A 57,671-nucleotide genomic window follows, 5' to 3' on the forward strand; every position below is an offset into this window, starting at 1 on the left:
ACATTATGGATATGGTGCATTCGAAGGTTTACGCGCATACAACACCCATAACGGAACCCGGATCTTCAAAGCTGAGCAGCACTTTGAAAGACTACAGCAGTCCTGTAAGGCCATCAATATTCCGTACACCTGGAATAATCGGGAACTGGTTGACAAAACCTACGAACTGCTTGCTCTGAATAATCTGCGGGAAGCCTATATCCGTCCGTTGGTTCTTTCGGGGGCCAATATGCACCTGACCTCAGCTACAGATTCAAAAATACTTATTGCAGCATGGGAATGGGGACCTTATCTGGGACAAAACCTGTTGAAAGTGTGTATTTCCAATATTCAGCGCCCCAATCCGAAAGCTTTCCCTGTGAACTCAAAGATCAGCGGTCAGTATATCAACTCGATCATGGCCAGCAGTGAAGCCATCAAAAAAGGATTTGATGAAGCGCTATTATTGGATCAAAATGGTTTCGTAGTACAGGCATCAAGTGAGAATCTGTTTATTGAAAAAGATTTCAGGATCTATACAGCTCCTCAACAGGATGCCTTCCCGGGAATAACCCGTCAGACAGTTATTAATATCTGTAAAAATCTGAATTTCGAAATCATTGAAAAACCACTTACAGTAGAAGAAGTATATGCTGCAGACAGCGCCTTCCTCTGCGGTACTGCTGCCGAGATCATAGGCATCAGACAAGTTGATCACATAGAATATAAAGAAGATTGGGAGCATACAATTGGTGCTTCCATACAAAGAAGATATAAAAACCTAGTATTAGAGAACGAAAACTATGAAGTCATCATCTAACGGCGAGAATCAAATGAATAAATACAGCCGTACGTTTACACAAGACGAAACACAACCAGCAGCCAAAGCTATGCTATACGGAATCGGTCTTACCGATGCAGATATGGATAAAGCTCAGGTCGGTATTGCAAGCATGGGATATGATGGGAATACATGTAATATGCACCTGAATGATCTGGCACAAGTGGTCAAAAAAGGAGTCTGGGAAAGCGAACTGGTAGGATTGACTTTTGGAACAATAGGTGTGAGTGACGGAATGAGTAATGGTACAGAAGGTATGCGCTACTCGTTAGTAAGCCGTGATGTCATAGCCGACAGTATAGAAACAATCTGTGGCGGACAGTACTATGACGGATTGATTGCTATCCCGGGTTGTGACAAGAACATGCCGGGTGCTGTTATCGCTATGGGTCGCCTGAACCGTCCTTCTATAATGGTATACGGAGGAACAATAGCTCCGGGACATTATAAAGGGGAAGAACTGAATATTGTGTCGGCATTTGAAGCATTAGGACAAAAAATCTGTGGAAATCTATCCGATGAAGACTATGAAGGAATCATCAAGCATACCTGTCCGGGCGCAGGAGCCTGCGGAGGAATGTACACGGCAAATACAATGGCATCTGCCATTGAAGCCTTAGGGATGAGCTTACCCTATTCCTCTTCTAATCCGGCAGTTTCATCAGATAAAAAAGAGGAATGTCTTCAGGCAGGAAAATACATTCGTACACTGTTGGAAAAAGATATCAAGCCTTCAGATATCATGACGCGTAAAGCTTTTGAAAATGCGCTTAGAGCAATTGTAATCTTAGGCGGCAGTACCAATGCCGTATTACACTTTATCGCGATCGGAAAAGCCGTAGGAGTCGATATCACACAGGATGATTTTCAACGTATGAGTGATGAAACTCCTGTACTGGCGGATTTCAAACCATCAGGAAAATATCTGATGCAGGATCTGCATCAATATGGAGGTACCCCTGCAGTATTGAAATATTTACTGGATGAGGGATTATTACACGGAGATTGTCTGACTGTTACTGGGAAAACATTAGCAGAGAATCTTGCGGACGTAAAATCCATCATGGACTATGATCAAAAGATCATTCAGCCATTGAGCAATCCGATCAAACCAAGCGGTCACCTTCAGATTCTATACGGTAATCTGGCAGAAAAAGGTTCTGTAGCCAAGATCTCAGGTAAAGAAGGAGAGAAATTCACCGGTCCTGCCCGCGTTTTTGATGGAGAGCAGAATCTGATCCGCGGAATTCAGGATGGTACTGTAAAAAAAGGTGACGTAGTCGTTATCATCAACGAAGGTCCTGTAGGAGCTCCTGGTATGCCGGAAATGTTAAAGCCTACATCCGCTATTATCGGAGCAGGACTCGGAAAATCTGTAGCCCTCATCACAGACGGACGCTTCTCCGGAGGTACACACGGATTTGTAGTGGGACACATTACACCGGAATCTTATCAGGGAGGTCTGATCGGATTAGTAGAAAATGATGATATCATCGAGATCGATGCTGTCAATAATACCATCAATCTGAAAGTAGACGATGCCACAATAGCTGAGCGTAGAGAAAAATGGGTACAGCCCGTATTGAAAGTAACCAAAGGTGTTCTGTACAAATACGCAAAAACTGTGTCGGACGCGTCCGAAGGTTGTGTTACAGATCAGTAATACAACAAGAAGATCGAATAATCAACAACTAAAAACTTTTAAACTAATCGAATAAGTAATGAGTACACTTGAAAAAACAGAGAATAAGGCTCCTGCTGCAACACCAAAAGAATCGGTACAGATGTCAGGTTCTCAGGCGGTGCTGGAAGCTTTATTATGTGAAGGTGTTGACACCGTATTCGGATATCCGGGAGGGGCGATTATGCCGATTTATGATGCACTATACGATTATAATGATCGTTTGAAGCACATTTTGGTACGCCACGAACAAGGAGGTATTCACGCCGCTCAAGGTTTTGCACGTACTTCAGGTCGTACAGGTGTGGTATTTGCTACAAGCGGACCGGGTGCAACCAATTTAGTAACAGGTTTGGCTGATGCCATGATTGACAGTAATCCTGTCGTCTGTATTACAGGCCAAGTATTTGCGTCATTACTGGGAACTGACGCATTCCAGGAGACAGATGTCATTAACATTACTGCACCCGTCACTAAGTGGAACTATCAGGTAACAGATGCGACTGAGATTCCTCACGCACTGGCTAAAGCTTTCTATATTGCCAGTACAGGCCGTCCAGGTCCCGTATTAATTGATATTACCAAAAATGCTCAGTTACAATTATTCGATTATGAAGGATATGAAAAATGTAATCATGTCCGCAGCTATCGTCCTGCACCGGAAGTCAGAAACGAATACATCGAAAAAGCAGCTGAATTAATAAACAGCGCAGAGAAGCCTTTCGTATTATTCGGACAGGGAGTGATTCTTGGAAAAGCAGAACAGGAATTCAAAACCTTTATCGAAAAAGCAGGTATTCCTTCCGCAGCGACTGTAATGGGATTAAGTGCGCTGGAAACAGACCACCCTTTGCATGTAGGCATGTTGGGAATGCACGGTAACTATGCGCCTAACGTGATGACAAATGAGTGTGATGTCCTGATTGCCATAGGCATGCGCTTTGATGACCGCGTAACCGGACGTCTGGACAAATATGCAAAACAGGCCAAAGTAGTCCATCTGGATATTGATCCTGCCGAAATCGACAAAAATGTACAAACCACGGTGCCGGTATGGGGAGACTGTAAAGTCAGCCTGCCTTTATTAACAGCAAAGATTCAGGAAACAAAACGTCATGCAGAATGGTTGCAAAAATTCAGACAACTGGAGCAGGAAGAAATAAAAGAAGTCATTCAAAATGAATTACATCCGACAACAGATGTAATGACAATGGGTGAAGTAATAAATATCCTTAACGAATTGACCGGAGGTGATGCCATTATCACAACAGATGTAGGCCAGCACCAGATGGTAGCCTGCCGATATGCCAAATTCAACAATTCAAAGTCGAGTGTGACATCCGGCGGATTAGGAACAATGGGATTCGGACTGCCTGCAGCAATAGGCGCATGGTATGGTGCACCTGAAAAGACTGTGGTCGCTATTATAGGAGACGGAGGTTTCCAGATGACTCTACAGGAATTGGGTACCATCATGCAATTCGGAGCCAAAGTGAAGATCATGATCTTGAATAATGAGTTCCTGGGAATGGTAAGACAATGGCAACAGCTGTTCCACGATAAACGCTACTCTTTTGTTAATATTACCAGCCCTGATTTTGTGGCTGTAGCAAAAGGATATTATATCGACGGGCAAAAGATTTCCGAACGAAAAGATCTGCGTCAGGCTCTTGAAACAATGCTTAATCATGATGGAGCATACCTATTAGAAGTAATGGTGGGAAAAGAAAACAACGTATTCCCAATGGTTGCACAAGGAACATCAGTTTCCGAAATTCGATTGAAATAAAATGGAAAAACAAGAATTTACCATCACCTTATACACAGAAAATTCTATCGGTCTTATTGGTAGAATTTCTACCATCTTTTCGAGAAGAAAAATCAATATCGAAAGTCTTAACACTTCTCCTTCAGAAGTAGAAGGTATTCACCGGTTTACAATCGTCATTACAGAAACAGAAGAAGTATTACGCAAATTATGCCGTCAACTGGAAAAACAGGTAGATGTCTTAAAGGCATACTATAATACTAATGATGAAGTGATCTGGCAGGAACAGGCTCTTTATAAAGTACCGACAGATATCGTTGCTGAAAAAGCACCAGTCGAGAGGCTGCTCAGACAGTACGGTGCTTCTGCTGTGGTTATCCGAAATGATTATACAGTATTCGAGACAGCAGGTCACCGTGAAGAAATTGATAAATTAACGGAAGAGCTTACCAAATACGGTTTGATCGAGTTTGTACGGGGAGCCCGCATTGCAATTATTAAAGATAGTGCAGGATTCCACTCCAAACTATTACAATTCGAAAAGAAACAGCCTTCTGAAGAAATCGTGGAGAACGAATACCTGGATCAGAGAGACAACGTATTTACTATGTAATCATGATAGCACATACTTTTCACTATATCATTCAGACCCGTAAGCTATTTTTAGCCCTTATTGATTCCCTGACAACCGAAGAACTAAACTTTATTCCTCAGGGATTCAATAATAATATCATCTGGAACTTTGGTCACATCGTAGTCAGCACACAATCCCTATGCTATGTCAGAACCGGGATACTACCTGACGCTTCTTCTATAGCATACAATGAGGATTACAAAAAAGATACAAAACCTACGCGTCCTGTATCCAAAGAAGAAATCGAAGCGTTAAAACTGTATGCGCTGGAAACCATTTCCAAACTGGAAAAAGATTACCATAATGGGGTATTTTCCAGTATACAACCTTTCTCGACAAGTACATATGGTACCGAAATGAGTACAATAGAAGAAGTACTGACGGTGACACTTGCACATGACAATCTTCATTGGGGATATGCAATGGCTCAGCGCCGAATGATCAAAAATAAGTAAACAACCTAATAACAAAATATTAAAGAATTAAAACAATGGCAAATTATTTCAACACATTACCACTTAGAGAACAATTGAACCAATTGGGCGTAGCCGAATTCATGGACAGCACTGAATTCGCTGATGGTGTAGAGGCTTTAAAAGGTAAAAAATTGGTAATTGTGGGATGTGGTGCTCAAGGTTTAAACCAAGGACTGAATCTGAGAGACAGCGGTTTAGATGTTTCTTACACATTACGTAAAGAAGCAATTGAGCAAAAAAGAGACTCCTGGAAAAATGCAACGGACAATAACTTCACTGTAGGAACTTACGAAGAACTGATCCCTACAGCTGATGTTGTCATTAACCTTACACCAGACAAGCAACATACTTCTGTTATCAAAGCAGTAATGCCATTGATGAAACAAGGAGCAACATTATCTTATTCTCACGGCTTTAACATCGTAGAAGAAGGAACACAGATCCGTAAAGACATCACTGTTATTATGGTCGCTCCTAAATGTCCGGGATCAGAAGTACGTGCAGAATACCTGAGAGGATTTGGTGTTCCTACATTAATCGCCGTTCACCCGGAAAATGATCCGCAGGGAAAAGGTCTTGCTGAAGCAAAAGCATACTGTGTAGGTACAGGAGGTCACCGTGCCGGAGTATTACGTTCTTCATTTGTTGCAGAAGTAAAATCTGACCTTATGGGTGAGCAAACTATTCTTTGTGGTTTGTTACAGACAGGTTCTATCCTTTCATTCGACAAAATGATCGAAAAAGGCATTGATGCAGGATACGCATCCAAACTGGTACAATATGGAGTAGAAGTCATCACAGAAGCCTTAAAACAAGGTGGTGTTACAGCGATGATGGACAGATTGAGCAACGTGGCTAAGATCAAAGCATTTGATATTGCTGAAGAATTGAAAACAATCATGCGCCCGTTGTTCCAGAAACATCAGGATGATATTATGTCCGGCGAATTCAGCCGTGTCATGATGGAAGACTGGGCTAACAATGACAAAAATCTATTAGGATGGAGAGCAGCCACAGGTGAAACTGCATTCGAAAAAACACCTGCAGGAGATGTCAAAATCGGAGAACAGGAGTACTTTGATAATGCGGTATTTATGGTAGCATACATCAAAGCCGGTGTTGAACTGGCCTTTGAAACAATGGTAGAAGCCGGCATCAAACCTGAATCTGCATACTACGAGTCTTTACACGAAACTCCTTTGATCGCTAATACAATTGCACGTAAAAAATTATTCGAAATGAACAGAGTAATCTCTGATACAGCAGAATATGGTTGTTATTTATTCGATCATGCTTGTAAACCATTATTAGCTGATTTCATGAAAACAGTTAATACAGACATTATTGGAAAGAATTACAATGAAGGTAAAGATGGCGCGGTAGACAACAGAGAGCTGATCGCAGTGAACGAAGCGATCCGTACGCACCCTGTAGAAATCGTCGGTGCAGTGCTAAGAAAAGCAATGACTGCGATGAAAACAATTAAAACTGTTTAAATTTTTGTAATTTAGACTATTAAATAAGGGGTGAAATTACAAAATTCGGATTTCACCCCTTATTAAATTGATAAAATTAAAGAGAGAACGAGAAATGTCAAAAACATTAGTAGAAAAGATTTGGGACGCACATGTCGTCAAGCGCGAAGAAGGATTTCCGGATATTCTATACATAGATACCCATTTGATCCACGAGGTTACCTCTCCTCAGGCTTTTGACGGCTTGCGCAAAAGAGGTATTCCTGTCTTTAGGCCACAACAAACGGTAGCTACTGCCGACCACAATGTCCCAACACTCAATCAGCATCTGCCTATACAAGAAGAATTATCCCGCTATCAGGTGGATATGCTATCCAAAAATTGTGCAGAATTTGGAATTCAGCTTTACGGACTGGGACATCCTTTTCAGGGAATCGTCCATGTGATCGGACCGGAACTGGGTATTACGCTTCCGGGCAAGACAATGGTTTGTGGAGATAGTCACACCTCTACGCACGGAGCTTTCGGAGCAATTGCATTTGGTATCGGAACTTCTCAGGTGGAGCAGGTATTTGCAACACAATGTCTGTTACAGCAAAAACCAAAAACGATGAAAATCGAGGTGAACGGAACCTTGCAAAACGGTGTTGGTGCAAAAGATATCATCCTCTACATCATTTCTAAAATCTCTGCTGCAGGTGGAACAGGTTACTTTATCGAGTATGCTGGTTCTGCAATCCGTGAATTAAGCATGGAAGCACGGATGACCATCTGTAACATGAGTATAGAAATGGGAGCACGTGGCGGACTTATAGCCCCGGACCAGACTACTTTTGATTATATAAAAGGTCGTGAATTTGCGCCTAAAGGTGAAGAATGGGACAAATCATTAGCCTACTGGCAGACCTTATACAGCGATGAAGATGCCCAGTTCGACAGCGTATTGACCTTCAAAGCAGAAGATATTGCCCCTATGATTACCTACGGTACAAATCCGGGTATGGGTATGGGTATACGCGAAAGCATTCCTCCTACTACAGCACAGCCGGAAACAGAACAGCCTTCGTACAAAAAAGCGCTGGAATATATGGGATTTGCAGATGATGCTCCGGTATTAGGCAAACCTGTAGATTATGTATTTATCGGAAGCTGTACCAATTCCCGTATAGAAGACCTGCGTGAAGTAGCGTCATTTGTAAAAGGAAAACAAAAAGCGCAAGGTGTGGAAGTATGGATTGTACCGGGCTCAAAACAAGTAGAAAAACAAGCCATCGAAGAAGGTTTGGATAAAATTTTTGAAGCTGCAGGTTTCCAGTTACGTGAACCGGGATGCAGTGCCTGTCTGGGAATGAATGAAGATAAAATTCCTGCCGGAAAATACTGCGTATCTACCTCCAACCGTAATTTCGAAGGTCGTCAGGGACCGAATGCCCGCACTATGCTCGTATCCCCTCTTACAGCAGCAGCAGCAGCAGTAACAGGAAAAATAAGTGATGTCCGGGAATTAATTTAAGGCTGGAAAATAAAAAACAGATGAAAAAATTTGAAAAACTAAATTCAACGGTAGTTCCTCTGCCTATTGAAAATATTGATACAGACCAGATCATCCCTGCCCGCTTTTTGAAAGCAACGACCAGAGAAGGTTTTGGAAATAACTTATTCCGCGACTGGAGATTCGACAGCGATAATCAGCCAAAAGCAGATTTTGTGATGAACAATCCTACTTATAAAGGAAAAATTCTGGTTGCAGGTAAGAACTTTGGTTGCGGTTCCAGCCGTGAACACGCAGCATGGGCTATACAAGATTATGGATTTGATGTTGTCATCAGTTCATTCTTTGCCGACATTTTCAAAGGAAATGCGCTGAACAATGGGGTACTGCCGATTCAGGTATCCGATGAGTTTCTGGAAACGATTTTTGAAACAGTAACCAAAAATCCGGATACAGAAGTCATTGTAGATCTTGAAAATCAGACCGTCACATTAGTAGAAAACGGAGCACAGACTTCTTTTGAAATTAATCCTTACAAAAAGTCCTGCCTGATCAACGGTTACGATGATATTGACTTTATCCTTAACCAAAAAGAATTGATCGAAAAATACGAATTATCAAAATAATGATGTCAAATCCTGTCGTCCATATTGCCAATTTAACTGTCCAATACCCTAATCAATCGGTATTGCAGAGTTTGAATTGGCAAATTGAACAGGGCGAAAATTGGTTAATAGGAGGAAAAAGCGGATCCGGTAAGACAACCTTAGCATTAGCTATTGCTGATCAGGTACAATTCAGCGGAAATGTCAACATTCATTTTGACAGTGCCAGCCTCCTTCCTGCAAAAACACTATACGTCTCTAACTGGTACCAGTTTACCAATCTAGAAGGAGACCGTAATTTTTACTATCAGCAACGATACAACAAACATCAGGGCAACGATACACTGACCGTATATGCCGAATTTATGCATTACGGAAAACAGGAAAATCTGAATCCTGAAGATCTGGAGGTTTACCTCCGCAAATTTGGTTTTCAAAACCAGAAAAACACACAATTAATCGAATTATCGAGCGGAGAACACAAAAAACTCCAATTGATAAAAGCTCTGTGGCTGCAACCGCAGATATTGATTATAGATCAGCCTTATACTGGTCTGGACAAACAGTCCCGCAATGAACTGAATAATGTATTCAATCAGTTGACGTCTAAGGGAGTTACGCTTATTCTGATCTCCAACGATGAAGAACACCCGGCCTGTATCAATCGTTTCGCCGAAATACAAGAAGGACAGTTAGAAATTAGAAGCAGCGCTTCAGAAATCTCCAGAGAGGCTGAACGTATCAGCAAACCTCTACCAGGATTTCTGCAACAACCTCCTAAAGTCACATCAGACATCATGGTAAGCATGCGCAATGTGACCATCCGGTACGACGAAAAAGAAGTTCTCAAAAATATAGATTGGGAAGTCCGCACAGGAGAAAAATGGCTGTTGCAGGGACATAACGGTTCCGGAAAATCAACACTGCTCAGTCTGATCAATGGTGACCACCCGCAGGCCTATGCCAATGATATCACCCTCTTTGGTAAAAAAAGAGGCTCAGGTGAAAGCATCTGGGAAATTAAAGAACACTTAGGGATTATTTCTCCTGAGATGCACTGGTACTTTGACGCAACCGCAAAGGTATGGCAAAGCATAGCATCCGGATTTTTTGATAGTGTAGGATTATTTCGGGATCTGAGCTTCGAAAAACAAAGAAAAGTAGATGAGATTTTAGCTTTTTTTGATTTAAAAGAATACAAAAATCAGCTGCTGTCTACACTCCCGTTAGGCAAACAACGGTTAGTATTGCTGGCACGAACCATCATCAAGAATCCCGAACTGCTGATTCTGGATGAACCTTGTCAGGGTCTGGATTATGAACAGACCAAACAATTCAATGCAATTGTAGATGAACTCTGTTCGCATGGCAATACACTGATCTATGTCGGGCATTTTGAGACACAACTGCCTTCCTGTATTGACAACAGAATAATTTTAGAAAACGGAAAAGTAAAAGCTGTAGAAACAGCATTAGAAAACGCATAACATGAAAAAAAATATATTGATTATCCCTGGAGACGGGATTGGTCAGGAAGTCACGACCTGGGGTAAGAAAGCATTAGAGAAAGTTGCACAAAAGTATGGACACGATTTCATCTTCGATGAAGCCATTATGGGTCATACAGCAATTGAAGCAACTGGCGATCCGCTGCCGGCAGAAACACTGGAAAAAGCAAAATCCAGTGATGCTATTCTTTTCGGAGCTATCGGTCATGCTAAATACGATAATGACCCTTCAGCAAAAGTACGTCCTGAACAAGGGCTGTTAAAGATCAGAAAAGAATTGGGTCTGTATGCCAATTTACGACCTATCCTTCTGTTCGACGAACTGTTAGATGCTTCCAGTCTGAAACCTGAAGTGTTACGCGGAACAGACATTCTGTTTTTCAGAGAATTGACGGGAGATGTATATTTCGGAGAGAAAAAAAGAAACGAGGACAACACATTTGCTTCAGATCTGATGAATTACCATCGCTACGAAGTAGAACGTATAGCACGTAAAGCGTACGAAGCAGCGCGTACCCGTAGCAAAAAGTTGTGCTCCGTAGATAAAGCCAACGTATTGGAAACCTCCCGTCTGTGGAGAGAAGTCGTACAGGAACTGGCAAAAGAATATTCGGACGTAGAGACTGAACATATGTTTATTGATAATGCAGCGATGCAGCTTGTCAAAAATCCGAAAAAATTTGATGTTGTACTTACAGCTAATCTTTTCGGAGATATTCTGACAGACGAAGCTTCTCAGATCGCAGGATCAATGGGCATGCTGGCATCAGCATCTGTAGGAGACGGCACTGGCTTCTTCGAACCTATACATGGCTCTGCACATGACATCGCCGGACAAAACAAAGCGAATCCCCTGGCTTCTATTCTGTCTGCAGCGCTCATGTTAGACATCAGTTTTGGTCTTCAGACAGAAGCGAAAGAGCTGACACAGGCTGTAGCTGACACCCTCAAAGCAGGATGGAGAACAGGAGATATTGCAAATGCTTCCACGCCTGAAGACAAACTATTGGGCACGAAAGAAATGGGTGCAAAGGTATTAGAGTTTATTAAATAGAATTAATCAAGGTCAAACATAAAAACTTAAAAGTATGTTACACGATCCAAATCATTTATACATTTTCGATACGACTCTTCGCGATGGCGAACAGGTACCGGGATGTCAGTTAACGACACCTGAAAAGATTGAAATTGCCAAAGATTTGGAAAAACTAGGCGTCGATGTTATCGAAGCCGGTTTTCCAGTATCCAGTCCCGGTGATTTTCAATCCGTAGTCGAGTTGTCAAAAGCAGTAAACGATGTCATTATATGTGCACTGACCCGTGCCAATAAAAACGATATCGATGTGGCTGCTGAGGCGCTGAAATTTGCAAAAAGACCACGTATTCATACAGGTATCGGCTCATCAGATCTGCATATCCAATATAAATTCAACAGCACACGTGAAGAAATTCTGGAACGCGCGGTATCTGCAGTCAAACATGCCAAATCCTATGTGGAAGATGTAGAATTCTATGCGGAAGATGCAGGACGTGCAGACCTGGAATACTTAGCAAAAATGGTAGAAGCCGTGATTGCTGCAGGTGCTACTGTCGTCAATATACCGGATACAAACGGATATTGTCTGCCTGATCAGTATGGCGCGAAGATCAAATTCTTAAAAGAAAATGTAAAGAATATTGATCAGGCCATTATTTCTGCACATTGTCACAACGATTTAGGCCTCGCTACCGCCAATTCTATCGCTGCTGTACAAAACGGTGCCCGTCAGGTAGAATGTACCATCAACGGTATAGGTGAACGTGCCGGAAACACTTCTCTGGAAGAGGTAGCCATGATACTGAAAGTACACAACCAGGTATTTGGAGGGCTGACTTCCAACATTAATAGCCAGATGTTTACCTACATCAGCAGAAAGGTAAGTGAAATGATGAACATGCCTGTACAGCCGAATAAAGCTATCGTAGGACGTAATGCATTTGCACACAGTTCAGGTATTCATCAGGACGGTTTCCTTAAACATAGAGAAACATATGAGATTATCCGTCCGGAAGATGTAGGACTTTTAGAGGCCGACATTATCCTGACAGCTCGCTCAGGTCGTCACGCCTTGAAACACCACCTGGAACGCCTTGGCTATCAACTGGAAAAAGAAGAATTAGCACTTACTTACCAACGTTTTTTAGTGCTGGCTGATGCAAAAAAAGACATTTGTGATGAAGATTTAGTCACACTGGTCACTTCCAAGCAAGGTTAAAAACAGATGAAACTATAATCGTCATTGTGTAACATATGCGGCAACCTCTTAAAGAACTTACTTTAAACAGTTGCCGGAATACATGCACAATGACGGTAATCTTTACAATCCGTCAACCTTGACTTTTTATTTTTTACTTTTCACCTATACAATGAGTTTCGATCTATCAACCCTAAACATAAACTCAGAACAGACGTTAGAACAGATAAAAGATGTGGTTAACAGAACCCCATTACAATACAATCAACATCTTTCTGAAAAATACCAAGCCGAAGTCTATTTAAAACGTGAGGATCTGCAGATCGTCCGTTCCTACAAATTACGCGGTGCTTACAATAAGATCGTCAGCCTTTCGGAAGACGAAAGAAACCGTGGTGTCGTATGTGCAAGCGCCGGCAATCATGCGCAGGGCGTTGCCTTCTCCTGTCGAAAACTCAATATTAAAGGCGTAATATTCATGCCCGGACCTACTCCGAAGCAGAAAATATCACAAACTGAAATGTGGGGAAATGGCAATGTAGAGATTGTATTAACAGGAGATACCTTTGATGATTGTCAAAAATCAGCATTGACCTATGCAGAAGAGCATGGCATGACCTTTATTCCGCCTTTTGATGATCTCAAAGTAATAGAGGGGCAAGGTACCGTAGCCGTAGAAGTACTTCAGGAGCTTCCTGATCTGGATGTTGTTTTTATTCCTATAGGTGGCGGAGGACTTGCAGCAGGTGTGAGCCACTACCTCAAAGGAAAGGACAATGCGATCAAATGCTTTGGGGTTGAGCCCGAAGGAGCTCCTTCTATGCAAGCCGCATTAAGCGCCGGAGAGCCGGTGGAACTAGGTCAGATCAACAAATTCGTTGATGGAGCCGCAGTCAAAAAAATTGGAGCGACAACATTCGAAATAGCCCGTCAGCTACTTGATGATACGCGTTCTATACCGGAAGGAAAAATCTGCACCTGTATACTTGAACTCTACAACAAAGATGCCATTGTAGTAGAGCCAGCAGGAGCCCTTTCCGTAGCAGCATTAGAATTTCATAAAGAAGAAATAAAAGGCAAAAAAGTAGTTTGCATTATCTCAGGAGGGAATAATGATATTGACCGGATGAGTGAAATTAAAGAACTTTCTCTGCTTTATGAAGGATATAAACACTACTTTATTGTCAGATTCCCGCAACGTCCGGGAGCACTGAAACTCTTTGTTTCCGAGGTTTTAGGTCCAAAAGATGACATTACACGTTTCGAATTTATTAAGAAAACAGAACGTGAAAGAGGGCCTGCTCTTGTAGGTATAGAACTCAACAAACCTGAAGATTATCAATCGCTTATTGACAGGATGAAAGAATATAAGTTTGATGTTATAGAAGTCAATAAAGACCAGACATTGTTCGAATATCTCGTTTGATCCACAACAGATATTTCGTTAATAAATAATGGGGCTGTCCAAAGTTGGATAGCCCCATTTTTATGCGATTCTCAAAGGGTTTGACTTGACTTTTTATACACGCTCCTTTTATTATTTGATAAACCAATTCCCTCTCCTTTTTAAGGAGAACCTGTTCCGACATGTCGGAAGGGTTAGGGTGAGGTTTTTGCAGTTTTATAATTAACCTCTCTGCCCTTCGGGCATCTCTCCTTTAGAAGGAGAGAAAAGTTATGACAAAGTAACACAGCTATATGTTTCTTTCGTGTACAAAAATTTAATGATCTGATCTTAAAAATATTTTCTTAACTTCAACCTATCAAACTGTATATTAGAACACTATGAAAACACAAGCAATCTTATTATTCTTCGTATTACTGGGTGCTACAGCATTCGGGCAGACAGACAAGAGCAAACGTCCAAGTCCTCCGGACAGTGTCAGAATCACGACAGACGACGGCGTTACAATAGCTGTAAATTACAGTCGGCCTTCACTGAAAGGTCGTCAGATCGGTGTCGATGTGGCACCAATAGGCAAAGTATGGCGCACAGGAGCGAATGAAGCCACCACTTTTGAAGTCAATAAGGATGTATCCATAGAAGGTCAGGAACTCCCTGCCGGAAAATACAGCCTTTACAGCATTCCCGGAGAACAGCAGATCACATTGATCTTTAACAAAACCTGGAATCAGTGGGGTACTAAATATGAGCAGAGTGAAGATGCGCTCCGTGTAGATGTTACGCCTACCGCGGCAGATGCGGCACAGGAACAGTTTAAGATCAGCGCAGATAAATCCGGAAAAGTACAGTTAATCTGGGGCGAGCACGCCGTTCCGTTTACAGTAAAAGCCGTCAAATAATCTGACTCACATGAATAAAAGCAGCAGGCAAAAAAATCTTGATATCTTTTTGCCTGCTGTTCATTTTCTTCTCTTCTGTACTTTTTCTCAACCTCTTCGGGAAACTTTTCAGATCGCCTGAAAAAATCATCAAAAAAGTACTTTTCTAAATAAAAGTATTGCAAATCTCATCTTAAATTTAGTATTCAAAAAAAACAGCAAAAAACCGAATTTTAACTGCGTTTTTTTGTCTATATTTTGTCATCAATTTTTACAAGTTTTACCTGTAGAAATTACTCCACAAAATTAATTTTAAAGTTATCCACATTCTATATATATACTGAAAAACAAACGGTTACTACAAAAAACAAACACAGGAACGCAGTTTATACAGTTTGTTTTGATCTAGTGTGGAAAAGTATCATTACCCCTCCTATTTAAAATAGTTGATATTTGTTCAGGTCAAGAGGAAATACCCTCCTGACTATACGTTTTCATCATCTTCAGACACTAACTTATCACCTGAAGTGAAGGTCTGGCTTTTAACTTTAATATCATGGCAAGAATCATCAAATTTGAAAAAAATGACTGTGCACCATGTGCACAAGTATCGGCATACCTCGATCAGAAAGGTATTCAGTACGAGACTATCAATCCTTTTGATCAGCCAGAGTTAGCTGTCAAGTTTAAAGTTCGTACTGTTCCTACCGTCATCGTATTGGAAGACGAAGAGATCAAAAGCCGTATCATTGGATTTAAGCCGGAAGAATTAGCGTCTATTGCACAATAAATAGCAGGTATAATCTAAACCACATACTGCTATGGTACACATCTACTACGACTCTAAAACCGGCAACGTACAACGTTTTATGGACAAGTTAACCCAGATCACCGGTTGGCAGGGACATAAGATCTCAGAAGATCTGGAAGTAAAAGAACCCGGACATCTGGTCACGTTTACCACCAATTTCGGACAAGTCCCGGAGCAGACGCTGTTATTTATGAAAAGAGCATCTGCAATGATCAACTCCGTTACATCTAGCGGAAACCGCAATTGGGGTAGAAATTTCGGTCTTGCAGCAGACAAAATAGCTGCAGACTTTGACATCCCTCTGGCATTCAAATTTGAATTGTCAGGAACGATGGAAGATATTAATCAATTTATTGACATCATAAAGAATCATAACTATGATAGCGAACGAGGTAGCAAAAAGCTGGATATTGCTTAATAATGAAATCATGATCAAACATGATGACGAGTATAGCTTAGATAAAGACAAAGAAGCTGTACGCGCCTATTTCTTGGAATATGTCAACAAGAATACGGTATTCTTCTATACATTGAAAGAGAAGATTGATTATCTGATTGAACAGAATTACTACATCAATTTTTACGAATGGTTCACATTCGAACAAATGGAAGAGGTGTTTAATTTTGTATACGCTAAGAAATTCCGCTTTCAATCCTTCATGAGTGCATTCAAATTCTTTCAGAGTTATGCACTGCGTGATGATTCAGGTGAAAAATTCCTGGAGCGTTACGAAGACCGCGTAGTGGCGGTAGCGCTATTCTTAGCACGTGAAGAAGGTGTCGCTAAAGCGATCGAATATGCCGAGATATTTATCAATCAGGAATATCAACCTGCTACCCCGACTTTCCTGAATGCCGGTAAAAAACGTTCCGGAGAGCTGGTATCCTGTTTCCTTGATGAAATCGGTGACAACCTTAACGGTATCGGTTATGCTGTAGATTCTGCAATGAAATTATCATCAATCGGTGGTGGTGTCTCTTTCAATATTTCCAAAATCCGTGCTCGTGGTGAAGCGATCAAAGGTGTGGAAGGAAGAGCAGGAGGTGTACTTCCGATCATGAAGATCATGGAAGACACGTTCTCATACGCTAACCAGTTAGGACAACGTCCTGGTGCCGGAGCCGTATACCTGAATATCTTTCACTCGGATATTGAAGAGTTTCTGGATTGTAAAAAGATCAACGTTGACGAAAAAGTACGTATCAAATCGCTGTCTATCGGTATCATCGTTCCTGATAAATTCATGGAACTGGCTGAAAAAGACGAAGCAGCTTACCTGATCTATCCGCATACCGTAATGCAGGAGTATGGTCAGTATCTGGACGAATTAGATATGGATCTGATGTACGAGGAACTGATTACCAATCCAAACATCAAGAAGAAAAAAATCAATGCACGTCACTTACTGGTGAAAATTGCACAAACGCAAAAAGAATCAGGATATCCTTATATCTTCTTCAAGGAGAATGCAAATCGTGAGCATGCCCTGAACGGATTGGGTAAAGTGAAATTCTCTAACCTGTGTACAGAGATCATGCAGGTATCAGAAGTTTCAGATATCAACATCTACGGTAAAGAAGATACCATTCGTTATGGCATTTCCTGTAACCTGGGCTCGTTGAACGTAGCAACAGTAATGGACAACAAACGCATCAAAGAAACTGTTAAAACAGCAATGCGCGCCCTGACAGTTGTATCTGATGTAACAGATATCGAGATGGTTCCATCCATTGCCAAAGCAAACCGCGAATTACATTCCGTAGGTCTGGGAGCAATGAATCTGCACGGATTCCTGGCAAAAAGCTTTATCATGTACGAATCTGACGAAGCATTAGATTTTGCGAATACGTTCTTTATGATGATGAACTACTATTCTCTGGAAGCCTCTATGGAAATTGCCAAAGAACGTCAGAGAACATTTGTAGGATGTGAAAAATCAGCATATGCAGACGGTACTTATTTCGACAAATACCTGAACAGAGACTATATGCCTAAATCGGACAAAGTCAAAGAACTATTCGAAGGTATGCATATCCCTACTATTGAAGATTGGGCACAACTGAAAGAACAGGTAAAAGAACATGGTGTATACCACGCTTACCGTCTGGCAATCGCACCTAACCAGTCTACATCATATATCATGAATGCGACTGCATCAGTAATGCCGATTGTAGATATTATTGAAGTACGTGAATACGGAGACAGTACAACCTACTATCCGATGCCATACCTGACAAACGACAACTACTTCTACTTCAAATCGGCATACGATATGGACCAGATGAAAGTATTGCGTCTGATCTCGGTTATCCAGCGTCATATTGATCAGGGAGTATCTACTATCCTTCACACGAACTCGAAAGATTCGACACGTGATCTGGCAAAATATTATATCTATGCACATAAATTAGGATTGAAATCCCTTTATTATACACGTACACGTAAATCTACTATCGATGAGTGTGTATCATGTTCAGCATAAAAGTTTAAAAAGTACTTAACTCATACAGAAGCTGAATATCAACGACAACAGTCGTTAGTATTCGGCTTCTTTTAACGAATACCACCATGAACAGAAAAATTAGAGCGGTAAACTGGAATACCCCGGACAATGATTATGCATTAATGTTCTGGGAGCAGAATATAAAACAGTTCTGGATCGATACCGAATACATTCCTTCAAAAGATATTGACAGCTGGAAAGGTCTGAGCTGGGATATGAAAGAATGTTACAAAAAAGCATTAGGCGGACTGACATTATTAGATACATTACAAAGTCACACCGGAATGCCGAAAATCATTGATCATATCGATTCTTTGCAGAATAAAGCTGTATTGTCTTATATGTGTATGATGGAAGCAATCCATGCCAAATCATATTCTACTATTTTCACGACCGTATCTACGACAAATGAAATCAATGATGTGTTCGGATGGGTAGAGCAGAATAAGCATCTTCAGTTTAAAGCGCAGACTATCGACAAATATTACCGTTCTATTGATAAAGAAGATCCTACTGACGAAGAATTGTTCATGGCTCTGGGAGCTTCTGTACTATTAGAATCATTCCTGTTCTACTCCGGTTTCTTCCTGCCACTTTGGTTATGTGGACAAGGTCAGATGGTAGCTTCAGCAGATATCATCAAGAAGATTATTGCAGACGAATCTATCCACGGTGTATTCGTAGGATTAATTGCACAGGATATTTTCAGACGTATTCCAAATAAAGAAGAAGTTAAAGCCCGTTTTCTTACCCTATTAAACGAGCTTTATGAAAATGAATTAAAATACACAGAAGAAATCTATACAGTTGTAGGATTAACAGCAGAAGTAAAAGAATATGTACGTTACAATGGTAACAAAGCGTTGATGAACTTAGGTTTCGATCCGATTTTTGAAGTAAAACAAGTCAACCCAATTGTTCTGAATGGTTTGAATACAGAGACAACACAACATGACTTCTTCTCTAAAAAATCAACGAATTACGAGAAAGCAACTGAAATCGTACACTTGATGAATGAAGATTTCCAGATGGATGCAACAGTAAATGTATAACCATTTACATAAATTTATAACAGAAAAAGCCACTATATGTAGTGGCTTTTTCTGTTATAATAAAGTCTTCCTTATCCCGATACTGATTTAAAGATCAGGTCAGCGGCCAGTTTCGCCGTCCTGTTATCCACATCAAATACAGGATTAAGTTCAGCAATATCATAGGATCTTAACTTGCCACTGTTCAGAATAGTATTAAACAGCTTAAAAAAATGCTGATCCGGTAAAATTCCACAAAAAGCAGTAGCACTTACTCCCGGAGCATATGCTGCAGCAAACACATCCAGATCGATCGTCATATAAATACAGTCTACTTTTGCAATAAACTGTTCCAACTGAAGAAGTATATGTTCCTGTTGAAAAGAATTCCCCATCTCATCAGCAGTGATATAAGTGGCACCAAACTCATTTGCTGTCTCAAACAAAACCTTTGTATTGCTGATTTTCTGAATGCCAAGTGCCAGATAATGTAATTGTTTACCCTGCTTGTGCAAATCCTCAGCTATCTGAAAGAAACCTGTGCCCGAAGTTGCAATCCCGTCTACAGGTTCACGTAAATCAAAATGTGCATCAAAATTAATAATACCGATTTCCTTCAATTTTCCGACAGATTGAGATACACCCTGAAAATGTGCGTAGGTGACTTCATGTCCACCCCCCAGTACAATCGGAAAACCGCCAAGCTCCAAAACCTGTCGAATCACTAAACTGAGCTGTTGCTGCGCCCGCTCCAGATTACCTGCTGTACACAAGATATCCCCTCCATCATACACAGTTACCTCTGCACCATGATGTACAGGAAGATTACGCAGTACCTCGCGGATAGATTTTGGTCCCTGTACAGCACCCACCCGTCCTGAATTACGTCTTACCCCTTCATCACTACAGAATCCAAGCAAGACATAGCTTCCTGGTGACAGCTTCACTTCACCCGAAAGATCAATACATTGAACAACCTGATGCCAACGCAGATAAGCATCATCAGAGCCATCAGTCCTTCCCTGCCACAAAAGGGCATTCCCGGGCTGGTAATCTTCGTTCTGTAAATATCCCATACTACCTGACCTTTAGAATAAATGATCAATAACAGCATCATCCACCAGGGAAGCGCGCGTAATCTGCAACTGCTTGGAACGTTGCAATTCACGTTCTATCGCAGATAAGGCTTCCGGATTGCGAGCCCAGGCACGTCTGGCGATACCGTTATTTACATCAAAAAATAACATCTGTACTAATTTTTCATCAGCCTCAGAAGTTCCGTCAAGAACCATTCCGAATCCGCCATTGATCACTTCTCCCCAACCGACACCTCCACCATTGTGAATAGAAACCCAGCTTGCGCCACGGAAACTATCACCAATCACATTATGTATCGCCATATCTGCAGTAAATTTACTGCCATCATAGATATTGCTCGTCTCTCTGTAAGGAGAATCCGTACCGCTCACATCGTGATGGTCCCGTCCAAGAACTACCGGAGCAGACAACCGCCCGATTCTCACTGCCTCATTAAATTTCTGCGCAATTTTTATCCTTCCTTCCGCATCCGCATACAATATACGAGCCTGAGAACCTACCACAAGTTTATTCGCCTGTGCAGCCTTAATCCATTGTATATTATCTTCCAGCTGCTGTACGATATCCTGAGGAGCATCGGCCTGCAACTCCTGCATAACCTCAAGTGCCAGTTGATCCGTCAATTGAAGATCAGCTTCAAGCCCTGAGGTACACACCCATCTGAATGGCCCGAAACCATAATCAAAACACATAGGCCCCAAAATATCCTGTACATATGAAGAGTACCTGAAATCTGTACCATTTGCTGCAAATACATCTGCACCTGCCCGACCGGATTCCAGAAGAAACGCATTTCCATAGTCGAAGAAATATGTTCCTCTTCCGGTATGCTTATTGATCGCTTCCACATGTCTTACCAGTGTTTCTTTTACCTTCTGCCTAAACAGCTCCGGTTCCTCTGCAAGCATACGGTTTGCATCTTCAAAACTAATTTCCACCGGATAATAACCACCCGACCAGGGATTATGCAGAGAAGTCTGATCACTGCCAACTGTCACAAAGATTTCTTCTTCATAAAATCGTTCCCACAGATCCACCACATTACCAATATAGGCTAATGAAACGACCTCCTGCTGCGCTATTGCCGATTTTAATCGCACAACCAGTGTATCGATATCCTCATATAATTCATCCACCCAACCCTGTTTATGTCGCTTGTGAGCAGCATCCGGATTTACCTCTGCACACACCGTAATACAGCGGGCAATATTTCCGGCCTTTGGCTGTGCGCCGCTCATTCCTCCCAGACCAGATGTCAGAAAAACTTTTCCTTTCGTGTCTTCGCCTGCTTTCAGCTTTTTACGCAATGCATTCATTACCGTGATCGTCGTGCCGTGCACAATACCCTGCGGACCGATATACATATAAGATCCTGCAGTCATCTGTCCGTATTGCGTGACTCCTAAGGCATTATAACGTTCCCAATCATCCGGTTTAGAATAATTAGGTATCATCATACCATTTGTCACGATGACACGCGGAGCAAAAGCGGAGGAAGGAAACAAACCCATCGGATGTCCGCTATACATATGCAGAGTCTGGTTATCTTCCATATTCGCCAGATATTGCATTGTAAGTCTGTATTGTGCCCAGTTCTGAAACACAGCACCGTTACCCCCGTACGTAATCAGTTCCTCCGGATGCTGCGCCACGGCAGGATCCAGATTATTCTGAATCATCAGCATAATAGCAGCCGCATGACGGCTTTTAGCAGGATATTCCGTTACAGGTCTTGCATAGAGATCATAAGAAGGCATAAAACGATACATATAAATACGCCCGTACTGTTCAAGTTCTTCTAAAAATTCTTTACCCAATACAGCATGCCATTCTTTTGGAAAATAGCGCAATGCATTCCGCAAAGCAAGTTTCTTTTCTTCTTTATTCAGTATATCCTTACGCTTTGGCGCATGGCTCACTTTACTATTTCTGCTTCTTTCTACCGGCAATTCCGCTGGAATACCTTGTAAGATCTCTTCCTGAAATGTCATCTCTCTGGTTTTTATTTATGATCAAAAACAACTGCTCCATCTATCCACACCTGTACAGGTTCCAACCGACCCTGATGGTATGTAATCTCTTTAATGCTATCTGTAGGGAACAACACAAAATCCGCTTTAGCACCTTTGGACAACATGCCCCGATCGGACAATCCCAAAGCTGCTGCAGCTCTGTATGTTACCCCGGCAAACACCTCCGCATTGCTAAGTTTCTCAAAACAAGCCAGTACAGATGCCTGAGTCAGCAAATGTCCCATTGGAGCTGAACCGGGATTCCAGTCTGTGGCAATAGCCAGACTTGCACCTGCATCCAGCAATCTTCTTGCCGGTGTAAAGGCACAGCCTATCCCCATAGATGCCCCCGGTAAAGCAACAGGAATAACATCTGAAGCAGCCAGCAACTCAATTTCGGCAGTTCCCGAACTCTCCAGATGATCGGCACTCCTAGCTGCAAATGCAACAGCGACTTCACTTCCTGAAGTACTGAACTGATCCGCATGTACCGTGATATCAAAACCTAAAGCCTTGGCAGCCTCAAAATACGGCTTGATCTGCTCCTTAGAGAAAGCACTTTTCTCGACAAATGCATCAATTCGATTGCTCAGCTGTTCCTCCTGGAGAACAGGGAATAACTCATTGACAAGTATTTCTAAATACGCTTCATGACTCCCTTCAAAGTCCTTTGGTAAAGTATGTGCAGCCAGACAGGTAGGAATCAGCTTTGCTTTGCAGGTTTTAGCAGCCTGCTTGATAGCACGTAAAATCTTAAGCTCTTCTTCCACATTCAGCCCGTATCCGCTCTTCACTTCAATAGTTGTGACACCCTGACGGATCAAGACCGCTGCCCGTTCCAGAATAAGATCTATCAAATCAGCTGCAGAAGCTGCACGCGTATCCTTGACTGTACTCCAGATACCACCTCCGCTCTCTGCAATTTCCAGGTAAGAACTTCCCGCATTGCGAAGGGCAAAATCGTTCGCACGGGTACCGGCAAATGCAATATGTGTATGCACATCAATCATTCCGGGGATCACGACAGTATCCTCTTCTATAAGCGTTAGCTCCAGATCCCGATATTGCGATTCGGACCGCAGCAATTCAAAATCAGCAATACGTGCTATCCTGTCTCCTTGGATAAGAATACCGGCATTTTTTTCAATATGAAGTTGCTGATCTTGCAGGGCACCTTTTAACGGCAGACCGGTCATAGTCAGCACTTCTCTGAATGGCCCTACAAGACGATATTGATTTTCGTAGTTCATATCCTTAAAATTCATCAAATAAATTACTTCCCTTACCCGGATAAGGTTTATTTTCCTGTTTTGCTGCTGCTCTTGCTACAGCTACCAGTTCACCGGAGTATGTCAGTGCCTGTGCTGTTTCCATAATTTCTGACATAGCCTGATCTTCTTCCAGATGAGGAATTGCTGACCGCACATGTGCGTGTACAGCTTCCACAACAGGTGTAGGTTTCAGCGGATGATGGAAATCCAGCGCTTGTGCAGCACACAATAGTTCTATACTCTGTATCTTTTGCACATTATCCAGCACTTGCAGCAATTTCCTGCCTCCTATAGACCCCATACTCACATGATCCTCCTGCCCCAGAGATGTCGGAATACTATCTGCGCTTGACGGGAAACAAAGTCCTTTATTTTCGCTTGCAAGAGCAGCTGTAGTATATTGCAAAATCATAAAACCAGAGTTCAGTCCCGTAGAACGCAGCAGAAGCTTAGGAACATTAGGCGTATCGCCTTCCAATGATAAATATACTCTTCTATCCGCAATATTTCCGATTTCGGAAGCTGCCAGACAGGCATAGTCTATGACCATTGCCAAAGGCTGCCCGTGAAAATTTCCGCCGCTGATGGTCAGATCTTCATTAATCAGCACAGGATTGTCCGTTACAGAATTGATTTCCGTTTCCACCAGTTCTTTCAGATGCAGCCAGGCAGTACGTGAAGCACCATGAACCTGAGGAATGCAGCGAAGGGAATAAGGATCCTGTACGCGCGAACAATTGGCATGAGAGGTGACAATCTCAGACCCTTCCAGTAAATGATAAATGGTATCTGCGACAAATTGATTACCCGCATAAGCTCTTAGCTCGTGTAATTCCCTGAAAAATGGTTTTATCGATGCATTCAGTCCTTCCAGCATCAAAGCGGCTATCAAATCCGCCTGCATCAGTACCTGATGAAACTTTTCTACCCCTTTGACAGCATGAGCCGCAATAAATTGCGTTCCATTGATCAGTGCAAGACCTTCTTTTGCAGCCAGGTGCAACGGTTCTGCGCCAAATGTAGCAAGCACCTCTCCTGTTGCACGTATCTCACCTTTGTAATGCACCTTCCCTAAACCGATCAGAGGCAGAAACAAATGTGACAAAGGAGCCAGATCTCCTGAAGCACCTACAGATCCCTGCTTAGGAACAACCGGAATTACATCATGTTCAATATGCCAGATAATACGATCAATGGTACTTTCCTGAATTCCTGAGAATCCCTTGGCCAAAGCATGCGCTTTCAGAATCAGCATGAGTTTAGATAATTCAACATCAATAGGCTCTCCCACTCCAACAGCATGACTCTTTAGAATATTTTCCTGCAGCAATCGGGTATCATCACGACTGATCAACGTAGTACAAAGCGGTCCGAAACCAGTGTTAATACCGTAAACAATACGATCTGAAGACACGATCTTTTCTACTAATCCCGCACTCTTCCTGATCCGCTCACGACTTTCCTCAGTAAGTATACCTGTATATTGTCCATTGCTTATCGCCAAGGCTATAGAAACCTTTAGATGATCTTCTCCGTAATGAAATAGTGGCTTAATCATATCGTTATGTAGTTTTTATAATAGATTATATGCATACAGTATAATAAATATGCATAACTATAAATTGTCCTTTATCAAATTTACCTGCTATATTTGATAATTAGAAATACCAATATTATCAACAATTGATAACTATGAGTAATCAAATAGAACTAAGACACCTAATCTATTTCCGTACACTTGCGGAAGAATTGCATTTCAGGAAAGCTGCCGAACGCTTATTTATTTCCCAGCCGGGGCTGACCCGGCAGATCAAACAGATGGAAGAAATATATGGCGCCGTTTTATTTGAAAGAGGAAAACGATCCGTGCAACTCACAAATGCAGGTCAATATCTCAAATCAGAGGTTGACATTCTGCTTAATCAACTGGATAATATCAAAACCCAAATTAAAAAGAGAGCAGAAGGCAAAATCACAGAGCTATCCATTGGTTTTATCGGTTCAGCAGCCCAAAGCATCCTGCCCGATCTGCTTTATCGGCTGGATCAGGAACATCCTTTGATTGAAGTCGCCATGAATGAGCTTCCCAATAACACACAGGTTGAATACCTGCTGCATAATAAACTTGATTTTGGTTTTGTTCGGATGGACACTCCCAGCAGCGGATTAGTTCTGAAAAAAATCACAGAGGAACCTTTTTCACTGGTTATTCCCAAAGATTATCCTATTCAGCAAGACAACTTCCATTCCCTGCAGCAGTTCAGGGATGAAGCTTTTATTTTATTTTCAAGAGATTACAGTAATGCTTATTACGAATTGGTTATGAGCATATTCGGGGATCATGGATTTGTGCCCAATGTACATCACAAAACAGTTAACGCACTTAGTATATTCAAATTAGTAGAAAAGGGTCTGGGTGTAGCTATAGTCCCCAGCTCTCTCCGGATTGGCTATGATGTCCCCGTCAATTTTATTGATCTGCAGGATATTCCGCAACGTAGTCAACTGTCGTTAATATGGAATCCAAAAAACAGAAATCCGGGTATTCCGGCACTACTATCTGTACTGGAACACTACTTTTTATAGAAGACCAGCGCCTTCAGATGCTTTTCTCTGCCGGAGTAAAATAGTGCAATCGATTGATCAGCAACGGACTGCACAAAATTGAAAACAGATTAGATATATTTGGTTTTCAAAGTTCCAAAACCTATTATGAGAAGACTACTTATTACTTGCCTCTCCCTGATCAGTATCGCTTATGCACAGAACAGAACAGCTGATATTTTCAAAGATGCTTCTTTGACCACGCTAAAAAAGAATATCGGCGAAAAACAGATCGATCTGCTGCAGAATCCTGCGCTTAAAAACGTAGCCACTCAATTGTATACTAAAACCTATCCTCTGGATAAACGCTACCGTGAATATAACAATTACGAATCTCCCCAGACATTAGCAAAGAAACTTAAGACAAGCCCTTACTCTCAATATGAAAATCCAACAGGCATCTACTTTTCAGCAGGAGATTCAGCCATTTTATGGGTCGAAAAAACAAATGCCACCCAACTTTCATTGCGTGTAACCAACTGGGATGATGAGGAATTTAAACAAAAAGATTATCCCCTAACGCAAGGCTACAATGCCTTTAAAATAGAAAATAAAGGAAATTCCTACATTCAATATTTTACTCCGGACAAGGCTGGTAACAACAAAGTGAAAATACATATCCTTTCCGGAAAAGTGAATGGCATCTTTGATATCAGTAAACACAGCAACGAAGACTGGGACAGCTTACTGGCGAATGCGACAGCGCCTGTACTGGATATTGTCGGGAAACAAGTGCAACTGGCTTATGCCGTTGAATCCCTGCAAGCCAATGCTGCTCATCAGGGTGTTGAACTGGTTAAACTTTACGACTCCATTATCGGTATACAACATGAGCTGATGGGGCTTAAGCACACAAATCGTATTCCGAAAAACAGAATGTTTGGACGTGTTATATGGAAAGGATTTATGCATGCAGATGGTATTGGAGCCGCTTTTCATAACAACACAATGAAAGATGTTGCCAGTGTTGCAGGGCTCAGAAAAAATTCTTGGGGTGTAGCACATGAATTTGGACATGTAAATCAGGTTCGGCCAAATATGAAATGGGTAGGAACTACCGAGGTTACAAATAACATTTATTCTGTCTGGACACAATATATCTATAATCAAAATCAACCTAAGCTGGAACGGGAAAAGTTAAAAGATTATGATGAGTCTAAGATCGGAGGTCGTATTACTTCTTATATGGAGTCGGCCTTTATACACCGCCAACCTTGGTTGACACAGGCTGGCCCGGACCGTTGGGACAGAGAGCGTCCGCGTGATTGGGGGGGAGATCATTTTGTTAAATTAGTACCTCTTTGGCAGTTACAATTATACTTCAATGTTGCAGGAGAAGGAAATGCATGGAAAAATAAAAATTTTTACGGTGACATTTTCACAAAAGCCATTAATGCGCCCACAACAAAAGATAAACCAGACGCCTATTATCAGCTTGAATTTATAAAGAATGCCTGTGATGCGGCAAAACTTGATCTGACAGACTTCTTTGAACAATCAGGACTTTTGATCCCGATAGATCTGTGGGTAGATGATTATACCTGTGCGCAAATGACCATTACTCCAGATGATATTCAACAAGTAAAGAGTTACGCAGCCAAATATCCGAAACCAAACACACCCGTGCTTCATTACATTACAGCCAATAGTGTACTGAGCTACAAAAATAAGTTAGCCCTATCCGGCACAAAAGGTTCCGGGTATACAAAAGAAAATAAAAAGATAATCGTTGATAACAGCAAATGGAAGAATGCTGTTGCCTTTGAAACTTTCGCAGGAGACAAATTAGTTAAAATTGCTTTTGTTGGGGCCGGATCAGCAGACGCTACACAAACTATTGTACATATACCAGAGGGAGCGACTGCAGTCAAAGCTGTCAGCTGGGATGGCAAACGTACAGATGTTTTGTAAAAATAGCTGAATAACCAGGTCAAAGAAGGTTTAACCTGGATTTTTGTTATGTCTTCCTGATAGAACTGGAAGACATAACTAACTTTAACGGAGCTTACTGTCTATCGTTGACAAATAAGAATAATCCTCAAAAGCAAAACTCGAGGTCTGTGACATCACATAATTCAATATTTGCTTCGCTTTAGTGAGCAGATTCTTTTGTTGTTCTATATCTGCAGTGTGAAGACCATCGTTCATCAGAATAAGAGCCAATGGACGAAGTTGTTCTACTTCCAGTTCCTGCTGAAAATAAGCCTGTAAGGATTCAGCAGTCTGATTCAGAAAAAAAACTCTGTCTTTTCCGAAAAACGTACTGTATCCATTATCAAAAAAATCCGGATCTTCCGGTTCGTCAAAGGCTGTAAACTTATCTGTGATCAATCGAAGGTACTTACCAATCTCGTTCATCCAATTCATCAACGAGTCTTTCTCAAATCTAATTCCCATTTATCTTTTATAACTTATCTGATCTGTCCGTCTCCGGTCACAAACCATTTTTCCGTAACCAATTTTTCCAAAGCAAAAGGACCTCTGGCATGAAGTTTCTGAGTAGAGATACCGATCTCTGCTCCAAGTCCGAATTCTCCACCGTCAGTAAATCGTGTAGAGGCGTTGGCATACACAGCCGCAGCATCTACACTATTCATAAACCGTTCAATTTTCTCCGCATCATTCGAGATAATACATTCTGAATGCCGGGAAGAATACAAAGCAATATGATCCAATGCCTCTTCTGTGTTATCCAATACTTTGATTGAACATTTCAAATCTAAAAATTCCCGACCAAAATCCGACTCTTCTGCATGCTTTAAAAATGGATAATTTTCCTTTTTTAACACTTCGTAAGCAGTATTGTCACCAAAAACTTCTACTTCCGCTTTTGAAAAAGCATCTACCAGCCTAGGTAAGAACGTGTTTGCAATCTCCCGATCCACCAATACCGTATCGAGAGCATTACACACAGAAGGACGACTAATCTTCGCATTTGCGACGATAGTTGCAGCTTTATCCAGATCTGCAGTAGTCTCCACATACGTATGGCACACTCCCGCACCGGTTTCGATAACGGGTACTTTAGCATGATTACGCACAAAATCAATAAGTGACTGCGAACCTCTCGGAATAATAATATCTACGTATTTTGTTGCTTCCAGCAGTTCGGTTACAAATTTACGGTCGGTCGGCAGAAGTTGTACTACCGCCGGATCAACAGACATATCAGTCAGCACTTTGCGGATAAGTTTGACCAGCACCATATTGGTATGCCAGGCATCACTACCACCACGCAGCAGACACACATTACCTGAGCGGATACAAAGTGCTGCCACATCTATAGATACATTAGGTCTGGACTCATAGATTACCGCGACTACACCTAAAGCGACTGTCTTCTTTTCCACTAACAGTCCGTTTTCCAGTCTTTTAGAAGAAAGTAACTTGCCTGTAGGATCTTCCAATAAGGCTATTTCACGTAAAGAGGAGCATAATCCGTTTATACGCTCCGCCGTCAGGAGCAATCTGTCATACTTAGGATCTTCTTTATCCATAGCATCCAGATCCGTTTGATTGGCCTCTAAAATTTCAGAGACATGCTGTTCCAGCACTTCTGCCAGTTGAATAAGTACCTGCGCTCTTTTCTCAGCAGGAATATGTTGAATAGCCTGGGTTGCCGCACGGGCAGCCAATAGCTGTGAGGTAATATTTTCCACGTTATAAGAGTACGATATCATTGGCATGCGCCAGTTCTACATTCTTTTTCTGATCCAGTTTTGTAAGAGCGGATGCATCTATCCGGGCTTTTGCCACAGCGATTTTCAGTCCCGTTTCATCCGAAATATGAAATACTTCTCCTGCTTCAAACCCCTGAATAACATCCTTAACGCCTACCGCCAGTAAACTTTTACGTTTTTGAAGGGCTTCCACCGCTCCGCCGTCAACACGTACCTCGCCTTTGATCAGACTGCCGCTGGCAATCCACTTATTACGTGAAGATACCCGCTTAGACTGCGGAAGGCAGACCGTCCCTGTCTCTCCTTTTACAGCTTTCAGCAGTCCATTTTCTGTCTGCATGCTGAAAATGACGGCACGGATTCCCATCTGACTCGCTAAGCGCGCAAAATTGAGCTTAGAAGTCATTCCTCCAAGCCCTACAGACGATTTATCTTTTCTGGCAAGAGACAAGGCTTCTTTATCAACGACTTTAATCTCCGCTATTACTCTTCCATCGGCATCCAGTACTCCGGGCACTGAAGTACTGAATAAAATCTGTTCTGCCCCAAATCCCACTGCAATCAATGTGGCCAATTCATCATTGTCGGAAAACTTCAGCTCCTTATTACTGACGACATCATTTTCATTGGCGATGGGAATAATATTATTTTTCCAGAGTTCTTCATACGTACTTTTCAACTGTAAAAACTGATCCCGGTTCGCAAAATGCTGCCTTTCACAAAGGCTTTGAGCCAATGCAATTTTGTATGGGCGAAAATAAGTACTGTATGTACGGATCAGTAATGGATTTCCTATAGCTGCAGCAGCTTTACGCTCAGAAAGTGTACCGGAATATTTAGGCAAGAATCGTTTACCGGCAGCTACGGCACCCGAAGATACCAGTACAATATTATATTTCTGTTGCAAATCAGCACATTGCCGCGCAATCTCCAACACAATTCGTTCATCTATTTCACCGTCTTTTGATGTGATTGCCGCTGAACCAAACTTGACAACCAGTATAGGTTTTTTCATTTTATTACTCCGCTCTTTTATCTCTGCCTTACATTAATCCCTAAAATTAAAAAGTTAAAGACACAAAACAAGCAAAATATGTAAAAGAATGGATAAAATAAATCACAGCCCTGCTGTTGGTAAGAATGCCAGCAGCAGGGCTGTGAGGTTCAGTTAATATAAAGTTTTCTGAAGAATTACAGCTTAAAGGAATAGATCTCCGTACCATCCGAAAAACGGATTTCAGTATCAAAATCAGTTCCATGAGTTGTTTTATAGCTTTTAACCAAAGTCTTTAATGTCTCGACATCACCCTGGTAAGTCAACGCAAATGGTTTTGCTAAATTATATCCGCTGAGATCCATAATCACTTTGCCTGTATTATCCACTTCAAACATGGTATACTTTCCGGAAGGTAATTGCACAGCAGCAGCACCTTTGTTCTGCAAGTCAGCTAAAAACTGATCAACAATCGCAGCTTTCTCTTTTGTAGCTCTGACAAAACCAAAAATAACATTAGCAGGAAGACGATTCAGTTTCGGAGAAAGCACTTTTACCATTTGTTGCTCAGGAAGGGTCAATGTATAATCAGAAGCTGTCACCTCCAGTTTTCCCTTGATCTGTTGTCCGCCTATGTTTACCTCTACAGGGTAACTTTTATTTTCCAGACTCACCAGATCAAACTGAGAAACTGCAGGTCCCAGACTTGTCAGGCAGACTTCCGGAGACTTGACATCATAATAATTTAGAACAATTGTTGCGTTCTGAAGTTTAAAATCGCTGTGCAGGTAATAATTACCACAATTAAAGATCTTTACCGTTTTATTAATTAAATGGAGAGTTTTAGCAGATCCATCAGCTCGTTCCATAAGCGAAACAGTAACAGGTTCAGCAGATGACTGTTTTTCTTCACTTTTTTCACAGGAGAATAACAGCAAGGACAGAAAAGCAAAAAATAGGTTTTGGATCACTTTCATATTAGTAGGTTTTTTTACATAAAACGTACAACATCTGCCAAATGCTACATAACTCCTATGTATTTATCCGGAAACCAGCCTCAAAATTTTTGTTCCACATCTTTTCCCCATTCCTCATTAAGCTGAATTGCAAAGTTAGCATTAGATGAAAAGCCTTCCAGTAACATTCCCTTGAACGTCAATCTCATATTATGCTTTAATGTAGAGGAAACAGAAAATTCGCGTATAATTTTATTATCCTTATTATATACTTTCAGGGCATATCCTATGTCCCTGGCAACTGGAAGATAACCAAGAAACTGATTGAATTGCAGCTCAGGTTGTGTTTTTCCAAATTCAGGATAAAATATAATAACTGATCCATCGGACAAATCCGGAAATCTGGCTTCACTAAAAGGCACATAATAGGGCAGTTCGTGTTCCTGTACAATCTCTATTTTTCCGATTCCGGAAAGATCAGCTTTATCTGTAAATTCAAATTTCACCTGAGAATAATAACGCTGTAATACCAGAGGAACTTTCAGATCTTCCCCCACTTCCAGGCTCATGATCCTTTCACCGAAAACCTCATTATCAGAATTATCAAAAGTATTATACAGATAATAATCATCCGCGGTTTTGATCGTGCGCGGTAGAGTCAGCGTTTTAACTGCCTGACTCAAAACAAAAGAGATATCATAACTTCCGGATGCCAGCGTCAGAGGCAGGTTCATTTCCATTGCATTTCTTTCAAGCTCTATCTTTCCTTCTGCCACAAGTTTGCGATCCTGCCTGTTGAAAACATGATAATATAAGTTTCGTAATACAGGGTTTACGGTTACAATCTTTCCATCATAAGATCCTGAAAGCCGCATATTATCAATTCGGATAGTTCCCGTTTTTTCATTGAATTGACTATTGTTACCCCGTTTCAAAACAAGCCTGAAGATGATTTTCTGAATTTCTTCAGTTCGCTGCAATTTAGTCAGGTCTGCCGTAATATCTCCCCAGGCCGTTCCCTTTATACTGCTCATATCATAGTCCGAAAGCAGCGCAATAAATGTAAGTCCGTTATCAACAGAATATAAGATATCCAACGCTTTAGGGCCAGTATCTGACCCCGAGGCATTAAAAGCTAACTGATTTAAAGATTTTACGTCTTTCAAGGGTATAGCGATCTCTATCTGTGTTACACCTCTAAAAGACGCAGCACGTCCGGCATTATATTCCCCATAAGCCTTTCCTGTTACAAAATCAACATTATTGGGTGTTACAGTCCATTGGACTCCATCTTCATCTAATGCAAGATCAGGTCTCAAAGTACCGTTATTAAAGGACCAGAAATATAAAGCTTGCTCTGATAGCACGTTGCTTCCGGAGTTTGCCAGAAGTTTCACCCCATTATCCAGAGGAGAAACAGAGGCTGTAAAACCGGACAGTACAAAATCTACACGATGGGTTTCTCTTACTTCCGGAACAGGACCCGATTTGCGGCATGAATAGAATACATGCAATATGATCAATAGTCCAAAATAAAGTTTTGCTTTTCTTTTCATAATTCAAAACAGACTTAAAGTAAAATAATGGGGTGTGCAGATATGCTGCTATCTGATAGACATCAGATAGCAGCATATTTTTGATTAAAAAGTCCTGGCTTAAAAGGGAATTACCCTGAAAGAATAACGACAGTTATTCACGAACACAACAGCAATAATAATTTAAATGTATTAAAAATTTATCTTAATTTCAAATTATTTCGCTATTAAAAATTAAATATCAATAAACAACTGTTAAGAAGTAAAGCGGTCATCATATGCCTTTTCCAGCGAGAACATCTCGTCTCTTAGCTTGGCAGCTTCAAGGAAGTCCATTTCTTTTGCTGCTTTCTCCATACGCTTCTTAGTTGTTTCGATAGCTTTCTTAAGATCTTTCTCACTCAGATACTGCATCACCGGATCAGCCGCCACAGCTACTGTAGGATCAGGTTCCACATATATTTTAGGTTCCATACCGTTGAAATCAGCAACAGAAGTCTGTTCCATTATTTCTTCCCTTGTCTTACCTACTGTGCGTGGAGTAATGTGATGCTCTTCATTATATTTCATCTGCTTTTCACGACGTCGGTTTGTCTCCTCTATAGTGATGCGCATACTGTCCGTCATCTTATCGGCATACATAATAACACGTCCCTTATCGTTACGGGCAGCACGTCCTATTGTCTGTATCAGAGAACGCTCCGAACGTAAAAAACCTTCTTTATCTGCATCCAGAATAGCTACCAGAGTCACTTCCGGAAGATCCAGTCCCTCACGAAGCAAATTGACACCTACTAATACATCAAACTCGCCAAGCCGGAGACCACGCAGGATTTCCACACGTTCTAAGGTTTTCACCTCGGAGTGGATATAGCGTACCTTAATATTCAGGCGAGTCATATATTTGGTCAGTTCTTCCGCCATACGTTTCGTTAAAGTAGTAGCCAGTATACGTCCGCCTTCTTGAATTGTTTTATCGACCTGCTCCAGAAAATCATCCACCTGGTTAATAGCCGGGCGTACTTCAATAACGGGATCTAACAATCCAGTAGGTCTGATCACTTGCTCCACAACCACACCTTCGGTTTGCTGTAACTCATAATCACCAGGAGTAGCAGAAACATATATGGTCTGATTGGTCAACGACTCAAATTCCGGAAAATTAAGCGGTCTGTTATCCAACGCGGCCGGCAGACGGAATCCATATTCCACTAATGATACTTTCCGGGAACGGTCACCTCCATACATAGCACGAAGTTGAGGAATAGTAACATGACTTTCATCAATAACTAATAAGTAGTCATCCGGGAAATAATCCAGTAATGTAAAGGGGCGCATTCCCGGCTGGCGGCCGTCAAAGAAACGGGAATAATTTTCAATCCCCGAGCAATACCCCAGTTCACGCATCATTTCCAGATCATAGTTGACACGCTCTTCCAGACGCTTTGCTTCCAACATCTTTCCTTCATCTTCCAGTTGGGTTTTACGCTGCATCAATTCATCCTGAATAGCCCAGATTGATTGGGTAAATTTTTCCTTCGGAGTAACGAACAGATTGGCCGGAAACAAGGCCAGATCTTCCATTTTATTAATTGTCTTGGCAGAGACCGGATCAATTGCACTCAATTCATCAATCTCATCTCCAAAAAAGGACACCCGAATCGCATAATCCAGATAGGCAGGATATACGTCTACAGTATCTCCTTTTACACGGAAAGTACCTCTTTTAAATTCGGCAGTTGTACGCGAATATAATATCTCCACCAATTTGTGAAGAAATGCATTTCTGCTGATAGTTGTTCCTACTGCAAAGCGGAAAATAGAACGGGAAAAATCCTCTGGATTTCCCATACCATAAATACAGGATACAGAAGATACAACAACAATATCTCTGCGGCCCGACATTAAAGAAGATGTCGTGGCTAACCGCAACTTTTCTATTTCTTCATTAATGGCCAGATCTTTTTCAATGTACGTATTGGAAGAAGCAATAAAAGCTTCGGGCTGGTAATAATCATAGTACGACACAAAGTAATTCACGGAGTTTTCCGGGAAAAACTGTTTAAATTCTCCATACAATTGTGCCGCCAGTGTTTTATTATGACTGAGAATCAGTGCCGGCTTTTGTGTCTCCTGAATTACATTTGCAATGGTAAACGTCTTTCCCGAACCTGTAACACCGAGAAGAGTCTGATATGTTTCACCATCATTCACACCTGCTACTAACTCTTTAATAGCCTGGGGCTGATCCCCGGTTGGTTGGTACTCGGAAGTTAATTTGAATTTCATTTGCCGTACATCTATAAAACATAAAAATACGCAATTTTCTCAACTTATCGAAGTACCAAATCCCAGCAGTAGCAAACAATAATTCATTTTTTTGTGTATATTGAGTAACAAACAACACAACTATTATGGTGACTATTCTTACAAAGCAAAACAGCATTGCCAACCAGTATATTGCAGAGCTCAGAGATGTAAAAATCCAACAGGACAGAATGCGCTTCCGACGCAATCTCGAACGGATAGGTGAAGTTATGGCTTACGAGATCAGCAAGACATTAGAATACCGTCAGCATTTTGTAGATACTCCTTTAGGTGTTGCTGACACACATGTTCCTTCAGATTATCCTGTATTGGGAACGATTATACGTGCGGGACTTCCTTTTCATCAGGGATTTCTGAATGTATTTGATCAGGCCGATAATGCATTTATTGCAGCATACAGACACACCAAGAAAAGCGGAGAGTTTGAAATCCATAAAAAATACACCAATACACCGAATCTGGATGACCGTGTGGTAATTATTGCAGATCCCATGCTGGCCACCGGCCGCAGTCTGGTCCTGTGTTGCAAAGACCTTCTTGCTGATTATAATATCAAAGAGTTGCATATAGCTGTGGTGATTGCATCTGAAGAAGGAGTACAACACGTCAGAGCCTTTCTTCCGGAAGCACAACTATGGATCGGGGCAGTGGATAATGAACTTACGAGCAAAGCATATATAGTACCGGGACTGGGAGACGCAGGAGATCTGGCATATGGAAACAAAGAGTAAAACACAGCAACTACTGATCCCAATAAGAGCGTGAAGTTTACGTTAAGCACGAAATTAATTAACAATTATTTAGCAGTTAAAATGTTAAAAATCAACACACAACACTTACATTTATATTATTATATCATTCGTTCTTTTTCACCACTAAAATTTATATTTTATGAATTGGCAAAAATACAATGGCGAATATATTCGCATTCCTATTACAGATGCCGTTGAAGAAATCATAGCCCGGGAAACAAGGCTCGGCAACAAACTCAAGGTTTACATCGGCACCGACTCTCAGGTCAAACGAGGAACCATCGACTTCGCTACCGTCATCGTCTTCCTCCGAGAGCACAAAGGCGGATTCATGTTCATCCATAAAGACAAGCGAACCCACCTCATGAGCATTAAAGAGCGGATGCTTCTTGAAGTTCAGAAATCCATAGAAATCGCCTACCACCTCTGCCCCCTCCTCGATCAATACCATGTGGATCTCGAAGTCCACGCCGACATCAACACCAATCCAAATTTTCAATCCAACGTTGCACTCAAAGAAGCTATGGGCTATATTATGGGAATGGGATTTGTGTTTAAGGCAAAACCGGAGTCCTTCGCCAGTACAAATTGTGCCAATAAACTGGTACAGTAACGTATAAAGTAGGATTTCTAACTTTACTTTGTATCTTTATCTGCGATAAGCAATAGAGGTATGCAAGACTTTTTTCAACAAATTGCCCGGCAGTTTGTCCAGACTTCTTTACTCGAATGGATAGGCACAATTACCGGATTCCTCTGCGTCTATCTTGCTGCCAGACAACATATCCTCAACTGGCCTGTCAGCATTATCAGTGTAACTATCTACGCCTACCTTTTTTACCATAGCAAACTCTACGGAGATGCGGTATTACAGATTTATTTTCTAGGAACGGCTGTATACGGCTGGTATTACTGGATCAAAAGAAAAAGAGAAGCTGACAAACCTATTGTAAGTTTTACGAACCGTCAGATGGTACAGACACTGGCTATCATTATCCTTCTGACAGCAGCTCTCGGAACCTTCCTTGATTATCAGACCAATTCCGATGTACCTTATATAGATGGCTTTTGTACGGCCGTAAGTTTTGTAGCTCAATTCCTGATGACCAGAAAAGTACTCCAAAACTGGTTATTGTGGGTATTTGTAGACATCTGTTATATCCCGCTTTACTATCATAAGGATTTATTATTGACAGCAGTGCTGTATCTTGCTTTCGCGTTCATTGCCTGGAAAGGCTATAAAGACTGGAAAAAGACGTATTTAACTACCTGAACTGGATAATATGATCATTTTCACCTCATGCGCTTCCGCTAAAGAAAGAGGATGAACAGTATGTATCTTCTGTTGATCCTTATGAAAAAGCAAGGTTATCTTCTCACTCTCAGCTACAGGTACAAATTCAATATTTAAATCACGTAAAGAAATAGCCGGCTGTGTATCCTTAAAGTAACGATAATCTGCAATGTAAATCAGTCGATGCTTATCAGAGATATCAAGTATTTCTTTACCGTAACGTATCCATAATAACATACGAATCATATAGATACTACATCCCAGCAATACACATATAACAATTACAGAAATAATATCAAATCCAGTTACAAGGCCTGTAATAATCAGAATCAGTACAATTATACCACAAATTACGCTCAGGAGGAGAAGTATACTAAATCCGAAAACAGAATATTCCGGATCTGAAACAGCGATAATATTTTTGTCGGTTGAATAATTAACAGGCATATTGGTCTGAGATTTTTCATCAAATATATATGCATTCCGTCAAAGGGTCAATAAAGAACAGTTATTCTTATATATTTGTCTCTATTAAGAGGAATATAAAGAATGGCGAATCAGATTTTAAAGAAAATAGCAGTAGTAGGCCCCGAATCTACAGGAAAATCGACCATTGCACAAGCCATAGCCCGACATTTCAATACAGTATGCGTACCGGAGTATGCCCGCGAATATTGTAAAAATCTAAAAAATGAATATACACTGCAGGATGAAGTCAATATGTATTATGGACAGATTGCTCTGGAGGACAGCCTTATTCCACTTTCTCAACATCATATCCTGATCTGCGACACTACGATCCTGACCGTCAAAGTATGGTGCGATTACCTGTTTGGAGATACACCGGATGAAGTTAAAAATGAGATCACACGCAGAGAGTACGACCTGTACCTGCTTATGGATATAGATCTGCCCTGGGAGGATGATCCTCTGCGTGATTTTCCAAATGAACGGGAACATTTCTTGGAGGTCTGGAAAAAAGAACTCAACAGCTTAGGAGCCAGATACAAGCTCATTTCAGGATTAGGAGAAGACCGGTTGCAAAATGCATTGAAAGCGATAGAAGAATACGTAATCCTATAAATACTTAACAAAAAAAGAGCTTCATCTTAATTTTCGGATGAAGCTCTTTTTTATATTAGGATAATCTCTTAGTAGCGATAAGCGTCCGCTTTATAAGGGCCGTCAACCGTAACCCCGATATAAGCAGCCTGATCTTCCGTTAAGGTATCTAATTCCACACCGATTTTTGCCAGGTGAAGACGTGCAACCTTCTCATCCAGATGTTTTGGTAAAGTGTACACCTTATTTTCATAAGCAGCCGTGTTAGTCCACAATTCTAATTGGGCCAGTGTCTGATTCGTAAACGAGTTCGACATTACGAAAGAAGGGTGTCCTGTAGCACATCCCAGATTTACTAAACGACCTTCTGCCAGTAAAATAATGTCAGTACCATCAATGGTGTATTTATCAACCTGAGGTTTGATCTCAATCTTGGTATTACCGTAGTTCGTATTTAACCAGGCTACATCAATTTCATTATCAAAGTGTCCGATATTACATACTACAGTTTTATCCTTCATTGTTTTGAAATGCTCAGCACGAACGATATCTTTATTTCCGGTAGTAGTAACCACGATATTAGCTTCTTTTACTGCATCTGCGAATTTCTTAACCTCAAACCCTTCCATTGCGGCCTGAAGTGCACAGATCGGATCAATTTCCGTTACGATAACGCGTACTCCCGCTGAACGCAGAGATTCTGCAGATCCTTTACCCACATCACCATAACCAGCTACTACGGCAACTTTACCAGCCAGCATCAGATCTGTTGCACGACGAATAGCATCTACCAATGATTCACGACAACCGTATTTATTATCAAATTTGGATTTCGTAACCGAATCATTCACATTGATTGCAGGCAGGTGCAATGTTCCGTTTTTCATACGCTCATACAGACGGTGAACACCTGTAGTCGTTTCTTCTGATAATCCCTTTATTTCGCTGATAAGTTCAGGATATTTATCAAAAACCATATTTGTCAGGTCACCACCATCATCCAGGATCATATTCAAGGGCTGACGATCTTCTCCGAAATATAAGGTTTGTTCGATACACCAGTCAAATTCTTCCGTATTCATGCCTTTCCATGCATACACAGGGATACCCGCTGCTGCAATAGCTGCCGCAGCATGATCCTGGGTAGAAAAGATGTTACAGGATGACCAGGTCACATCTGCTCCCAACTCAACCAAAGTCTCTATTAATACCGCTGTCTGAATAGTCATATGCAGACATCCTGCAATACGAGCTCCTTTAAGTGGTTTGGCAGCACCAAACTCCTCACGCAAACTCATCAAACCCGGCATTTCAGCTTCTGCCAGTTCAATCTCTTTACGACCCCATTCTGCAAGGCTGATATCTTTAACTTTGTACGGTACGTACGTGCTTTCTATTGATGACATAATAATTTTCTCTTTTAAAATTTAGAATACAAAAATACCATTAACGACAGTCAATTCAAAACATTAGCTTTTTGGCATTTACAAATCTGACATTCATTTGAGAGTATAAACTTGACGGGGGAGTATAAGTGCCTTATATTTGTAGATATTTAATTTAAAAAGAGAAGAAATGTATCCAGAATATTTAGTTGAACCCATGCGTAAGGAGCTTACGGATGCTGGTTTCCAGGAGTTAAAGACCATTGCAGAAGTAGATTCAGCAATCCCTTCTGAAGGAACTGTTTTTGTAGTTGTAAACTCCGTATGTGGTTGTGCTGCTGCAAATGCAAGACCTGCTGCTAAAGCTGCTGTAAAAAATGAAAAACATCCTGACAAACTGGTCACTGTATTTGCAGGTATGGAAAAAGATGCTGTAGATAAAGCACGTGAATACATGTTGCCTTACCCGCCGTCTTCACCGGCAATGGCTCTTTTCAAAGACGGTAAATTGGTGCACATGATTGAAAGACATATGATCGAAGGTCGCCCGGCACAAATGATTGCAGACAATCTGGTTGCTGCATTTGACGAGTACTGCTAGATCATCTATTTTGATTTTTGAAACAAAAAAGCTGTTCCGCAATTGTGGAACAGCTTTTTTTGTATCTTTTAGTTTCTCTTAGAATAGGTAAGGGCTCATGCTGCCCGTATAATATTTTGCAGGCACCATCAATTTATTTTTTGGTAATACCGCACCATTGAAATCAAAATAGGCTGTTACCTTTCCTCCATCTTTATAGTAACGGATAGAAAGCAACGGGGAATTATTCTGATAGGCCCAGTTAAACTGAGCCTCATCCTGAGAGATCAGTTCAGTAAAGGTATTATCCTTATTTATATGTCCGAAGTAGTGGATTTCACGATATGCCCCGCCTGATACTTCCTTTGTAAGCTGTCTGATTGCAAATTCATCATTGAGTTCTTCACCCTGATTACCTCCGATTCCGGCCTTTATTATACCTGAGCCTGCAGATATATCTCCGGGAATATTGCGGGACAATCTTACTTTTGCTCCAAAAAGAGCAGTTAATGCCGAATCAGTCGTTAAGCTTTCTCCTTTACGGACTAATTGATTATCATAGATAACGGCTTTCCAGTTTTCATCCTGCCCATCCATATTTATCGGCTTGTACATTTCCGGTGGTTTAATTGCTTCAGGAGGTTCCAGCCTGTCTGACTTCTTGGCCTTACCCTTTGCGGCAGTCTTCACGGGTGCAACAGGAGTTTTTTTGGGGACTATTTCGTCTACAGCAAAGCCTACAGGAAAGGTATAACGGGAATAACCTTCATCAAGGGTAGCACTGATAAGTTCTAATTTTTCAAATGGAGGGATTGTTGTAACTTTTCGAAACTGGTCTGCCACTGAAATAATTCTCCCTTTTCTATCTGTATCATATACAGCAAGGTATTGTGTCTTATTTTTTCTAGCCGAATCATAAATGCTAAAAGCTTCTATTCTGGAATAAATCTTATCCAGTGTAAAACTTTGATGATTCACCGGAGAAGCGATTACAGTCTTATTATCCTTTTCAAAATGGTAATAGGCAATGTCACCGACAATTATTAACGGACTGCTATCCTTGAGGGTACCCATATTAACAGGCTTACCAGTCTGCGTATCCATAAGCCAATAGAAATAGTTGTCTTTGGCGTCTTTATCTACAATGACATAGTAAGAAAAATCTCTGTACACTTTAATAGATACACAAAAACCCGGTGCTTTAACCTCATTACCCAGGGTGTCCATTAATCCATATTCTCCATTTACCTGAAAAGGGACAAGCAAAGGCCGCTTTACAGGTAATGTCTGTTGGGCAGATACCTGTAAGGTGAAACTCATCATCAAAAGAATCGAAGAAAAAATAAATCTGATCATAATTTAATATTATTTCTCATGACCAAGCAAACATTATGCCTTCATTAGACCGATAGATTGTCCATTCCAATCGGGAAATAATATTTTATCATCATTTAATTTCAGATGCCTGTCGGCAACCTCTGAAAAGACAGCCCGGAAATCGGTTGTCACTTTAAGGTCTCTTCCATCTTCCAGATTTTCTTTTGCCAGCTCATCCATATTTCCGTGCACTTTTCCACCATTCACCTGATTCCCCAGAATAAAATTGCAGGATCCACGTCCGTGATCGGTTCCTCCTGTTCCATTCTGATGTACGGTCCTGCCAAATTCAGTCATTGTCATGACGGTGACATCATCCTGATATGCTTCGATATCTTTCCAGAAAGCCATTATGGAATTGGAAAGATCAGCAACATTACGGGCAAAAATACCGGTATCTTTTCCCTGATTGAAATGCGTATCCCAACCATTACTTTCCGTAAAGGCGACTTCAAGCCCTACATCCATTTTGATCAATTGTGCAATTTGCTTCAAAGACTTACCCAGGTTACTTCCCGGATAAGTTACATTATTGGCAGGCTGATAATTTTTAACCGCGTTACTTTGCAGCATCTTCATCGCTTCAAAACTTTCCTTCCCGGTATCACGTAACACCTCATTTACCGTATTATCATACAGATCTTCAAAACTCTTTGCATTCTGATTAAAGGTCACACCTTTACCCTGTATCTTAAAATTTTTAATGTCACTGATGGCTAAGGCTTCATGCTCTCCATATAATGAACGGGGTAGCGCTGCTGTGATACTGACGGCTGAAAAAGGAGTCAGACTATCGTGTCCTAATAATCCAACCGCACGATTCAACCATCCACTGCTGGTATTTTTCTCAAAAGGAGTACCGGACTCCATATAATCCTGCGCATCAAAATGGGAACGTGTGGTATTAGGGGATCCCATTCCGTGAACGATTGCCAGCCGGTTTTCACGGAAGACTTCCTCAAATGCTTTCATCCCGGGGTGCAGCCCGTATCTTCCGTCCAGATCAATCAGAGCTGATGCTCCTTCTGATTTTGCAGCTGATAAAAATAAATCGGGGCGTGCAGCCTGCAAATGTGTATCCAGAAATGGTGTTACAGCCATCAAGCCGTCCATAGCTCCACGTTGAAAAATACAGACCATCACCTTACGCTTGCTGTAGGGGCTCAATAATTTTTCTCTGGCAACTGCTTCCGCTAAAAAAGCCGGAATACCCCCCATCAGACCTATTCCAAATAGACCCAACCCTGAATTTTTTAAAAATGCCCGTCTGTTTAACATCTTCTTTTCGATTATTATCGCCGCTGAAACTCCGGAGAACCTATAATAAGTCCTACAATCTGTGCCAGCATAGCATTAGTCTGATTCTTACTCTTAGCACTTATCTTCTGTTCTTGTGCACGATCATCCTGCATCATGCTTTTCTCTCTGTTTTTCTGTGAGGCTGCTGATACTTTCTCATGCAGATCCTGTTGTGTCAGTAAAGGTGTCAGTCTCTTTTTCAGCACATCCATATCCGCCTCCGGCAAGAGCTTACGACCAAATACTTCCAGTGCCTGTTCAGCACTTTCTGGTTCTCTGCCACCCGTCACCCGCATCAGATCAACTTCTACTCCCGAATTATTTTCCGAAGTAAAAGATAGTCCGAAATTCATTCTGTTCAATAAAGCACCCGTATTGATCCAATAGTCTGATTTGTCAGGAAAGCCTGTCGGTGCGATATAATGATACTTCTGTTCCCCCATTCGGGTTACCCAGTTATTAAGCTTGACAGGATTATTCACATCTGCATCCAGTCCTCTGACCGCACTGATTGCTAATTCGAAAGGCGTTTTTATTTTCTGATCAATAGTTTTCTTATCCCAAAATTCCGGAGAATACACCATCATTGTCAATACAGCTGAAATATCACCGTTGTTCTTCAGAAAAGTATCTTTCATACGCTTTACCAATTCAGGAGAAGGTATATCAGATACAAACCGAACAGCAAGCTTACGAACGATAAATTCTGCAGTCTGCGGTTTTGACGCCAGCATTTTTAATAATTCCACCCCCTCTTCATACCCCCAATTATTGAAGGTGTGCTCTAGTACTGTTTTTGTCCCCTTATCATGCCGGTTAGCCAGAAACAAAAAATCACCATCTGCTATGTTATTTTTATTGTTAGCAATATTTTCTTTTTGTACGTTTCCATACCCTTGCATAGGATAGATCGTCCAACCTGTCAGAACACGTGCAGCTTCTGTGACATCTTTTTGCGTATATCCTCCATCCACACCCAATGTGTGTAGTTCCATCAGTTCGCGTGCATAATTTTCATTAAGTCCCTTTTTTCCTTTGCTCTTTGGATTATCAGCTACGCTGGAAAAATTATCCAGATACATCAGCATAGCGGGAGCTTTCGCTGTCGCCAGAAGAAGATCCTGAAAATTACCTAAGGCATTAGGTCTGATAACATAAGCTTCATAATTGGGAATAAACGGAGCTGCCTGTCCTTTGGTAAAGGATACATTAAAATGATTAAACCAGAAATCGGTCATCACTTCTCGAAGCTGATTCTGACTATATACAGCACGTACTATTTTAGAAGCCAGAAACTGACGGTTTAATTCGTTTTCAGGTCTGTAACCTTTGACTTCCATAAATTTTCGAATCGCATCTTTGTAAGACTGCTTGCTGTTATCTATAGAATCTTTTGAAATAAAACCTTCATTGACAGCCTGCCTTCTCACACGGGCTGAGCGTGGGTATAGCGAATCAATCGCACGATTGCTTAATAATACATCTGCATAATTACCCATTAGATTATTCAGCCGATCGTCCTTGATATTGCCCTCAAGCTGTTGTCTAAACCATTTTTCCAATCCCTGCTTTTCTACTTTTTCGATCTGTTGCTCATCAAAACCGTAGGTAAACCGGCTAAGCAAATGTACTATTGCCTCCTTTTCAGTAAGCCCCTGTTGTTTGTATGGGAAACTGCCTTTCACTTTCACTTCCTGACCGTAACTTTCCGGAAGAAAAGAAAGAAAAATAAACAGAACTACAGCAATTCTTATCATAACTTTCATAGGAGGCGTTTTTAACTGTATAAATTTACAACTTGATCCTTACATTTATATATTAAGAAATCATTAAAGGCCAACCGGTTATACAGAAACCAGCGCTTATCATAGACAACGTTTTTTTGAAAAGGTTTAGTGTGCATTAATACTGTATCTTAAAAAAAACCGGACTTTAATTGCAATAAACTCCCATTCACATCGTATTGTATCCCAATGATTTGTATTTTAGTAAGATCAAACCTTATGATATGCGAAGCATTTACCTTTATTGTGTCTTTAGTTTATTCCTTCTGTCCGGTTGCAAACCAACCAACCAGGTGGATCTGATTGTATACAATGCCAGAATCTATACTGTAGATTCCGCATTTACAGTTGCAGAAGCTTTCGCCGTAAAAGACGGCAAGTTTATAGCGATAGGATCGGGTACAACTATCCGCCAGCAGTATACGGCAAAAGAAGAGATCGATGCAAACGGCAAAGCCATTTATCCCGGATTTTACGATGCTCATGCTCACTTTTTCTTACTTGGGGAATTGCTGGATCAGGTAGATCTGATGGGAAGTAAATCATTTGAAGAAGTAATAACCCGGCTACAGGCTTATCATAAGGCACGCCCCGAAAAAAAGTGGATTATCGGAGGAGGATGGGACCAAAATCTTTGGAAGGATAAGAAGTTTCCAACGAAAGAACTGTTAGATAAAGCATTTCCTGATATCCCAGTATACCTTTCCCGTGTAGACTATCATGCTGCTGTAGTTAATACACAGGCCCTTCGTATGGCAAAAGTCACAGAAGTGCACACGATCGAAGGGGGACTGATAGGTGGAGAAAACGGCATTCCGAATGGCATACTCGTGGACAATGCCATGGACCTGGTGAGTAAGCAGATTCCGGAGGCGGAAGAATCTGCTGTTCTGCGAACATTACAGTTTGCTCAGGACTCCCTCTTATCTGTAGGGCTGACCTCTATTGTTGATGCCGGACTCACACATACACAGCTCGGGATGCTGAAAGATTTCTACAAGAGAAATGAACTAAAGATCAGAGACTATGCGATGATAGCAGCTAATCCGGAGAATATAAGCCATTACCTGAAAGACGGTATATACGATACAGACCGGCTGACAATCCGTTCTTTTAAGTTATTGGCAGACGGAGCTTTGGGTTCCAGAGGAGCCTGCCTTCTCGCGCATTATCATGATGCTCCTACAAAAGGATTTCTATTACATAGTCCTGCGGCATTTGATACAGTGATCCGTCAATTGGCAAACAGCCCGTTTCAGGTCAACACACATGCTATTGGAGATTCGGCTAACCGGATTATATTAGATGTGTATGGAAAATATTTAAAAGACAATATCAACCGCCGGTGGCGGATAGAGCATGCACAGATCATTGCTCCCGGAGATTTTCACAAATTCAGACAATTCCATATTATTCCGTCTGTACAGCCTACACATGCTACATCAGATATGTACTGGGCTAAAGACCGCTTAGGAGAGGAAAGACTAAAAGGTGCTTACGCTTACAAAAATCTTCTGCAAGAGTATGGCATGCTTGCCTTGGGAAGCGATTTCCCTGTAGAACATTTTAATCCGCTTTATGGATTTCATGCGGCTGTGGCACGTGTGGATGCTAAAGGCTTCCCGCAGGGAGGATTTCAAATGGAAAATGCCATCAGCCGTGAGCAGGCCTTAAGAGGTATGACCATCTGGGCAGCCTATTCCTGCTTTCAGGAAAAACAACGCGGAAGTATAGAAAAAGGAAAAGATGCAGATTTTGTTATTCTGAATAAAGATATTATGCAGGTTCCTAATCAGGAACTCAGAGAAACTAAGGTTATACAGACGGTAATTGCAGGAGAGACTGTATTCATCCGGAAATAGCTATTTATAAAAAATGCGGCATTTGACCATGCCGCATTTTCCTGTATGTATATCAGACTACTTTTGGCTGATATATGTTTTGTTTCCATTACTATTGATGTAGTATTTACCACCTTTAGGACCTACATACACCTGATGACCATTATATTTTTCACCACTTAACTTATCTGTCGAAGATGCCGTTTCTTTTTTAGCGGCGGCTACTTCTTTTTTAGCTTTTGTAGTGGCCTTCTTCGTTGTAGACTCTTCAGCTTTCACAGCTTTAGTCTTTTCTTTTGCCGGTTCTTTCTTTGCTGTTTCGGTCACCTTTTTTGCGGCTTCCTTTTCCTTTGTTGCTGTCTGTTTTGTTTTTTCTTTTGATTTATCTGAGACAGATTTTATCTTTTGCTCAGATTTTTTTACCGCTTTCTCAGGGGTAGTCTGTTGTGCCTGACTTGTTGCAATTCCAAACACAGAAACCATAGCAGCAACGGCTGCCATTTTTTTGAAATAATTTGAGAGATTCATAACTCTAATTTTTAAGAATTAAACTGAAATAATCCGGTCAAAACAAATGCCATACACAGCTCCCCGATCATTGACAAACAGGCAATTAACTAAACTTTAACATTAGATTCTTTGTATTGGCTTTTTGGAATAAAAGAAAACATAAAAAGTAGTAAAACAGCGATACTGAGAACAATGCTGGCACCGAAAAGAAGGAAAGGATAATAAGGCACCAAAGGCCAGCCCATATAAATACTTAACCCCTGCAACAGCAATAGTATTTCTGTTAAGGTAAAGCCAATAATAAGTAGATAACTTGAAAATCTGACGCCATATGAAGAAATATTCAACCAGCCGGATCTCATTGCGAATAATAGCAGACTTCCGCTGATCGTCCCTAACATCAGAAGATGTATAAAACCTACAACCAGATGTCTTATATAATGTACAATCTCCATCATTGGAGGGTACAACAACAGGAAAGGAATGAGTATTTTTATGAACAGTGTCAGTCCGCTATAAATAAAAAGAATACGCTCTGTTGCTGAATATGTTTTTAAAATTCCATACATCTGAAAACGTAACGAACGATAGAGAATTACAAATGCGGCTAATTGTGCCAATATCCCAACGGCATGCACCCAATATAACAGTGGATTTTTGAGATACCAACTCAGTGGCAAAGCAAAGGTAAGTACTACAGACAAGAGCAACAGTATGTAAAAAACTTTCCAATCCTTTGCCTGAAAGGCTATCCTGAAGAAATAAAAAGCGATAGCCAATACAGCTATCACAAACCATCCGTTAAATTGAAAATGCAGAAAAAATTGTATTGCGATCTGAAAAAACGCAGAAGTATTACCCATCAATCCAACAGCAGGTCCCAGGCACCATACGCCTAATGTCGAAATCAGCATAAATGCCAATGCTGTCTTCAACAGCGTTGATCCGGGATTATGCTCTCTTTTTCGAAACTTCCAGATCAGATACACAAATGTATAGCTGCATAATAGCTGTAAAGTAGAAAAAATGATAGAATAGACAGCGTATCCCTGAACAGGAAAGAATATAAACATTCCAATTACAGCAATCTGGGATACAATGAATAGTATCTTAAAGAATTTTTCAGACTGTTTACTTTGTTCTGCAAAACGATCATAAATCAATGCAGTCAATGCAAGGTAAATCCAACCCAGCATGGCACCATGAGAATGTCCGTGCAAAAGAAACTTAAAATTGATATTGCCAATCGGAAATACACCTGCATAGCGCAATACCAGTCCCATACCTGCAGCAATTGCAAAATTAAAAAGACTAATCTGAAACCATCTTCTGGGCATGGACACAGGTAAATACTTTAGCGATTAATAAATTCAGTATAACTGTTATTCGATTACAGTAAGGGAAAATATAACTTTATCTACAGGCAGATTTGCAGACGAGGTTTTGACCTTACTGATCTTGAGGATGACTTCCAGTCCTTCATATATCTCTCCGAATACCGTATAATCATGATCGAGCCTCGGCTGTCCGCCATTCCTGAGGTATTCTTCCCGTTGTTCTTTACTATATACAATTCCCTTTTTCGCCTCCAATGCATCAAGGTCCTGTACAGTTACTTTCTTCCCTACAACAAAATACAGCTGATCTAAAAAGGAGGATTTTGAAGGGTTGTCATCTCTGCCCGCTCCTAATGCTCCAATTTTATGAAAAGCTCGTGTATCAAATTCGGGAGCCAGACGAACAGGTGGTTTTGAAGGAGATTTGGCTTCTTCTGCAAGAATATCTTCGTCAAGCTCTCCACCCTGCACGACAAAATCTGAGATTACACGATTAAACTGTGCATTTGTATATACTCCGCTTTGTATTGCATCAAGGAGAAGTTGCTGGTGATGCGGTGTATAATCGTATAGCAATACCTTAAAATCACCATAATTTGTATGCACCAGTATTTTTTTGGATTGTGCCTGGCTGATGGTGAAAAAACACAGGGAAAGAAAAAGAGCAAAGCTTATTTTAAATTTCATAGAGTATATTCATTAATTCATTCAAATATATCCAAGATATACAGACTATCCAATACCAATCAGGTGCTACTCCTAAAAGTTCAGTCTGAACAAAATGAAGAAGAAATTCAAAATAATTTCATAATTACGATAATTTCGTATATTTACGATATAAATGTAATATTATGAAAAAATCATACTTGTTTTTGATTGGGTTATTTTTACTAAGCTATGCCCATGCGCAACAGACAGAACCTGCACTTGCGAAAGCACACTATCTTTTTAAACACGTCAATGATACTAGCAATCGGGAACAGTTCCGGCGTGATGAGATGGTTTTATATCTCGGTAAGAATTCGAGTTACTTCACCTCTTATTCTTCAAACCGGGCACAGGAAGATATAAAAAAACAAATGAATAATCCTGCATTTGACGGTAATCTGAAAATTGTCCGCAACACCTCTCCTACTCAGGAATCTTATTATTTACGTCCTCATGAGCACAAGATAACTGAACTTAAGGATGTAGCAGGTGACAAATTTCTGGTAGATACCCAGTGGCCGGATATGGATTGGAATATAGTGGATGAAACACGGGAAATTGGTGGTTACAAAGCTCAGAAAGCACAGACTAGCTACAAAGGCAGAAACTATACAGCCTGGTTCACTACAGAATTACCCTTTTCATTCGGTCCATGGAAATTACAGGGATTACCAGGGCTTATTCTGGAAGCCTATGACGATAAAAAGGAGGTCATATTTGAGTATTCGGGCTTTGACAAATTAGACAACGGTCTCTTGAATGTAGAGTTACCGGCAAATGCAGTCAAATCAAATCTCAAGGAAATTAAGAAAATTCAGGATGCTTTTCAGGCTAATCCACAGGCATATATACAGGCTAAACAGGCGCAAAGGCAAAATTCTGCAGGTGTAAGTGTATCCGGCAACAGTATTTCCGTATCCGCCACAAACGCCAAAGCATCCGGAGAAATGGATATGTCTAAAATAAAAAGTGTAAATGTTCAGCAGGATGATAATTATAAACCTTCTAAAATCACAAACAACCCTATCGAACTGATTCCATAAATGAAAAAACTCATTCTTTTGTTATTTCTATGGTTGCTTCGTATGGGATGTATGGCGCAGGAATACAAAATATCAGGGACAGTTAGAGATGCGAACAGTAAGCAAAAAATCCCGTATGCAAGCGTAAATCTCCTATCCGCAGAAAATAAAATAATCGCATTCAAATCCACAAATGCAGAAGGTAATTTTACGATCGTAACGACCCGGCCTCCGGAAGATCTGATCATGGAGATAAATCATTTGGGTTATGATAAATTCAGACAGAAGCTCCATAAAGGAGCTACAGATCTGATGGTTACTCTTATTCCGAAAATACATTTACTGGAGGATGTAGAAGTCAAAAGCCGGCCACAAATCCGGAAATTAGGAGACACACTTTCCTACAATGTAGAATCTTTTGCGAAAGAAGAAGACCGTTCTATTGGTGATGTCATCAAACGTATACCGGGAATGGAAGTCAGTGAATCGGGGCAGATCAAATATCAGGGGAAATCAATCTCCAACTTTTACATAGACGGAGACGATTTGCTTGATGACAGATATGCAATCGGGACACGTACCATTCCGTATAAAATGGTACAGGATATTCAGGTGCTCAATAACCATGAGCATCTGAAAGTATTAAAAAACAAAAGATTTACCGATCAGGTTTCCATAAATCTGCTGATAAAGGATGACGCCAGACTCAAACTGACCGGGCAGGCTAAACTTGGGGGAGGATTTCCCAAACATTACGATTCCGAGTTGAACAGTATTCTGTTTAATAAGAAATATAAAATTCTGAATGTTCTCAACGGCAACAATACCGGTAAAGATCTTACAGGAGACCTGATTGGATATAATCAGGCATCCATATTTTCAAAACTCGGAAATTCCAGTGTCAATAATTTATTGTCTCTTGGCACAATAGGTCCTCCTCCGATATCGAAACAACAGTATTACTTCAATAACACCGGAGCATTAAATACTAATAATCTGTTTAATCTGAAAAATGACCTGCAGCTCAAATCAAACATTCAGGCTTTGTATGATAAAGAAAGAAGATCTTTCAGAGGGCAGACTGCATACTATTCAGAAACCGGGTCAGCATCTTTTGATGAGTCACAACATACAGAGACCGAAAAATTTATGAGTGCTATACGGCTTACACTCAGTAAAAATATAGAGAAAAAGTATATCAACAATACCCTGTCTTTTGAATATGAAAAACAGAATGGCATTGCAGCATTACTAAGCAATGCACAGTCTATAGACCAGAACCGGCAGCATACTATACGAGGAATATCCAATCAGCTAAGTTTTGTCCCGGAATTTAAAAACAAACATATCGTAGAGTTTAACTGGTCCTTTACTTATGGTAATAAACCCCAGTTTCTGAATATACAGCCGGGAATATTTCCAGATATATTAAATTCTAGTCAGCATTACAGTGCTACTCATCAAAAAGTCGAAGTCCCAACACTCTATAACACATTATCAGCAGGCTATCGGATATCCAAATCTAAAATCCGGCAACTCTATGAAGCCGGCATTTCCAATGACAGGCAACATCTGCGATCCGATCTTTTGCTTCGTCAGACGGAAACGGAGGCTATGCAATCCGAAGGGCAGCCGGGCAATAATATGATATGGCTTCGCAACAAATTTTATGTCAATGCACAATATGAATGGAAACAGAACCGAATGGAGGCAATGCTTTCTCTCCCCCTTGCCTATCAAATCACCTCTTTTTCTGATCCCGGATTTAATCTTCAGAAAAACAGAAACGATGTGCTATTCAATCCTGTTTTTAAATTCAAAATGAAAGTAATGCAGGAAGATGAAATCAGCCTAAATTACAACTTCAGCAATTCTTTTGGTGGAATTACAAATGTATACAGGGGATTGCTGGTCCGGAACTACCGGATGTTGAGTCAGAACCAATCCGAAATTAATGAAAGTCAGAGTCATAATATCGGATTGAATTACAATTTTAACAGAATCACAAAAATACTCTTTGTCAATGCCGGACTCAATTATAGTCAATCTGTATCCAACACAATTATTTCCTCAAGGGTCAGTAATAATATTACGGAAGAGATACTGGTACCTATGGACAATAAGATACTGGCATATTCAGGTTATATTGGATTTGATAAGTACTTATTTCGTCTGGCAAGTACTGTCAAGGTTAAAATATCATGGAATCTTTCAGATTATAATCAGCTTTTTAATGATGCACTTTTACCATTCCGTAATACCAGCTATGCAGTTCAACCTGGATTTGAAGCTAAGATATGGAAGAATTACAACCTGTCTTACTCCGGTACGATTAACTGGAATATCAGCAGACAAAGAGAGGCAGAAGATGGTTTCGACAGACAGGTTACCGGAATTACACAAGTGATAGGATTTCCTGTTCATCCTTTCAAAAATGCCTACTTACGGTTCAGTATGAGACACCATTATACTCACCAGCCTTTGATGAGAGATATTAATTATACATTTGTAGATTTCTTTGCACGATACCGCATTCAAAAGTGGAAAACAGATCTGGAATTGGATATGAGTAATCTGGCTAATATCAAAACTTTTCAAACCTATACCGTTTCATCCAATATGTTGTCGGATAACAGATACGATCTCCGCGGTCGTATGGCGATAGTAAAAGTATTGTTCAACCTCTAACAGAAATTGTTGTGTAGTATATAATAAAAATACCCTCTCGGTTTAAGGAGAGGGTATATTTTTGTATCTGCAGATCAAGATCTTATTGCATATCAAATAAATGCTTTTCAGCATGGTATGATGAACGCACCAATGGCCCTGATTCTACATATTTGAATCCCATTTTCAGTCCGATCTCTTTATATTTATCAAATTGTGCCGGAGTAATCCAATCGATAACCGGGTGATGCGCTTTTGTAGGTTGCAGGTATTGTCCCAAAGTAAGAATATGGACACCTACATCATACAGATCCTGCATAGCTTCGATCACATCTTCTTCCGTCTCTCCCAGTCCCAGCATGATGCCTGATTTAGTCCGTAAACCAGCCTCAGATATCCTTCTCAGGCATTCCAGCGAACGGTCATATTTAGCTTGTATACGTACTTCTCTTGTCAGTCTGCGTACAGTTTCCAGGTTGTGAGACACAACCTCAGGACGTACTGCAAGCACACGGTCCAGATTGTCCCACTGGCCCTTGAAATCAGGAATTAAAGTTTCAAGTGTTGTTTCAGGACTTTCTCTGCGAATTGCATTGATTGTTTCAGCCCAGATTGTTGACCCTCCATCTTTCAGATCATCACGGTCTACAGATGTAATAACACAATGTTTCACCTGCATCAGTTTTACCGAATCTGCGACACGATTAGGCTCATCCAGATCTGCCGGCAACGGTCTGCCCGTAGCCACAGCACAGAAAGAACATGAGCGGGTACAAATATTTCCCAAAATCATAAAGGTCGCCGTACCGGCTCCCCAACATTCACCCATATTAGGACAGTTACCACTTTCACAGATCGTATGTAATTTATGCTCATCAACAAGACTTCGTACATGTCTGTATTCTTTGCCAACAGGCAACTTTACACGTAACCAATCCGGTCTTCTCTGCGTCGGGGTTACCGGAATAACTGGAAGTTCAATCATAGCACAAAGTTAAGGAATATTCGGATAAATCAGAGATTTCAAATTGTTTGAATAATATCATAAAACAATTAGTTCCTTTTACAGTTAATTATTTATGCGCAAAGTCGCTTTTTAGAACCTAATTTAAGATATTTGTAACAAAAAACGCTATTACTGACATGTTTCGAATTATCCTTAATACACTTCTTTTATTCTTTCTATTGCCATTGCCAGGTTTAGCTCAAAACAAAACGCTGAACATTATTCCCAAACCGAATCGAATTACATATCACGTAGGCAGCTATACTATTCCGGGTCAACCTATCTTATATGTATCTCCTGAATTTGAGGAAGTAGCCGGTTTACTAGCCGAACATCCCGCAATAAAAGGATATACCATAGAAAAAATCAAAAAAGTAAAGAAAACGCCTGAAAACGGCATCAGACTGATCACGGGACTTAGCACAGACCAGATCGGTGACAATACGTATCACATCGACATTGATAACAATGGAATTGTGCTGAAGGCTAAGACTCCTGCGCTGATGATAAATGCGATCTATACGCTGATACAAATGGCCTACCTGCAGGATCAGCCTGAGATCGTGCCTTCGGTTGAAATCCAGGATAGCCCACGCTTTGGATACAGAGGAATAATGCTTGATGTTTCACGTCATTTTATGCCCTTTGCCTCATTAAAGAAATTTGTAGATGTCATGGCCATTTACAAATTTAACCGACTCCACTGGCACCTTACAGATGGTGCAGGCTGGAGATTAGAAATCCATAAATATCCCGAATTGACAAAAAAAGCAGCCTGGCGTACACATTCCAGCTGGAAAGAATGGTGGAATAACGGACGTCAGTATGTGGAGCAAGGGACTGCAAATGCCAGCGGAGGATATTATACACAAGATCAGGCTCGTGAACTGGTCGCATATGCTGCCCGAAAAGGCATCACGGTTATTCCGGAAATAGAAATGCCGGGACACTCAGAAGAGGTTCTGGCTGTATTTCCACAACTTTCATGTTCCGGTAAGCCTTATACACAAGGAGAATTTTGTATAGGAAATGAGGAAACATTCACTTTCCTCAAAAATGTACTTGACGAAGTCATCCAGATATTTCCGTCCACCTATATACACATCGGTGGCGATGAGGCTTCTAAAGAGCACTGGAAAAATTGTCCGAAAGATCAGGCGCTCATGAAAAAAGAGGGCCTGAAAAATGAGGAAGAACTTCAAAGCTATGCCATCAGACAAATGGATCAGTATCTGCAATCGAAAGGCCGCAAGCTATTAGGATGGGACGAGATTCTGGAAGGAGGATTGAGCGAAGGGGCTACAGTGATGAGCTGGCGTGGAGAAGACGGAGGTATTAAAGCTGCAAATGCCGGTCATGATGTTATTATGACTCCGGGTGGCTACTTATATTTCGACAGCTATCAGACAGATCCGCGTACACAGCCGGAAGCGATCGGTGGTTATTTGCCAATAGAAAAAGTCTACTCTTATGATCCAGTACCATCAACCATCAGCGGCGATAAAGCAAAGCATGTATTAGGTGCACAAGCCAATCTGTGGGCGGAGTACATGCCGACTTATCAGCATGTAGAATATATGGCATTTCCACGGGCATTAGCTCTTTCTGAAATTGTCTGGTCTAAAAAAGAGGATAAAAACTGGGAAGATTTCAAAGCCAGACTGCAAAACCATTATAAAATTCTGCAACAGCTGGAAATCAACTACTATCGTCCGTCCTACAATGTCGGGTTTGATGTGCAGTTCAATAACAAAAGATACAGTAACCTGATCAGCATCAATACAGAACAGATCAATCCGGATATACATTACACGATTGACGGTTCAGTTCCCACAGCGCAATCGACAACCTATACGCAACCAATTGATCTTACCATACCGACGACACTCACGGCAGCTATGTTTATCGATTCTGTTCGTGTAGGTCCGGTACAAAGTATAGAAGTAGATGTGCACAAAGCTATAGGAAAAACAGTTATTTATCAAAATAGCTGGGACGGCTATCCGGCCCAAAAGGAGTTGACACTAACCAACGGTAAAAAAGGTGGATTAAGCTATGGGGACGGTCAGTGGCAGGGTTTTACCAAAGATCTGGACATTACAGTAGATTTTGAACGAAGAGAGGAAATTAAAAGCGTGGCAATGAATTTCATGCAGGTTCCGGGACCAGGTGTCTATTTCCCTGGAGAATTTACCGTACTTATCTCCGATAACGGAAAAACTTTCCGGGAAATCGGAACTGTAAAAAATGATGTGGGAACAGATGATCCGAAATTGAAATTTAAAAAATTTGAATTAAAATTACCCAAAAGCCAGGCTGCGAGATTTGTGCGTATAAAAGCCCCTAACAGTATGAAAGGCTATCTTTTTACAGACGAAGTACTTATATATTAAATACAAAAAAGGATGGAAATAAATTTCCATCCTTTTTTGTATTTTGTATCAGGGAGTTAAACTTGAAAATAAATCAACTTTTTTAAAATATAAAATGTAACTTTGCACTCCGACAAAGCAGTCGGAATACTCCCCTCTCTCCGGATAGCATTTTGATTGTTTTGCTCAAGATCGTTTTAGAAAATAATTTTTTTGAACTACAAAAATGCCAAGAAACACTTCCATCAAATCGGTTTTAATTATTGGATCAGGTCCTATCGTTATCGGTCAGGCTTGTGAGTTTGACTACTCCGGATCTCAAGCTGCTTTATCTTTGAAAGAAGAAGGTATTGAGGTTTCCATTATTAACTCCAATCCTGCTACAATCATGACAGACAAAGTCGTAGCAGACAATGTGTACTTGCTTCCTTTGACCTGCGAAAGCATCGAAGAAGTCCTTCAGAAACACAACATCGACGCTGTATTGCCTACTATGGGCGGACAGACAGCATTAAACCTATGTATCGAAGCTTCGGAGCGCGGTATCTGGGAAAAGTACGATATCAAAGTCATCGGTGTCGACGTTGCAGCAATTGAAAAAACTGAAAATCGTGAAGCTTTCCGTCAGTTGATGGTTGATATCGGTGTAGGTGTTGCCACATCCAAAATTGCAAACTCATTCTTAGAAGGAAAAGAAGCAGCACAAGAAATTGGCTATCCGCTGGTTATCAGACCTTCTTACACACTTGCCGGTACCGGAGGTGGATTTGTTCACAAAAAAGAAGATTTTGATGCAGCCCTTAACAGAGGTCTTCATGCTTCTCCTACACACGAAGTACTGGTAGAACAGGCCGTATTAGGATGGAAAGAATTCG

48 protein-coding genes (2 of these 48 running past the window's edge) are annotated in these 57,671 nt (G+C 40.9%); 29 read left to right on the forward strand and 19 right to left on the reverse strand.

Features of this window, described 5'->3' with window-relative positions:
* The 17 genes from B4B65_RS17150 to nrdF all read left to right on the forward strand — a co-directional run.
* Nucleotides 1-799, forward strand: the 3' portion of a protein-coding gene (locus B4B65_RS17150) for a branched-chain amino acid transaminase (protein WP_293917234.1). 92 nt of this gene lie to the left of the window's left edge; the window shows 799 of its 891 coding nt (coding positions 93-891); the start codon falls outside the window, past its left edge; it ends in the stop codon at nt 797-799.
* Complete coding sequence (ilvD, locus tag B4B65_RS17155) at nt 783-2,483, forward strand: dihydroxy-acid dehydratase (RefSeq protein ID WP_293917237.1); 1,701 nt, start codon at nt 783-785, stop codon at nt 2,481-2,483. Before B4B65_RS17150 ends, ilvD begins: the two co-directional genes overlap by 17 nt.
* Before the next feature lie 58 nt (nt 2,484-2,541).
* Nucleotides 2,542-4,290 (forward strand): biosynthetic-type acetolactate synthase large subunit, encoded by a 1,749-nt coding sequence (gene ilvB / locus B4B65_RS17160; protein WP_293917240.1) that lies wholly within the window; start codon nt 2,542-2,544, stop codon nt 4,288-4,290.
* Between the two features lies 1 nt (nt 4,291).
* Complete coding sequence (gene ilvN / locus B4B65_RS17165; protein WP_003000779.1) at nt 4,292-4,882, forward strand: acetolactate synthase small subunit; 591 nt, start codon at nt 4,292-4,294, stop codon at nt 4,880-4,882.
* A 2-nt stretch (nt 4,883-4,884) separates the two neighbouring features.
* The gene (locus B4B65_RS17170; protein WP_293917245.1) at nt 4,885-5,358 is read left to right on the forward strand and encodes a DinB family protein; all 474 of its coding nucleotides are present in this window, start codon (nt 4,885-4,887) and stop codon (nt 5,356-5,358) included.
* Between the two features lie 35 nt (nt 5,359-5,393).
* Nucleotides 5,394-6,875, forward strand: a complete 1,482-nt coding sequence (ilvC, locus tag B4B65_RS17175; protein ID WP_115168659.1) for a ketol-acid reductoisomerase — start codon at nt 5,394-5,396, stop codon at nt 6,873-6,875.
* 94 nt (nt 6,876-6,969) lie between these two features.
* Nucleotides 6,970-8,367, forward strand: a complete 1,398-nt coding sequence (gene leuC / locus B4B65_RS17180) for a 3-isopropylmalate dehydratase large subunit (RefSeq protein WP_201680696.1) — start codon at nt 6,970-6,972, stop codon at nt 8,365-8,367.
* A gap of 20 nt (nt 8,368-8,387) precedes the next feature.
* Entirely contained in the window at nt 8,388-8,972 is a 585-nt protein-coding gene (gene leuD, locus B4B65_RS17185; RefSeq protein WP_003011456.1) for a 3-isopropylmalate dehydratase small subunit, read from the forward strand.
* Nucleotides 8,972-10,438 (forward strand): ATP-binding cassette domain-containing protein, encoded by a 1,467-nt coding sequence (locus B4B65_RS17190; protein ID WP_293917251.1) that lies wholly within the window; start codon nt 8,972-8,974, stop codon nt 10,436-10,438. Before leuD ends, B4B65_RS17190 begins: the two co-directional genes overlap by 1 nt.
* A gap of 1 nt (nt 10,439) precedes the next feature.
* Complete coding sequence (leuB, locus tag B4B65_RS17195) at nt 10,440-11,513, forward strand: 3-isopropylmalate dehydrogenase (RefSeq protein ID WP_293917253.1); 1,074 nt, start codon at nt 10,440-10,442, stop codon at nt 11,511-11,513.
* A 34-nt stretch (nt 11,514-11,547) separates the two neighbouring features.
* A complete protein-coding gene (locus B4B65_RS17200) occupies nt 11,548-12,714 on the forward strand; it encodes a 2-isopropylmalate synthase (RefSeq protein WP_115168656.1) in 1,167 nt (388 codons plus the stop codon).
* Nucleotides 12,715-12,865: 151 nt separating this feature from the next.
* Entirely contained in the window at nt 12,866-14,119 is a 1,254-nt protein-coding gene (gene ilvA / locus B4B65_RS17205) for a threonine ammonia-lyase IlvA (protein ID WP_349681233.1), read from the forward strand.
* A gap of 359 nt (nt 14,120-14,478) precedes the next feature.
* Nucleotides 14,479-14,997, forward strand: a complete 519-nt coding sequence (locus tag B4B65_RS17210) for a DUF2911 domain-containing protein (protein ID WP_201680699.1) — start codon at nt 14,479-14,481, stop codon at nt 14,995-14,997.
* 535 nt (nt 14,998-15,532) lie between these two features.
* Nucleotides 15,533-15,766: a glutaredoxin family protein gene (locus tag B4B65_RS17215; RefSeq protein ID WP_003000813.1), complete on the forward strand. Its 234-nt coding sequence runs from the start codon at nt 15,533-15,535 to the stop codon at nt 15,764-15,766.
* A 31-nt stretch (nt 15,767-15,797) separates the two neighbouring features.
* The gene (gene nrdI / locus B4B65_RS17220; protein WP_201680700.1) at nt 15,798-16,205 is read left to right on the forward strand and encodes a class Ib ribonucleoside-diphosphate reductase assembly flavoprotein NrdI; all 408 of its coding nucleotides are present in this window, start codon (nt 15,798-15,800) and stop codon (nt 16,203-16,205) included.
* A complete protein-coding gene (nrdE, locus tag B4B65_RS17225) occupies nt 16,165-18,270 on the forward strand; it encodes a class 1b ribonucleoside-diphosphate reductase subunit alpha (protein WP_201680701.1) in 2,106 nt (701 codons plus the stop codon). Before nrdI ends, nrdE begins: the two co-directional genes overlap by 41 nt.
* A gap of 86 nt (nt 18,271-18,356) precedes the next feature.
* On the forward strand, nt 18,357-19,343 hold the full coding sequence (nrdF, locus tag B4B65_RS17230; RefSeq protein WP_003000821.1) for a class 1b ribonucleoside-diphosphate reductase subunit beta: 987 nt from the start codon (nt 18,357-18,359) through the stop codon (nt 19,341-19,343).
* Nucleotides 19,344-19,414: 71 nt separating this feature from the next.
* Here the strand turns inward: nrdF and hutG are convergent, their stop codons facing one another.
* Genes hutG through hutH form a run of 4 tightly spaced genes read right to left on the reverse strand, consistent with a single transcriptional unit; the run spans nt 19,415 to nt 25,261 of the window.
* Entirely contained in the window at nt 19,415-20,398 is a 984-nt protein-coding gene (hutG, locus tag B4B65_RS17235; protein WP_293917260.1) for a formimidoylglutamase, read from the reverse strand.
* Between the two features lie 12 nt (nt 20,399-20,410).
* Complete coding sequence (locus tag B4B65_RS17240) at nt 20,411-22,411, reverse strand: urocanate hydratase (RefSeq protein ID WP_293917262.1); 2,001 nt, start codon at nt 22,409-22,411, stop codon at nt 20,411-20,413.
* An 11-nt stretch (nt 22,412-22,422) separates the two neighbouring features.
* Nucleotides 22,423-23,682, reverse strand: coding sequence for an imidazolonepropionase (gene hutI, locus B4B65_RS17245; RefSeq protein ID WP_293917264.1), 1,260 nt, complete (start codon nt 23,680-23,682; stop codon nt 22,423-22,425).
* A gap of 4 nt (nt 23,683-23,686) precedes the next feature.
* Nucleotides 23,687-25,261 carry a histidine ammonia-lyase gene (gene hutH / locus B4B65_RS17250; protein WP_293917266.1) on the reverse strand — a complete coding sequence of 525 codons (1,575 nt, stop codon included), beginning with the start codon at nt 25,259-25,261 and terminating at the stop codon, nt 23,687-23,689.
* A gap of 134 nt (nt 25,262-25,395) precedes the next feature.
* Here hutH and B4B65_RS17255 point away from each other — a divergent pair, with 134 nt between their 5' ends.
* The gene (locus B4B65_RS17255) at nt 25,396-26,289 is read left to right on the forward strand and encodes a LysR family transcriptional regulator (RefSeq protein WP_293917268.1); all 894 of its coding nucleotides are present in this window, start codon (nt 25,396-25,398) and stop codon (nt 26,287-26,289) included.
* A 126-nt stretch (nt 26,290-26,415) separates the two neighbouring features.
* A complete protein-coding gene (locus tag B4B65_RS17260) occupies nt 26,416-28,218 on the forward strand; it encodes a M60 family metallopeptidase (RefSeq protein ID WP_293917271.1) in 1,803 nt (600 codons plus the stop codon).
* A gap of 84 nt (nt 28,219-28,302) precedes the next feature.
* On the opposite strand, the gene B4B65_RS17265 is transcribed toward B4B65_RS17260, so the two are convergent.
* The 6 genes from B4B65_RS17265 to uvrB all read right to left on the reverse strand — a co-directional run bounded on the left by B4B65_RS17265 (nt 28,303) and on the right by uvrB (nt 35,761).
* Entirely contained in the window at nt 28,303-28,704 is a 402-nt protein-coding gene (locus B4B65_RS17265; RefSeq protein ID WP_293917273.1) for a hypothetical protein, read from the reverse strand.
* 14 nt (nt 28,705-28,718) lie between these two features.
* The gene (locus B4B65_RS17270) at nt 28,719-29,987 is read right to left on the reverse strand and encodes a glutamate-5-semialdehyde dehydrogenase (RefSeq protein WP_293917277.1); all 1,269 of its coding nucleotides are present in this window, start codon (nt 29,985-29,987) and stop codon (nt 28,719-28,721) included.
* Complete coding sequence (gene proB, locus B4B65_RS17275) at nt 29,968-31,002, reverse strand: glutamate 5-kinase (protein WP_293917279.1); 1,035 nt, start codon at nt 31,000-31,002, stop codon at nt 29,968-29,970. Before proB ends, B4B65_RS17270 begins: the two co-directional genes overlap by 20 nt.
* Before the next feature lie 176 nt (nt 31,003-31,178).
* A complete protein-coding gene (locus tag B4B65_RS17280; protein ID WP_293917281.1) occupies nt 31,179-31,958 on the reverse strand; it encodes a hypothetical protein in 780 nt (259 codons plus the stop codon).
* Between the two features lie 80 nt (nt 31,959-32,038).
* A complete protein-coding gene (locus B4B65_RS17285) occupies nt 32,039-33,493 on the reverse strand; it encodes a hypothetical protein (protein WP_293917284.1) in 1,455 nt (484 codons plus the stop codon).
* Between the two features lie 234 nt (nt 33,494-33,727).
* Nucleotides 33,728-35,761 (reverse strand): excinuclease ABC subunit UvrB, encoded by a 2,034-nt coding sequence (gene uvrB / locus B4B65_RS17290; protein ID WP_201680712.1) that lies wholly within the window; start codon nt 35,759-35,761, stop codon nt 33,728-33,730.
* A gap of 125 nt (nt 35,762-35,886) precedes the next feature.
* Between uvrB and upp the strand changes: the two genes are divergently transcribed.
* The 3 genes from upp (at nt 35,887) to pnuC (ending at nt 37,825) form a co-directional block, all read left to right on the forward strand.
* Entirely contained in the window at nt 35,887-36,531 is a 645-nt protein-coding gene (gene upp / locus B4B65_RS17295; protein ID WP_003011495.1) for a uracil phosphoribosyltransferase, read from the forward strand.
* 160 nt (nt 36,532-36,691) lie between these two features.
* Nucleotides 36,692-37,165, forward strand: coding sequence for a ribonuclease H-like YkuK family protein (locus B4B65_RS17300; RefSeq protein ID WP_003000862.1), 474 nt, complete (start codon nt 36,692-36,694; stop codon nt 37,163-37,165).
* A 60-nt stretch (nt 37,166-37,225) separates the two neighbouring features.
* Nucleotides 37,226-37,825, forward strand: coding sequence for a nicotinamide riboside transporter PnuC (gene pnuC, locus B4B65_RS17305; RefSeq protein ID WP_293917289.1), 600 nt, complete (start codon nt 37,226-37,228; stop codon nt 37,823-37,825).
* On the opposite strand, the gene B4B65_RS17310 is transcribed toward pnuC, so the two are convergent.
* Entirely contained in the window at nt 37,814-38,293 is a 480-nt protein-coding gene (locus tag B4B65_RS17310) for a hypothetical protein (protein ID WP_293917291.1), read from the reverse strand. The genes pnuC and B4B65_RS17310 overlap by 12 nt on opposite strands.
* Before the next feature lie 102 nt (nt 38,294-38,395).
* On the opposite strand from B4B65_RS17310, the gene B4B65_RS17315 reads away from it, so the two are divergent.
* A complete protein-coding gene (locus B4B65_RS17315) occupies nt 38,396-38,929 on the forward strand; it encodes an ATP-binding protein (RefSeq protein ID WP_293917294.1) in 534 nt (177 codons plus the stop codon).
* Nucleotides 38,930-38,997: 68 nt separating this feature from the next.
* Here the strand turns inward: B4B65_RS17315 and ahcY are convergent, their stop codons facing one another.
* Nucleotides 38,998-40,314, reverse strand: coding sequence for an adenosylhomocysteinase (ahcY, locus tag B4B65_RS17320; protein ID WP_201680716.1), 1,317 nt, complete (start codon nt 40,312-40,314; stop codon nt 38,998-39,000).
* Nucleotides 40,315-40,483: 169 nt separating this feature from the next.
* On the opposite strand from ahcY, the gene B4B65_RS17325 reads away from it, so the two are divergent.
* Entirely contained in the window at nt 40,484-40,894 is a 411-nt protein-coding gene (locus B4B65_RS17325; RefSeq protein ID WP_003000873.1) for a BrxA/BrxB family bacilliredoxin, read from the forward strand.
* 78 nt (nt 40,895-40,972) lie between these two features.
* Here the strand turns inward: B4B65_RS17325 and B4B65_RS17330 are convergent, their stop codons facing one another.
* Genes B4B65_RS17330 through B4B65_RS17340 form a run of 3 tightly spaced genes read right to left on the reverse strand, consistent with a single transcriptional unit; the run spans nt 40,973 to nt 45,315 of the window.
* On the reverse strand, nt 40,973-42,229 hold the full coding sequence (locus B4B65_RS17330) for a hypothetical protein (protein ID WP_293917297.1): 1,257 nt from the start codon (nt 42,227-42,229) through the stop codon (nt 40,973-40,975).
* A 33-nt stretch (nt 42,230-42,262) separates the two neighbouring features.
* The gene (locus B4B65_RS17335) at nt 42,263-43,528 is read right to left on the reverse strand and encodes a DUF1501 domain-containing protein (RefSeq protein WP_293917300.1); all 1,266 of its coding nucleotides are present in this window, start codon (nt 43,526-43,528) and stop codon (nt 42,263-42,265) included.
* Nucleotides 43,529-43,542: 14 nt separating this feature from the next.
* Entirely contained in the window at nt 43,543-45,315 is a 1,773-nt protein-coding gene (locus B4B65_RS17340) for a DUF1800 domain-containing protein (RefSeq protein ID WP_293917303.1), read from the reverse strand.
* A gap of 242 nt (nt 45,316-45,557) precedes the next feature.
* On the opposite strand from B4B65_RS17340, the gene B4B65_RS17345 reads away from it, so the two are divergent.
* Entirely contained in the window at nt 45,558-47,195 is a 1,638-nt protein-coding gene (locus B4B65_RS17345) for an amidohydrolase (RefSeq protein WP_293917305.1), read from the forward strand.
* A gap of 57 nt (nt 47,196-47,252) precedes the next feature.
* On the opposite strand, the gene B4B65_RS17350 is transcribed toward B4B65_RS17345, so the two are convergent.
* The 3 genes from B4B65_RS17350 to B4B65_RS17360 all read right to left on the reverse strand — a co-directional run bounded on the left by B4B65_RS17350 (nt 47,253) and on the right by B4B65_RS17360 (nt 49,708).
* Entirely contained in the window at nt 47,253-47,702 is a 450-nt protein-coding gene (locus B4B65_RS17350) for a hypothetical protein (RefSeq protein WP_293917307.1), read from the reverse strand.
* An 89-nt stretch (nt 47,703-47,791) separates the two neighbouring features.
* Nucleotides 47,792-49,021 (reverse strand): beta-carotene 15,15'-monooxygenase, encoded by a 1,230-nt coding sequence (locus B4B65_RS17355; protein WP_293917310.1) that lies wholly within the window; start codon nt 49,019-49,021, stop codon nt 47,792-47,794.
* A gap of 45 nt (nt 49,022-49,066) precedes the next feature.
* Nucleotides 49,067-49,708 carry a peptidylprolyl isomerase gene (locus B4B65_RS17360; RefSeq protein ID WP_293917312.1) on the reverse strand — a complete coding sequence of 214 codons (642 nt, stop codon included), beginning with the start codon at nt 49,706-49,708 and terminating at the stop codon, nt 49,067-49,069.
* 164 nt (nt 49,709-49,872) lie between these two features.
* On the opposite strand from B4B65_RS17360, the gene B4B65_RS17365 reads away from it, so the two are divergent.
* Together B4B65_RS17365 and B4B65_RS17370 are read left to right on the forward strand one after the other, a co-directional pair.
* Complete coding sequence (locus tag B4B65_RS17365; RefSeq protein WP_293917315.1) at nt 49,873-50,772, forward strand: GLPGLI family protein; 900 nt, start codon at nt 49,873-49,875, stop codon at nt 50,770-50,772.
* Nucleotides 50,773-53,439, forward strand: a complete 2,667-nt coding sequence (locus B4B65_RS17370; RefSeq protein WP_293917318.1) for a hypothetical protein — start codon at nt 50,773-50,775, stop codon at nt 53,437-53,439.
* 82 nt (nt 53,440-53,521) lie between these two features.
* Here the strand turns inward: B4B65_RS17370 and lipA are convergent, their stop codons facing one another.
* A complete protein-coding gene (gene lipA, locus B4B65_RS17375; RefSeq protein WP_003000906.1) occupies nt 53,522-54,403 on the reverse strand; it encodes a lipoyl synthase in 882 nt (293 codons plus the stop codon).
* Nucleotides 54,404-54,561: 158 nt separating this feature from the next.
* Between lipA and B4B65_RS17380 the strand changes: the two genes are divergently transcribed.
* Both B4B65_RS17380 and carB read left to right on the forward strand, forming a co-directional pair.
* On the forward strand, nt 54,562-56,817 hold the full coding sequence (locus B4B65_RS17380) for a family 20 glycosylhydrolase (RefSeq protein ID WP_293917322.1): 2,256 nt from the start codon (nt 54,562-54,564) through the stop codon (nt 56,815-56,817).
* A 205-nt stretch (nt 56,818-57,022) separates the two neighbouring features.
* Nucleotides 57,023-57,671, forward strand: partial view of a carbamoyl-phosphate synthase large subunit gene (carB, locus tag B4B65_RS17385; protein ID WP_293917325.1) — the 5' end (the start) only. Its footprint extends 2,168 nt past the window's final position; the window shows 649 of its 2,817 coding nt (coding positions 1-649); it begins with the start codon at nt 57,023-57,025; its stop codon lies beyond the right edge, outside the window.

This window comes from Sphingobacterium sp. UBA5789 (genome assembly GCF_002418355.1).
In the GTDB taxonomy this organism is placed as follows: Bacteria; Bacteroidota; Bacteroidia; order Sphingobacteriales; family Sphingobacteriaceae; genus Sphingobacterium.

Excerpts from the sequence above, each read along its gene's own strand:
- ilvD (WP_293917237.1), top strand. The coding sequence starts at position 783 with ATGAAGTCATCATCTAACGGCGAGAATCAAATGAATAAATACAGCCGT.
- ilvB (WP_293917240.1), top strand. The coding sequence starts at position 2,542 with ATGAGTACACTTGAAAAAACAGAGAATAAGGCTCCTGCTGCAACACCA.
- ilvN (WP_003000779.1), top strand. The coding sequence starts at position 4,292 with ATGGAAAAACAAGAATTTACCATCACCTTATACACAGAAAATTCTATC.
- B4B65_RS17170 (WP_293917245.1), top strand. The coding sequence starts at position 4,885 with ATGATAGCACATACTTTTCACTATATCATTCAGACCCGTAAGCTATTT.
- ilvC (WP_115168659.1), top strand. The coding sequence starts at position 5,394 with ATGGCAAATTATTTCAACACATTACCACTTAGAGAACAATTGAACCAA.
- leuC (WP_201680696.1), top strand. The coding sequence starts at position 6,970 with ATGTCAAAAACATTAGTAGAAAAGATTTGGGACGCACATGTCGTCAAG.
- leuD (WP_003011456.1), top strand. The coding sequence starts at position 8,388 with ATGAAAAAATTTGAAAAACTAAATTCAACGGTAGTTCCTCTGCCTATT.
- B4B65_RS17190 (WP_293917251.1), top strand. The coding sequence starts at position 8,972 with ATGATGTCAAATCCTGTCGTCCATATTGCCAATTTAACTGTCCAATAC.
- leuB (WP_293917253.1), top strand. The coding sequence starts at position 10,440 with ATGAAAAAAAATATATTGATTATCCCTGGAGACGGGATTGGTCAGGAA.
- B4B65_RS17200 (WP_115168656.1), top strand. The coding sequence starts at position 11,548 with ATGTTACACGATCCAAATCATTTATACATTTTCGATACGACTCTTCGC.
- ilvA (WP_349681233.1), top strand. The coding sequence starts at position 12,866 with ATGAGTTTCGATCTATCAACCCTAAACATAAACTCAGAACAGACGTTA.
- B4B65_RS17210 (WP_201680699.1), top strand. The coding sequence starts at position 14,479 with ATGAAAACACAAGCAATCTTATTATTCTTCGTATTACTGGGTGCTACA.
- B4B65_RS17215 (WP_003000813.1), top strand. The coding sequence starts at position 15,533 with ATGGCAAGAATCATCAAATTTGAAAAAAATGACTGTGCACCATGTGCA.
- nrdI (WP_201680700.1), top strand. The coding sequence starts at position 15,798 with ATGGTACACATCTACTACGACTCTAAAACCGGCAACGTACAACGTTTT.
- nrdE (WP_201680701.1), top strand. The coding sequence starts at position 16,165 with ATGATAGCGAACGAGGTAGCAAAAAGCTGGATATTGCTTAATAATGAA.
- nrdF (WP_003000821.1), top strand. The coding sequence starts at position 18,357 with ATGAACAGAAAAATTAGAGCGGTAAACTGGAATACCCCGGACAATGAT.
- hutG (WP_293917260.1), bottom strand. The coding sequence starts at position 20,398 with ATGGGATATTTACAGAACGAAGATTACCAGCCCGGGAATGCCCTTTTG.
- B4B65_RS17240 (WP_293917262.1), bottom strand. The coding sequence starts at position 22,411 with ATGACATTTCAGGAAGAGATCTTACAAGGTATTCCAGCGGAATTGCCG.
- hutI (WP_293917264.1), bottom strand. The coding sequence starts at position 23,682 with ATGAACTACGAAAATCAATATCGTCTTGTAGGGCCATTCAGAGAAGTG.
- hutH (WP_293917266.1), bottom strand. The coding sequence starts at position 25,261 with ATGATTAAGCCACTATTTCATTACGGAGAAGATCATCTAAAGGTTTCT.
- B4B65_RS17255 (WP_293917268.1), top strand. The coding sequence starts at position 25,396 with ATGAGTAATCAAATAGAACTAAGACACCTAATCTATTTCCGTACACTT.
- B4B65_RS17260 (WP_293917271.1), top strand. The coding sequence starts at position 26,416 with ATGAGAAGACTACTTATTACTTGCCTCTCCCTGATCAGTATCGCTTAT.
- B4B65_RS17265 (WP_293917273.1), bottom strand. The coding sequence starts at position 28,704 with ATGGGAATTAGATTTGAGAAAGACTCGTTGATGAATTGGATGAACGAG.
- B4B65_RS17270 (WP_293917277.1), bottom strand. The coding sequence starts at position 29,987 with ATGATATCGTACTCTTATAACGTGGAAAATATTACCTCACAGCTATTG.
- proB (WP_293917279.1), bottom strand. The coding sequence starts at position 31,002 with ATGAAAAAACCTATACTGGTTGTCAAGTTTGGTTCAGCGGCAATCACA.
- B4B65_RS17280 (WP_293917281.1), bottom strand. The coding sequence starts at position 31,958 with ATGAAAGTGATCCAAAACCTATTTTTTGCTTTTCTGTCCTTGCTGTTA.
- B4B65_RS17285 (WP_293917284.1), bottom strand. The coding sequence starts at position 33,493 with ATGAAAAGAAAAGCAAAACTTTATTTTGGACTATTGATCATATTGCAT.
- uvrB (WP_201680712.1), bottom strand. The coding sequence starts at position 35,761 with ATGAAATTCAAATTAACTTCCGAGTACCAACCAACCGGGGATCAGCCC.
- upp (WP_003011495.1), top strand. The coding sequence starts at position 35,887 with ATGGTGACTATTCTTACAAAGCAAAACAGCATTGCCAACCAGTATATT.
- B4B65_RS17300 (WP_003000862.1), top strand. The coding sequence starts at position 36,692 with ATGAATTGGCAAAAATACAATGGCGAATATATTCGCATTCCTATTACA.
- pnuC (WP_293917289.1), top strand. The coding sequence starts at position 37,226 with ATGCAAGACTTTTTTCAACAAATTGCCCGGCAGTTTGTCCAGACTTCT.
- B4B65_RS17310 (WP_293917291.1), bottom strand. The coding sequence starts at position 38,293 with ATGCCTGTTAATTATTCAACCGACAAAAATATTATCGCTGTTTCAGAT.
- B4B65_RS17315 (WP_293917294.1), top strand. The coding sequence starts at position 38,396 with ATGGCGAATCAGATTTTAAAGAAAATAGCAGTAGTAGGCCCCGAATCT.
- ahcY (WP_201680716.1), bottom strand. The coding sequence starts at position 40,314 with ATGTCATCAATAGAAAGCACGTACGTACCGTACAAAGTTAAAGATATC.
- B4B65_RS17325 (WP_003000873.1), top strand. The coding sequence starts at position 40,484 with ATGTATCCAGAATATTTAGTTGAACCCATGCGTAAGGAGCTTACGGAT.
- B4B65_RS17330 (WP_293917297.1), bottom strand. The coding sequence starts at position 42,229 with ATGATCAGATTTATTTTTTCTTCGATTCTTTTGATGATGAGTTTCACC.
- B4B65_RS17335 (WP_293917300.1), bottom strand. The coding sequence starts at position 43,528 with ATGTTAAACAGACGGGCATTTTTAAAAAATTCAGGGTTGGGTCTATTT.
- B4B65_RS17340 (WP_293917303.1), bottom strand. The coding sequence starts at position 45,315 with ATGAAAGTTATGATAAGAATTGCTGTAGTTCTGTTTATTTTTCTTTCT.
- B4B65_RS17345 (WP_293917305.1), top strand. The coding sequence starts at position 45,558 with ATGCGAAGCATTTACCTTTATTGTGTCTTTAGTTTATTCCTTCTGTCC.
- B4B65_RS17350 (WP_293917307.1), bottom strand. The coding sequence starts at position 47,702 with ATGAATCTCTCAAATTATTTCAAAAAAATGGCAGCCGTTGCTGCTATG.
- B4B65_RS17355 (WP_293917310.1), bottom strand. The coding sequence starts at position 49,021 with ATGCCCAGAAGATGGTTTCAGATTAGTCTTTTTAATTTTGCAATTGCT.
- B4B65_RS17360 (WP_293917312.1), bottom strand. The coding sequence starts at position 49,708 with ATGAAATTTAAAATAAGCTTTGCTCTTTTTCTTTCCCTGTGTTTTTTC.
- B4B65_RS17365 (WP_293917315.1), top strand. The coding sequence starts at position 49,873 with ATGAAAAAATCATACTTGTTTTTGATTGGGTTATTTTTACTAAGCTAT.
- B4B65_RS17370 (WP_293917318.1), top strand. The coding sequence starts at position 50,773 with ATGAAAAAACTCATTCTTTTGTTATTTCTATGGTTGCTTCGTATGGGA.
- lipA (WP_003000906.1), bottom strand. The coding sequence starts at position 54,403 with ATGATTGAACTTCCAGTTATTCCGGTAACCCCGACGCAGAGAAGACCG.
- B4B65_RS17380 (WP_293917322.1), top strand. The coding sequence starts at position 54,562 with ATGTTTCGAATTATCCTTAATACACTTCTTTTATTCTTTCTATTGCCA.